The following is a 57,671-nucleotide window of genomic DNA, read 5'->3' on the forward strand; positions in this document are numbered from 1 at the left end:
AGGGGTATCGAGAGGTGGATGACCCGAGCGTATACGTGCGCTTCCCATTGGTGCCAAACGTCGAAACGTCGAAAGGTCGAAACGTCGAGATTGAGAAGGCGCTGGCCTCGGGTAAGCCGGTGAGTCTGCTGGTTTGGACGACGACGCCGTGGACGCTGCCGTCGAATACGTTTGCGGCGGTGCATCGGGATTTTGACTACGCGATTGTGCACGATGAGGAAACGGGCGAGCGGCTGATCTTCGCGGCGGGGCTGGTGGAGGCGATCGGCAAGAAGGCGAAGAAGAAGTCGTGGACGGTTGAGGCGACGATCAAGGGGGCAGACCTTGTCGGGCTGAGCTATCGGCCGCCGTTTGACTACTATCGCAAGCGGCCGGCGAAGGACTTCGTTGCGCACGCTGAGGCGGGGATTCCGCTGGGAGATTATAAGTCGGAGCTTGTCGCGGGCGGCACTGACTTTGCCTGCTGGCGGATTCTGCACGCGGACTTTGTGACGCTCGACAGCGGCACGGGGCTGGTGCACGAGGCGCCGGCCTTCGGCGAGGTGGACTACGAGCTTTTGCAGGAGGAGCGCAAGCGCTTCAAGAACCCTGAGTCGATCCCGCTGCTATGCGCTGTCGCGCCGAACGGGAACTTCACCGCGGATGCGCCGACGTACAAGGGGCGATGGGTGAAGGATTGCGACAAAGACATCGTGCGCGAACTGAAGGAGCGGACGGTGCCGGGCTCGAAGATTCCGCTCCTGATGCATCAGGAGCAGTATCGCCACGATTACCCCTTCTGCTGGCGGGCGGAGCAGGACCCGTTGATTCAGTATCCGCGGAGGAGCTGGTTCATCCGCACGACGCAGTTCAAGGATGCGATGCTGGAGAACAACCAGCACATCAACTGGCTGCCGGATCACATCAAGAACGGGCGCTTCGGGAAGTTTCTGGAGAGCAATGTCGATTGGTCGCTTTCGCGCGAGCGGTATTGGGGCACACCGCTGCCGATCTGGGTGTGCGAGAGGTGTGGGCAGATGGAGGCGGTTGATTCCTATGATTCGCTTCTCTCCAAGCCGGGTATCGATGGGCTGGGCACATGGGAGGCGGCGAAGAAGGAGGACCCGGGGCTGAGCGAGCATCTGAAGGTGCATAAGCCTTACATTGATGCGATTACGTTTGCGTGCGCGAAGTGCGCCGCTAGTGGGTCGGAGTCCGCCCGGACTGAAGTCCGGGGCTCCTCAGAAGGCACGCCGGGGCGGATGCGGCGGGTGACGGAGGTGATTGACTGCTGGTACGACAGCGGTGCGATGCCGTTTGCGCAGTGGGGTTGGCCGCACCAGGGCGGGGAGATGATGTCGGCGCAGTTTCCGGCGGATTTCATCAGCGAGGCGCTGGATCAGACGCGCGGGTGGTTTTATTCGCTGACGGCGATCAGCACGATGTTGTTCGGCGAGAAGGGCATTGCGCGGATGCAATTGGGGAAGGAATATCCGGTGCCGTTTCGGAACTGCATCGTGCTTGGCCTGCTGATGGGCGAAGACGGGCTGAAGATGTCGAAGTCGAAGAAGAACTACAAGGAGCCGACGCACATATTCGAGCACGAGGGTGCGGACGCGATGCGGTGGCTGTTCTTCTCTGGGCAGACGCCGTGGACGAGCATTCGCTTTCAAGAGGCGGCGATCGCCGAGGGGCAGCGGGAGTTTCTGATTCGGCTCTATAACTGCTACAGCTTCTTTGTGATCTACGCGAACATCGACAAGTGGACGCCGGACGGCAAGGTCGCGCGCGGATCGGCGAGCGAGCTGGATCGATGGATGCTGTCGGCGCTGGATGCGTGCAGCGTTCGCGTGTACGACTGCATGGAGGCTTACGACAATTACAACGCGGCCAGGGCGCTGGTTGAGTTTGTCGATGCGCTGTCGAACTGGTACGTCCGCCGGAGCCGGGAGCGATTCTGGCGAAGCGGGATGGATGAGGACAAGCGGTCGGCCTATGCGACGCTGTATCACTGCCTGGTGGAGACGGCGAAATTGATTGCGCCGTTCACGCCGTTTATCGCGGAGGCGATGTATCAGAATCTTGTCGTGGAGGGCGGCAGGGAGAGCCATGGAAAGCAGCCTCAGAGCATTCATCTTTGCGACTATCCGGTGACGGCGGAGACGCGCTCGCGGGTCGAGGCGCGGATTGAAAAGACGCTCAACGAGGAAATCGAGATGGTCCGGCAGGTGGTGTCGTGCGGACGGGCGGCGCGGGCGGCGACGAAGCTGCGCGTGCGGCAGCCGCTGCCGAAGATGGAGCTTTTCCATCGGCGGGCCGACTTGATTCGCAAGCACGAAGCGCTGATCCGTGACGAATTGAACGTGAAGCAGATCGACTTCGTCAGTGCGGCGGCGATCGATCAATATGTCCATTACGACATCAAGCCGGACTTCAAGAAGATCGGCCCGAAGTTCGGCCCGCTGGCGCCGAAGATCAAGGCGGCGCTGGGGGCTCATCCGAATGTGGATTCGATCGTGAAGCAGCTCGAACAGACGGGCACGTACACGCTGACGGTTGATGGGCAGGAGGCGGAGCTTTCGACGGACGAACTGCTGGTCGAGCTTCATGCCCGAGAGGGATGGGCGGCGGAGCGTATACCGGGTCAGGGGATTCTCGTGCTCGACACGCATCTGACGGACGCGCTGCGGGATGAAGGGGTGGCGCGGGACTTTGTGAACGTCATTCAGCAGACGCGGAAGAATCTGAACCTACAATACGAGCAGCGGATCGACCTGGCGATCGTCGGCGGACCGGAGGTTCAGCGGATCGTCAATGGATTCGCGGAGTACATTCGCGGCGAGACGCTGGCGCAGAACCTGCTTTCGACGCCGATGCCGGACGTTGCGCCAGCGAAGGCGGAGTCGGAGGGGCTGACGGCGGAGATCAGCGTGAGGCCGGTTTAGCGCGGGTCGCCGAAACGATTGCGAGGTCAACATGACGAGACTTGAACTGCTGATCGATCGACTTCAGGTGGCGCGGGGATGGACGCAAAGCCTGATCGCCGACATTGAGGAGTCGCGCTGGTTTGAGATGCCTGGCCCCGGCGTGGGGCATCCGGCGTGGCAGATCGGCCACCTTGCGGCGTCACAGGTCGCGCTGGTTCACATGCGGTGCTTCGGGAAGAAGTCTTCGGATGTGGTGGGCGAGTCGATCATTCCGACGTTTGGCCGGGGCTCCACGCCGGTGGCGGACAAGTCGAAGTACCCCCCGCTGGCCGAGATTCGATCGATGTTTGACGGCATCCACGCGGATGCGATCGGACTCATTTCAAACATGAAGGACGCGGAGCTGGACGAGTCCGTGAGCGGCGATCCGCATCCCCTGTTCAAGACGAAGGGCGGCGCGATCGGGATGACGGCGATGCACGAGACGTTTCACGCGGGACAGATCGCGATGACCCGGCGCATCTTCGGCAAGGCGCCGCTCAGATAATGTTATGAATTGCCGGGCGAGGCGGCGTTGACCTGGGCGCCGCGCTGCTCTTTCTTGACGACTTCGCGCACGCGCTTCAGCGCTTCGACGTACGGCTCACCGATGGTCCGCTCTTCGGCAGTGGTGTGCTCGATGATCCATTTCTGCATTTCGTCCTGCGACTTGGGCCCGCTGCCGCGGAAGCTGCCGGCGACCTTCTTGGTGAATGCGGCGTCCTCGGCATACTGCGTCAATCGGTCGCGGATGAAGTCGTTACGCTGCTGGGGCGTTGACTGCTCGGCATACTTTTTGGCGTCGTCCATGAAGGCCCGCTTGGCCTGACGGAAAACGGCGTCGGCGAAGGCCTGGCGCTGCTCTTCGTTGATCTCGTCGAGACATTCCTTGAGCTCGGCATCGCGGCCGGGCTTCATCATCTGGGTCTTCCACTGCTCGAGAAACTGCTCCTGCTCGACCTGTGCGAGCCGGGCGAGTCCGCGGGAATCGGCGATGTAGTTCACCAACTCGGCGGCCTTGGCCGTGGCGATGTCGGGGCGCGACGGTGTCATGGCGATGTCATATCCGAACCAGCCCGCAATCAGCAGGACGCCGGCCATGCCGCCGATGAGGGCGGCCGGGCGATGTCGTTTCACTACTTGTTTCACTTCACCTGTCGTCATCAAGAGCCATCTCCATTCGGCCGTTCGCGTAGGGCGTCCGGGCGAGTCCATCATTCATACGAGGAAGCAGTCTATCGGGCAACCTCATCACGGGCGGTGCGAGGTTTGAGATCGGCGTTGAGGGTATTGAACGAGCCCTGGCCGTCGCCTTTGTGAAAGGGCTCGAACTCCGAGATCAGCGGCATGTCGGCCCGACCCATGCCGAATCCCTTGGCGGAAGCCAGCGATTCCTGCCCCACTTTTTTCCCGGCATAAACATCGCCCATGAGCCATTCGTAGCTGGCGCCCTCGGTTTCGCGCCAGGTGGTGCGGGACCCGAACTGAGCGGACAACTTGTGATCGGACGGCAACAGGCGCCGATCGGCGGGGCAGAGGAGCACATCCGTTTCGCCGGAAAGATAGGGCTTCAACACGTCGCCCAATGTCGGCCAGGCAGGATCATGGATTTGAACTGACCGGAGCTTTGAAACGGCCGGCCAGATGTCGCCCGAATCCTGAAGATAGGCCGTCAGGCCTTCGCCGATTGCGCCCAGATTGGACAGGCAACGGGCCCTATCTTCGGCTACGCCCTTCGCCCGATAGCCGGGAATCAGGAACATCCCCGCGAAGCAGATGACCACAACGCCGATGAGGATTTCGATCTTGGTAATGCCTTGTCTCACAGACTCGAACCAATCCGATCCGCCGCCGGGACCTACGGGTCCCGGGGCCTGGAAATCAAACGGGCTCCAGCATCCTAGTTAACGGATGTGGAGCCCTCACATGATTGAACTTAGGTGGGCGGCGGGCCCTCGTCAAGGATGGCCTGCTCATAGACCCGACCGATCTCGTAAGATCATTCTTCAACGCGGTTTATTGCTGAGCCCGGAGCAAGGCCGGGGTCTAGCTTCGCGACGTCAGGGCCTCGATCGGCTTTTTCGGAGCGCCACCGGGCAGCCAGGTGCGGATTTCGCTGATTTCCGGCTCGATGGATTTAACTTCCTTGCCGCAGAAGGTGCGGATGACCATTCGGCGGGTTTCCCGGGGGAGGAGCGGCCCGCGCCATTCATCATCGAGCTGTAGGGGCGTTGCGGCCCAGACGGCTGATTCGGTGGCTGCATTGCCATCTCCATCCAGTCCCACGAGTCGAAGCGAGAGCATGGAGACGGTCTTGTCGCCCGTGTTCTCGACGCTGACTGTAGCCCTGCGATAGCCCCAGCGGTCGGTGGTTTCGCCGATGCCGGTGCAGATTTTCAATTCGTCGCGGTATTCGGGGGCCCGAACATCATCGATCGCGTCGGCCAGGACCGGGGGCAAGGCGGCCCTGATTTCCGGCAGGGTCTGCGCTGCCTGCTGGACGAGATCCACGAGATTTGTCGACTTCTTGTCGAGGAGTCGAATGCCGTACACCGCGACCCCGGAAACGCAGACGATCGCGGTCACAAGGACCGAACTGAGCCCCAGTGCGGTTACGGCCAGGAAGCCCATGGGCTTGCGGACGACTGCGGTGGATGGATCATTAAACATGGCGAAACTCCCTTTATTGCGCACACTGCCGAACGACGGCGCTGTCGTTCCGACTGAGTGAACCACGCTACCAGTTGTATTGGCCGCGACCGGGATATTATTTCCGCGATCGCGGCAGGGAACCGGCCAAACCGGGCAGCCGGGCCTGTTTGCGCCCATTGAGGGCTTCAGGCATCCTTAGAGCTTGTCCGATAAGAAGGCGTGACCGGGTGGGAAACTCGGCAATAACGGCCGACCACTGGCGTCGCCTTCCGGAAGATTATGGCGGACATCCTCGATCAAAGCGAAGTAGACGCCCTGCTGGCCGCCGTGTCCAGTGGAGACACGTCAACATTTGAGAGTCGCGGCGGCGAGCCGAGCCCGCGCGAGTTCAGCGTCTACGATTTCAAGCGTCCGGAGCGGGTGAGCAAGGACCAGATGCGCTCGCTTCAGGCGATCCACGAGGGATTCGCCAGAAACTTCGGGGCGTCGCTTTCGGCATTTTTGCGGACGATCGTTGAGACGCGCGTGGCCACGGCGGAGCAACTAACCTACAGCGAGTTCATTCACTCGTTGCCCAGCCCGACGTCGTTCAACATGCTTTCAGCGCCGCAGCTTGCCGGGCAGGTTTGCCTGGAGTTGAGCCCACTGATCGTGTTCCCGATTGTCGATCGGCTTCTGGGTGGCACGAATTCGGACATCTTCATCCCGCAGCGACCGCTGACTTCGATCGAGCAGCGACTGGTGAATCGGATCATCGATCGAGCCCTGGGCAGTCTGACCGAGGCGTGGTCGGAGCTTGTGGAAGTCAAGTTCGAGCTGGCCGGTTCGGAGAGCAACCCGCATCTGGTGCAGATCGTCGCGCCGAATGAAGTCGTGGTGGTCATCGGCTTCGAGATCAAGGTGGGCTCGCGCGCGGGGACGATGAGCATCTGCATTCCATTCAATGTGATCGAGCCGGTCATCGGCAAGCTCGCGGTGCAAAGCTGGCTGGTCTATTCGACAGGCGGAAGCACGTCGGATCAATCGCGCCATGTGACGCGGAACCTGCGGAAGGCGGAGTTGCCGCTGACCGCGATGCTGGGCGAGACGACGATCACGGTGAACGAACTGATGGACCTGGCGCCGGGCGACATCATACAACTGGAGAAGCTGATCGATCGCGACTTTATCCTGGAGGTGCGCGGTCAGAAGAAATTCGCCGGAAAGCTCGGCAAGCTGCGAGGCAAGCGCGCCCTGCAGATCACGCGCAATGCCGACTCCGAAGAGCCGCTCTGACACGATCTGTATCTGCGCGACAGCCGCAAGCCGAATTGCGATTCAGAGAGCGCCGGCCGATTCCAAGAAGAACGACTCACGGACAGGCCGTACCCGCCCCGCCGTTGGCCAGGACTCTTGCCGTGAAGAGCTGGATGTCCTTGCCGTTGATGGCGCCGTCCATGTTGACGTCGGCGCAGGGGTCGCCATTCTTGGTCAGCAGGGCCGAGACCATGGGCGCGATGTCGTTGAAATCGACGCGGCCTGAGCGGTCGATGTCGCCGCGGCAGAAGCACACGTCCTCGCAGGCATCGTCGATTCCGTTGAAGTCGAAGTCGCCGAAGCAGAAGGAACCGCCGCCCTGAGCAATGCCTCCGAGGTCGTCGCAGCAAAGCGGGTCGATATCCAGACAGAATCCGCCCGGCAGGCAGCAGGCCTCATTAATGGTGCAAACCTCGAAAAGCCCCTGAGGCACACCCCCCATTCCCAGACAAGTGCCGACTTCCATCTGGTTACAGGTTGAGTTCGGGAGGCAGCACGGCTCTTCGCAGGCATCATCGACGCCGCTTAAGTTGTTGTCTCCGAAGCAGAACGAGCCCACGCCGCGCGGCGTGCCGCCCATGGTGAAGCAATTGAAGGGATCGAGGTCCATGCAGGTACCGTTGGTGAAACAGCACGCTTCATCATCGAGCGGGCAGGTGGTGTTGGGGCCGAGTGGAACGCCGCCGAAGTGCACGCAACACTGGGGATCGATATCTTCGCAAGTGCCATCCAGATACATGCATGCTTCCGGGGCCTGGCAGACCGTGCCCGCACCCATGGAGCTGCCGCCGGCGACGCCGCAGGCCGCGACCGTCAGGTTGGCGCACGAGCCATCGGGCAGACAACATGCCTGAGTCGCCATGCACACCGTGGTGAGACAGGTTGAACCCGGCGCCTGCGGCGTGCCGAACAACGAGCGGCAACTGGCGGGCGGGAGATTCATGCAGACGCCTGAGGGGAGACAGCATGCCCGATTGGCCGTGGGCGCGTCGCCAGTTGCGGTGAAGAAGAAGGGATCGGTGCTTTGGGCATTGAGCCCGCCGAGTCCGCGTGCGACGAAGGCGCCGTAGTAGCGGTTAGCGATGGACTTCAATTGCTGATAGTCGCCGAGAATGCGCTGTCGTGTGCCGAGCGGACCGGGATCTGGGTTCGGCGAGAGCGGTGACGGAGCGACGAAGTTGGCGAAGTCGGCAAGCTGCGAATTGGTGGCGATGGTGGCGAAGACATCCTGCGACTGTACGAACCGAACCTGCCATCGCTTAGTCGTGGGGTTGTAGGTGGTGAACATGACGCCGATTTCGCCGGATGCGAGGACGGCGATACAGGGCAGCGCGGCATCGACGCCGGCGGGAGAAATCGTGCGCTCTGGACCGGGCGTGTAGGCACCGCCGGCGGCTGGGACGAGGGCGCGGAATCGCAGGCGATTTGCGCCGGTTGCGTCCTTGGTACCGTAGGCGACATAGACGACGTGGGTGTTGGGATCGACGCCGATCGAGGTGATGCTGCCAAGCAGCGCGTTGTTGCCGCCCATCTTCACGCCGGGTGCCTGATTACTGAGTCCAGCGCCGATGTTGAGTCCGTTGTTTGGCACTGCGGCCGGCCCGATGCCCCAGTTCTGGCCGCCATCGGTCGTGCGATTCAGGACGTAGTTCATCGCCTTGAGGCCCGTTGCAGCGAATGAGTTCGTCCCCTGGGCGTGGATGTTGTAGACATTTCCATTGGTGCCCATGGTGATGCGATTGCCGGGGTTTGTCGCCATGGTGCCCGCGGTATGGACGGATCGGTCGCGCGTGAAGTTTGGAGGGTTCGCGCCCAAAGAAACGGCGTTGCGGATCAGCGGCATGGCTCCGAAATTGTCGTAGGCGACGTGGACGTTCTGCTGGGCGGCGTTTACGGGATCGCGTCCGACCCAGAGCCAGGGCTGATCGGAATTGCCGAGAGATGAAGCGACGTTGTTGTTCGTCGCCTGGGTCACGCCGAGATTGACGCGCCAGCTCCACGCGGCGGCACTTGCGGGATTTGTCGTCCGGCCGCTGTAGATGTTGCCGTCGGCCTTGAGAAAAGTGATGTAGAGCACACCGTTGGCGTCGTAGTGCGGGGTTTGATCGCATGGGCAGCCGTCGGCGGCGATGCCGGGCGGCGCGGGAATGGTCAGATGCTGGGCCCAGGTGGCGCCGCCGTCGTTTGAGTACCAGAGCGGGGCATTTCCATTCTGATGCCACAGGGTTCCCGCGAAAGATAGGATGACAATCTGATTCGTGTTGGTGGGATTGATCGCGATGCTGGGCTCGGCGCCGAAGGTGGCGTTGGGGACGCTGAACCCTGACGCGGCAAGAACGTCGACGACCGTCACACCGGCGCGCGGCGCGGCGCCGAAGATGTCCTCGGCGGCCAATGGCTGCGCTGCCTTCTGCGGAGGCGGTCCCTGTTCGGGCCAGTCGCCCTTGAGGCGCTGGCAATCGGGATCGCCGGCGAAGGCCACGGTGCAGATCGGCAAACTCAGGACGGACAACGATCGTGACAATGCGCAGGATGACATGGCCATTCCTCCACAAATGACCGGCGTTATGAAACGGAGACGGCCGTCTCAATTCGCCGAAGAGAAAGCGCATCGATCGTGTCGGGACCTTTGGGAATAGGCCATTCTTCGTCGGCTATGAAAGATGGGAAGATCCGCCTGCCGACCGACGCCTGAATTGAGAGACGATCCTGCCCGACAACCAGGCGCAAGTTTAGCCGACTTGAATCCGCAAGATCAACGGCCGGCTCGAAGAGTTACTAACCGCCTACGGGGCCACCGGTTGCGCCCGGTTCGGTCATGGCTCGCGGATCGAGTAATGACCTTAGCTTTTCCTCGGAAACAACCTTCTGCTCCAGCGCGACTTGCCGGACGGTCTTGCCTGACTTGAATGCCTCCTTGGCGATGGCGGCGGCCTGGTCGTAGCCGATGACCGGCGCGAGCGAGGTGCACATGGCGAGACTCTGCTCGACGAGTTCCTCGGCGCGCTGTGCGTTGGCCTCGATGCCGACGACACAGCGGTCGTTGAAGACGCGCACCGCGTTGGAAAGGATGCGCACGGATTCCAGGAAGTGATGGGCCATGACCGGCATGCCGACGTGCAGGTCGAAGTTTCCGAGGATCGTCGCGGCGCTGGCCACCACGGCATCGGCGCCGATGGCGTGGGCCGCCGACTGCATCAGCATCTCGCACATGACCGGATTCACCTTGCCGGGCATGATCGAACTGCCGGGCTGGGTGGAAGGGAGATTGATTTCTCCGATGCCGCAGCGCGGACCGGACGAGAGAAATCGGATGTCGTTGGCGATCTTGATCATGCTGACGGCGATGGTGCGGAGCAGGCCGGACGCCTCAACGAAGCCGTCCTTGGCGTGCTGGGCCTCAAAGTGATCGGCGGCCTCGACGAAATCGATTTTCGTCTTCTGGGCGAGGCGCTTGGAGACGCGTTCGCCGAATCCCTTGGGGGTATTGATGCCGGTGCCGACTGCGGTGCCGCCGATGGGTAATTCGCGCAGGGCGTTGATCGCCTTGTTGGCGCGCATGACGGAGAGCTTCGCCTGGGCGGCGTAGCCGGAGAACTCCTGGCCGAGGCGGATCGGCGTGGCGTCCTGCAGGTGGGTGCGCCCGATCTTCACGATGCCGTCGAAGTCCTTCGCCTTGGCGGCCAGTCCGGCGGCGAGTTTTTCCAGAGCGGGCACGAGATCTTCCTTGAGGGCCGCGGCGGCGGAGACGTGCATGGCCGTCGGAATGACATCGTTGGAACTCTGCGACTGATTGACGTGGTCGTTGGGATGAATCTGCCCCTTGTCACCGCCGGCGAGTTGCACGGCGCGATGGGCGATGACTTCGTTGGCGTTCATGTTGGTCGACGTGCCGGAGCCGGTCTGGAAGACGTCGACGACGAAATGCTCGTCGAGCTTGCCGTCGATGACTTCCTGGGCGGCCTTGCCGATCCAGTCGGTCTTGTCCTTCGGGACGACGCCCAACTCGGCGTTCACCTCGGCGGCGCACTGCTTGATGAGGCCCATGGCCCAGATGAACCGGCGGCCCAATCGGTAGCCGGAGATCGGGAAATTCTCCACGGCCCTTTGGGTGGACGCACCCCACAGCGCGCTGGCGGGGACGGTCATGGGGCCCATTGAATCCTTCTCTATTCGCGTTTCCTGCGGCATGTTGCACCTCTAAATGAAATCGCCGACTCGCTGCGGCCGTCGGGCATCACGATACGCCAGCAGGCCGACCATCGCCAGCATGGCCGAACGAGCGGCAATCCGCGTGCCGCCGCGAGGACGGAGGCGAACGCAAGCCCGGCAGGATACGATGTTTGACGCCCCGCGCGGCGAGGAATTAACATGTCTTGTCTGTCCAACGCCATCCGACGATTTTCCGTGTTGGTTGGACCTCAATTACGGAGAGAGAAGTATGGGACGCCTCTACCAAAACATCATTGAAACCATCGGCCGCACGCCCCTGGTTCGGGTGAACCGGATCATCCAATCGAAAGCCGAGGTGTACGCCAAGCTCGAATTTTTCAACCCCATGTCCAGCGTGAAGGACCGCATCGGCAAGTCGATGATCGAGGCGGCCGAGCGCTCCGGCAAGGTGGACAAGGACACGCACTTCATCGAGCCGACGAGCGGCAACACGGGCATCGGCCTGGCCTTCGTCTGCGCGGCGAAGGGATACAAGCTGACGCTGACCATGCCGGAGTCGATGAGCATGGAGCGGCGGATGCTGCTTCGCGGACTCGGGGCGAATCTGGTGCTGACGCCGGCGGCCGACGGAATGCGCGGGGCCATCGCCAAGGCACAGGAGTTGGTCAAGTCCACGCCCAACTCCATCATGCCGCAGCAGTTTGACAACCCGGCGAATCCGCAGGTCCACCGCGAGACGACGGCCGTCGAAATCTGGGAGGACACCGACGGCAAGGTGGACATCCTCGTCTCCGGCATCGGCACGGGCGGGACGATCACGGGTGTCGGCGAAGTCATCAAGCAGAAGAAGCCGGGCTTCAAGTGCGTGGCGGTCGAGCCGGAAGAGTCGCCGGTGCTGACGCAGGTGCGCGAGTCGAAGCCGATACAGCCCGGTCCGCACAAGATACAGGGCATCGGAGCGGGGTTTGTACCGTCGGTGCTGAATGTTGAGATATACGATGAGATCATCCGCGTGAACTCGGCGGATGCGATGAGCTGGGCGCGGAAGTGCTGCCGGGAAGAGGGCATCTTCTGCGGGATTTCGTCGGGCGCGGCGCTTTGCGCGGCGAATCAGGTGGCCATGCGGCCGGAGAGCGCGGGCAAGCTGATCGTCGTCGTCTTGCCGTCGAGCGGGGAGCGATACCTGAGCACGGCGTTGTTTCAGGAGGCCTGATTCCGCTAGACTGGGGTCGCTTTGAATCGGGTTTGTAAGGCGAAAACCAAGCCCACGGATTCGAATCCGTGGGCTTCGCATTGAGTGAATTCGTAGTGAAAAGCCAGGAATCAGGGAAAGAAAGCACGAGAGGACATTCATGACGCAGATCAAGGCGACGAACGTTGTTTGGCACGAGGGTCACGTTGAGCGGGCGGGCCGCGAGAAGCTGCTGGGGCAGCAGGGCTGCACCATCTGGCTGACGGGGCTGCCGTCGTCCGGCAAGAGCACCATCGGCTTCTCGCTGGAGCACATGCTCTTGCAGCAGGGTCGCATGGCCTACGTTCTCGACGGCGACAACGTCCGCCACGGGCTGAACAAGAACCTCGGCTTTTCCGCGGAGGACCGTGCCGAGAACATCCGCCGCATCGGCGAGGTGGCGAAGCTGTTCGCCGACGCCGGTGTCATCACGATTACATCGTTCGTGAGCCCCTACCGGGCGGACCGGGACATCGTGCGGAAGCTGCACGCGGACGCCAAGCCGGCACTGCCGTTCTTCGAGGTGTTTGTCGATACGCCGGTCGAGCTGTGCGAGGAGCGGGACCCGAAGGGGCTTTATAAGAAGGCCCGTGCGGGGGAGATCAAGAATTTTACGGGCGTGTCCGACCCGTACGAAGCTCCGACGAACGCGGAGCTGGTATTGAAGACGGCGGGGATGAAGCTGGAGGAGTGCGTGGCGACGCTTGCGGCGCATCTTCAGAAGAGCGGGATTCTGCCGGCGTGATTATTCGCCGTCGAACGAGGAGCCCCGGACTTCCAGTCCGGGCGGTTCTCCATCAACCAGTTGCCCCCGTCCCTGGCAGACCGATCCCCCGGCAAGTGTCGCCGGAAGACGATGCGGTGGGGCAAAGGTCACCAACACCTATATCAACTTGCGCTTGATTTCCAATAGTCGCCGAGGTAGATTGTTGTTCGGCCATACGCGACCATTCAGGCGTTTATTCGCATGATCGCGCATCCTGAGAGAGTCACGGCAGAGGAGGCCTGTTATGCCCGGCTCGATCCTGACATGCGTTGCATCATTATTGCTTGGTCAGTCTGATCCAGGTGCCGTTGTTGTTGTAAGCGGCGACATGGGCAGAGTCACCGTTCCGCTTCCCGCAGGCACGCCCTATACCCTCGATTACGACTACGGTGAATTCAACGGCTGGTTCGATCCGTGGCGCTGGGTTCTCGCCGGTAACGGTGGAACGCTCTATTTCGCGCGCAATCGCGGCGAATTCAGCGCAAGGAGTCTGCTTGAGTCACAGGGTGAGATCATCGTCCTAACGCAGTTCAAGCGCGGCGCGGCAAATCGCGGATTTGATTTCTTGTCCGCAGCGCGGAGTCCAAACGGACTGGAGGTATTCCTCAACGAGGTTAAAAACAGCACAGGGCTACAGTTCCCGAGCGGCTTGACTGCGCTTGGGTTGAATCGGGCGGGCACGTTTGATGCAAACCTTGCCAGGGCCCAAGCCGCAGTTGCTGAGCAAGTGACCGACAATGCGCTTCGAACAGGCATCCTCGGTGCGCTGCGGCAGCAAAACTATTCAATCCGAATCATCGGGCGGCCTGGTATTCGAATCACGCCGAGAACAGAGTCACTAATTCAAAAAACGGCGGGAACGACCCGTGAGGTAATCATCCTTGAGGCGTTGCCTTAATTATGACGACTCGCAACGCGGCGAAGCGTCATGCACTCTGGCTTTCGAATGACGCTGGCCTAAACGAATTGATTCAAAAAGATACATGGATGATCGGTTGGGAGCGCCCAACTGATCTCCCGGCAATTCCTGTCTCAGAAGAATTAGCTTGCGCGCTCGGATGTCTGTACGCCGGTGATCAAACCCGTGCCAACGTTTTTCTTGAGCGTACGGTCCGAAACGCGGATAAGTTGATCGCCGAGAATCGCTATCTGGATACGAAAGTCGCGGAGGCTGGTCATCCGCGTAACCTAGGTTCCATAATTCGTGGACGAGCATATGCATTGTGGCTCCTTGGCGGACCAATGGGGCGAAAAGAGTTAAGGGGTGCTTCCGGGCATTTTGCTACTTGGTGTATGGCAATGGCAGAGGATCATGAACGATTCGACGATCCTTTAACGATGGATTTCTTCATTGCAGCAGTCCGTACCGCCATTGTCGCTTCCGACTTGGATTACGCGAGCGAACTACTGAGAACGAATCGCGAGCTGCGCTGGAATTTTGCTGAGCAACGTAGCCTTTTCGGTCGTATGATCCAGATGTACCCCGATTTGACCGACGCGTTCGATATCGAATTTGAGGCTTTTTTCGACAAAGTGCGGGACCCTGATTATCACGACGGTCCACCGCAACGAATCGAGAAATGGATTCCACACGACCGAGAAATGCTGGCCTTGGAAACTGGCATCATCCGCGAGATGTATGTCGTTCGGTCTTCGCCCCACGACGCCGTCGATCCCAAAGCCGTCATCGAGGCAATCGCACTTTGAACATCATTCCATACTGCCCTCAAACTGCCCTCAAAACGCATCACGGGACGGTAAAAAACCGTGTAGGAACAGGATATCGCCGAGACGTGCGAAGTGGTTGTCGCTCTTGAGGTTGGGCGATAAAATGAGACTCCGGCAGAGGTTGAGGAATTGGGTCAGAGAGAATCCCCCCCTCTCCGATTTGTGACAAGCGGACGCCGCAAGTGCGTTCGCCTCAATAATTTGCGCGGGGGTCCCTCGTTCGCCGGAGACCGTCGCTTGGCACAGTGCACTGTGCCGGAACTGTGCCGAACCAGACCCTTATCGCAGGGCGCAGGCCTCTCCATTTTCCCAGGTCGTCTGTCCGGGACTTCCCAGTCCGGTGTGCGCCCCCCAAGAAAAAAGTGCCCGAACGCTGGCACTGTCCTCGACACTGACTACGACGCCGAGTGGGTGCATACCTATTGTCGCGAAAAATGGGGCGTGCGTAGTCACATCCCGCCGGCGGCGCATTGTCGAGTCGGAAGCGTAAACGGTCGCTATCGATCGCAGATGACGCGGATGCCGAAGCGCTGCTCCTCCCCGGCAAAGCCTCCCCCGAGGAGGGATGGAAGATCAAGGAACAGGAGTCCGAGGGGGAACCTTCGAAGCTGGTTCTCCCTCGGGGTGACCTGCCCCCAATTTATGTACCAGTTGCTATGAGAGTCGAGTCCACTTTTCGATCCTGCGCAGGCGCTGATAGCGAACCGGCAGGAGGGGAAGAAGCCGGGGTCCAGGGGCAGAGCCCTTGGCGGGGGTTTGGGGGCAGGGCCCCCAAGGCTTCCGATCTACACTGGGCCGCATACGCCGCCGGCGTCTGATAGCCCAGCGACGAATGCGGAGCTGGTTTTGAAGACTGCGGGGATGAAGCTGGAGGAGTGCGTGGCGACGCTTGCGGCGCATCTTCAGAAGAGCGGGATTCTGCCGGCGTAGGGCGCCGGGGACCGCGAACAACCTTCCTTTCGCAAGGTGACATAAGGTGACACAGCGGGTTTCCGTTTTGTGCCAAGTCGCGCGGCAGTCGCGAGTTGGGGCGGGAGGGTTTCTGCGCGAAAAATCCGTGAAAACGGGCTGAGGCGTGGGGGCTGGGGCTTGAGACGAGGAGGGGTCGCGGAGCGCGGCGGCCGAGGGGCGGAGGGGTTTGGAGTTTCGATTCGCGCGGGGCATCGTTTATTCCTCTGGGGCGAGGGTGGGCAGTCTTCTATTTGCTTATTCTTGCTCGCTGTTCGCGCGGATTTGTGAGTCGTGGAGAGCATGACGGCGGTCGGCGCTTACCTGAGAAGGACGGGTTGAAACGCGGCGGGGTTCAATTCCATAACAGGAGCCACCTCAATCGTGATTTGATCGCCATAAAGAATGCCGGGCGTCCAGGCATCGGTGGGGATCGCACCGCGAGCAAAACGGAACGGCCCCCATCGGGTTTCCCCTGAGACGAGTCCGAAGCGATAGTCTTCGGAAATCGGCCCGGTGCATCGCCAGACGAGCCGGACCGTCGCGCGGCTCGATGGGCCGGTCGGCTTGACTGACATCCCAACCAGCTCGACCCCTTCGCCGAGATCGATCCGGCGAGACGCCATCTCACTCGGCAACTCCGTCAACACGATTTCGCGGGCCAGCGGACTTTGCTCTTTCTGCTTCGACAACACGACCAAACTGTAGTCCGCGAAAATGGGCTGATAGGTTCCCGTCCGAATGGCACGGCTGAGGGCCGCACGCGGGAGATGTTCGTCGATCACATCCGCCTCATGGACGATGACGAAGTCGCCCAGGCGTTCGTCGGCCGTGGTGTAAAGCCGATCGGCGTCGAGAAAATGTGCGGCAATGCGATAGCTCGCGGTGACGGACGCGCTGGGCGGAATGAGTTCGCGTACGCGAGCGACTTGGGCGCTATCGGCGACGAGGGCCGGCGCGGCGAACGGCTCGGTTGGATTGTTCGTCAGCGGGCCAATGCCGAAGAACGCGTGGCAGAGCGCGGCGGCGACAAGCAGGCTCCAACCGGGCCGCATCGCGTTTGCTGAGTTCTGCCGGACCGGATCGGCCGCGCCCCTATGGCGCATCTCGACCCAGGATTCGATGGCGGCGAAGAAAAGAACGGGAATGGCTGGAACGTAATACTGGAAGCCGATGTTGTGCAGTTCTGGATTGGTCGTCAGCAGGGTTTCGAGAATGGCAGGCAGGGCAATAAGCGAAAAACGCCACGCCCGCAGCGGCAGGAAGGCTGTCGGAAGGAGCAGCGTTACCAGAAAGGATAGATTCGTGAGCAGCGCAGCCGTACTGGTGATGCCGACGTTTGAGAAATGAAAGCCGATGTGGGGATATGGTGCGCCGCGGTAGTGAGGAACGATGATGTAGATCGCGACAAGAAAATATGCGACCGCGGAGAGAATGACCGTTGCTCCGAGGGCGCGTCTTTTCGACACCATCAACTGATAAGCACCCCAGGCGGCGACGGTGAGCGCGATGTCTTCACGGATGAGCATGGTCGAGAGCAGGATTACCGCACCGAGCATTGGGCGGCCGCACTTTGCGACGGCAAAACCTGCAAAAAGCAGCGGCACGGCGAGGTAGGACTCGTGAAAGCCGTAGCCGTGGGCGATGGCGAGGCGTCCGTGAAAGGGAAGGAGGAGCCATGCGAGGCCGGAGAGGATTCCCGCGAGGTCGGAGTTCAATCTTTTGCGCGCGTACCACGCGACGATCAGGGCCGTCCCGTTGAGGCAGATCGGCGAAAGGGTGACGAGCAGGTGGAACGGAAATATGCCCAGCAAGACCGGCGGCACGAGCGCCCAGCTTGCCAGGAATGCATGTTCTCCGAGGAGGGAGCGGCCGAGCGAGTCGACCCAGAGGCCGCGGCCGATCGCGGCGTTGTGCAATGCTCGTGCGAACAGGCCGATGTCGTGATAGCCGAAGCTGAGATTTCGCCAGAGGTCGAATTGCATCCAGACATGGACGGCGGATACGCCGGCAACTGCTGCGAGAAGCAGCGGCCGCGCGGCGCGATGGCGTGAGACTTCGGATCGACCGAGACAGAACATCCACGTCAGAGCGGTCAGGAACGATATCCATGCGTAGAGCAGCCAGGGTGATTGTGGGCGGAGGAGGAATTGAATCACCGCCAATACGAGGCTGCCGATGGTCAGTGTCAGCGCGATGAGGGATCGGCTTGGCGTTGTGCGAAATTGGATAGATTCCGACTTCCAATAAACGGCCGCGGTCATGAAGCACGGAAGCAAGACACCCGCCCAACGCCACGTGCCTCGCCAGTTGAGTGCGTGCTGTACTGGAAGGTATGCGAAGAGAGTGAAGGCAAGGATGCCAGCGAAAACAGGTGCGAAGAACCTGATTGTCATAGACGGCCGCACGGGTTCGTTTACTGGAATCGTGCGATGTTGGAGTTTTCTATAGTCCCGATTGCACAAATGCAATCGATCGCGGTGTCGACTTATGGAACAAGACAATTCACGAAGGGCTGAACGTCCAGACCATCCGTCATACCGTCGAGGTTTACATCTGCACGATTTCGGTGACAGGCATCGCTATTTGTTCCAAGGAGAACGCCAACAAACGGAGTGATGTCGGCGGTATCCGCGACTTCGTCCCCATCAATGTCACCGCATAATTCGAGGTCGTAGGTTAAGTTGTCGTACCCGTCGGTCGAACCATAACGACAAAAGCCGAGGCCAACTCCTCCAAGCTCCATTGCGACAATTCGCTCACAATCTGGTAGTTCTATCCCCTGAAAATCCGCTCCCTGCCCGAAATCACAAACTTCGACACGACCAGACTGCCCGCAGACTCGCAGTTGAGGCTGACGTTCTCCAGAAAAACCATCGCTATCAATGTTGGCTCCCGCACGTATCACGGGTACCTGAAACTCAACTCGAATCGGTGGCCTAGGCTGTGGCAGTGCTGTATCAGTGATGATCCGATTAGGAGCGCTAACAGCAAATTGGTTCGTGTCGACCTGGGTGTTAACAAAAAGCAGCCCGGGTATCTCATTCGACAGGTCCAAGCCATTCGGAAAACTATCGAAGTCGATGACCTCAGCCATGACACTAAAATCAGCTAGTTCGATACAAGAAGCTTGGGGCGGCGTGGGGCATTCAAAGCCGAAGCCAAAACCCCAGTGACTGTCACATACTGGAATAGTCCCACAGTTTGTAGAAAACGGAAAAGAATTTCCTGATGTTGAATCGAAGACGCAAAGGCAAACATCGAAAGGATAGAAAACATTTACAAGACCAGACCCGGCAACGACTGCGCTATAGCCATCACAATCAGCCGCGTTAATCGCGGCCGCAATCGAAGTAGCCATCGCATCGAAATTCGCTTGATTACATGAGACCGTTGCCGAACAGGATACTACTCCACATCCACCTCCTATGGGAACACCACAGGGTCCAATCGGATCTGAAACACATGAGACGAATGAGAACGTCACATTGCCCGATTCGGGCATCGGGCTGCTGAAGCCAATGGAAATCTGAATCCCTTGTTGAAACGAGTCATCAGCTAGACAAATTGACGATGAAATCCCGCTTCCATACTGCGACGAAACCAGAGACATGAGCACGGCCATCCGGCGTAATGAGAATGAAATTCGATTAGAAGCTTCTCGTGCTTGGATCGTTCTCATTTAATTCTCCTTTTTCTTGACTTGACGAACCCGGTCGGCTGCCCAATCACGGAGAATATCGACAACAATGAGGCGAGGTCAAGGCCTACTTCAACCATTATCGAACTTATGACCGACGCCGAAATCGGCCCGTTCGGCTCCCAGCTCCTTTCCGATTGACCCTCACTACCGGGTCCCCCTCCAGCCCAACGATCATATCAACGCGCCGCCCATTTCGTCAGTACCTCCACACAGCTGCCAGCGCGCACGGTGAGCAAGTCTACTATAGTGAGGGAACATTGCCGCCGCTGACTTGACCGGTGCCACATGCCAGACACATTGACTCGAAGCCAACGTTGCTCCCTCCGGCATTTTTCCCGCCGTTCTCGCTTGTGCTCCCCCCTACCGTTTCTCCATTCCTCAGCCCGTTTTTCACCCAAATTGCACGCCGCCCCAAGTCCTACCTGCCAAACAACTTGCAATCGCCCGCGAGAACTTTTTTCGCCTATTGTCACCTTGCCAATCCGGTCCTTTTTGCATCCCTATCCGTCTGAAGGGCCGTTCGTCTTGAGTGCTTTTTGGCAAGAGACGCGACGCGCGGCGCTCCCCGTCGGCGTCGCTGCCTCGGCGTTCACACTCGCTGCCTCGGCCCCTGAAACCCTTCGCCCATCACTCGCTTTTTCACCAGAAGGGCGAAACGCCCCAACACGTGCCCGCCACTACGCTTGGCACGATTTCCAAGAGCGTTGTGTCACCTTATGTCACCTTCGTTTTGCGCTCGTCCCAGCGCCAGAAAAGCCGTCTGCGAGCCCTTCGGCGCGGCGGTTTCGACCTTTGGCTCCGGAGCTTATAGAATCCCATCCGGCCCCGATGGATGCGGGGCGACGCGCAACACGAATTGCCTACAAGAGGTGTGAGCCATGGTCGTAGGGGAACTCAGTCAGGAAGTTGATCTACTCGTCATCGGCGGCGGGCCGGGTGGTTATGTGGCGGCGCTGGCGGCGGCGGACCACGGGATTGCGACGGCGCTGGTGGAAAAGGCCGAGGTGCCGGGCGGGGTTTGTCTCCGCGAGGGGTGCATCCCCAGCAAGGCGCTGCTGCACGTGGCCAAGATCATCAACGAGGCTTCGCACGCCGAGGCCTTCGGGATCAGCTTCAGCAAGCCGCAGACCGACGTGACGCGGCTTCGCGACTGGAAGAACGGCGTGATCCGCAAGCTGGCGGGCGGGGTGAAGCAACTGCTCGCCGGGCGGAAAGTGGACTACATCACCGGCGAGGCCTACTTCGAAGACTCCAAGACGGTTCGCATCGAGGGTGGCGAGGTCTCACGCATCAAGTTCAAGCATTGCATTATCGCCAGCGGCTCGCGGGCCAAGATGCTGCCGGAATCGGTGATGCCGCGCGAGCTTTGCTGGGACGCGGCCGACGCACTGAAGGTGCAGGAGATCCCCCGAAAGCTGCTGGTCATCGGCGGCGGGTACATCGGGCTGGAACTGGGGCAGGTCTATGCGGCGCTGGGCAGCGAGGTGACGGTGCTGGAGGCGCTGCCGAACATTCTCGCCGGGGCGGACCCGGACCTGGCCAAGCCGTTGATCGCCAAGCTGAATAAGCAGATGAAGGCGATCATCACCGGGGCGACTCTGAAGGGGGCCAAGAAGAGCGGCTCGGGCGTGGCGATCACCTACGAACTCGACGGCTCGCAGAAGACGGAGGAGTTTGACCGGGTGCTCGTCTCGGTCGGACGCCGGCCGAACAGCGACACCCTCGGCCTGGAGAATACGCAGGTCAAGGTGAACGATCGCGGGTTCATCGAGGTGGACCCCTCGCGGCGAACGACGGACAAGCGCATCTACGCCATCGGCGACGTGGCGGGCGACCCCATGCTGGCGCACAAGGCGATGCGCGAGGGGAAGGTGGCGGCGGAGGCGATCGCGGGCAAGCCGAGCGTCTTCGACCCGGCGTGCATTCCGGCGGTGGTGTATACCGATCCGGAAGTGGCGTGGTGCGGCGTAACCGAGGCGGAGGCGGCCAAGCAGGGGCTGAACGTGAAGGTGACGAAGTCGCCGTGGGCGGCGTCGGGCCGGGCCGTGTCGATGGGTCGCACCGAGGGATTGACCAAGATGATCTTCGACGCCGATACGCAGCGGCTGCTGGGCGTGGGCATCGTGGGCGTGCATGCGGGCGACCTCATCTCTGAAGGTGTGCTGGCGATGGAGATGGCGGCGGTGGCGGAAGACATCGCCGTGGCGATTCACCCGCACCCGGCGACGAGCGAGACGCTGGGCGAGGCAGCGGAGGCGATGTTCGGGAATGCGATCCACGGGGCGCATTAAGAGCGCTATTGTGCGAACGAAGCGTTCTCGTTTGTCATTATTCAAGCCATACGCACGGGCCGGAGGCCCATGCTACCCTTTTGCGCGGGCGCCAGGTGTATCTGTCGCGCAGGAGATACGCACGGGCCGGAGGCCCATGCTACCCTATTGCGTGGGCGCACAGGTGTACCTGTCGCGCAGGAGATACGGACGGGCCGGAGGCCTATGCTACCCATTATGGGGTGAGGCGCTGGAGGATCAGGAACTGGTCGAGGGTGATTCCGTCGCGGTCGAGGGGGGCGACGATGTCGAGGAGGCCGTCGGCGTTGATGTCGGCAAAGGCGCATCGGCCGATGTTGGCGACGGGATTGGTCCCGGTGATGGTGAAGGGCTGCCAGTAATCCTGCACATCGGCGCGCGGCTGAAAGCCGACCATGTTGCCGTTGGCGGTGACGAAACAGTCGAGCCGGCCATCGAGATTCAAGTCGACGACCTGCACCTGATTCATCGAAGCGCCCTGATTCAACTCGCCGAGGTTGTAGACGCGCCAAGGGAAGCCCTGAAGGCGGACGAGGCCCGGTCCGGGATTCTCGAACCACTGAATAACGCGAAGCTGCTGGAAACCGCTGACGACGTCGATATCGCCGTCGCCGTCGATGTCACCGACGGAGACGAAGTCTGCGCCGGGGGTCTGGGCGTCGTCGGGCGGGGATAACTGGCGCTGTTCGCCGACGATGTTTCCGACCCAGTTTCCGGCGGCGACGGCGGCGGCGCCGGACTCGGCGAGCGGATTGATGAGCCAGCGGATGTTGCTGGAGAGCGCGGTCGGGAATGTCGCGACGACGTCGAGATCGCCGTCCTGATCGATATCGGCGAGCTCCAACTGCTTGAAGGGCGGGGCCTCGGTGATGATCGGGAAGGTGGTGACGTTGTCGGGGCCGAGCCAGGCGGCGGAATTGCGGGCGGCGCCGGGGCCGGGATTGGGGAAGAGGTAAATGCGCTTGGTGGGATTATTTCCTGCGGCGACTTCATTGGAGCCGAGGACGACGTCCGGGCCGTTCTGGCCGTCCATGTCGCCGACGGCGAAGTCGGTCAAGCCGGTGGCGTCGTTGGGAAGGGTGAAGGTGGCGTTGATAAGGACCTGCTGCCAGGCGATGGCATCGGCGGGATCGGGCGGGGCGAAGAGCAGGACGACGGCGCCGCGCTTGGTGGCGCCGGCGACGGGAATGATGCCGGTATCGTTGACGAGGACGGCGATGTCGAGGCGGCCGTCCTGATCGAAGTCGGCGACCTGAACGTCGTACATGATGGAGATGGGCACTTCGCCGGCGATGGAGAGGGTGTTGAAATTATCCGTGCCGGGGGTGCGCTGGTGAATCTGCACGGGCTGGCTCTCGGCGGAACCGGAGACGAAGTCGATCAGGCCGTCGTTGTTGAGATCGGCGGAGACGATGACGCGAGCGCCGGCGGTCGCTTCGAGGACGGGATCGAGCTGACGCGCGAAGAACAGCGGACCGGGGACGGCGGCGGGCTGGGTAGTTGAGACGCCGCCGGTACCCGTGGTGCCTGAGCCGGCCGATGAGCCGCCGGGGCCGAACAAGCCACCGGGGCCGAAGATCAGTTGCAGCTCGACGCAGCCGGTGGATAACAACGCGGAAAGTGAAAGCGCGAACAACAGGACGAACTTCGCGGGCGGGCGCATGTCTTCCTCCCTCTCAGAAGGTCCCCCATTTTCAACTTCGCGGTTCGCTGACCGCGAGAAAGCAAGGCCGCTGATCATCGCCGCCGCGCCCCGCACGGCGATGACTCGTCAGGAACCGACGACGGGCAGCGAGACGCCGCCGGAACCGTTGGGCTTGTCGCCCGATTCGGCAGGTGCGGCGATCGACGCGGCGGCCGTGGCGTCGTCGTCGAGATAAACATCTTCGACGTCGGTCATGTCCACCTCTCGACGAAGGAGGAGGTAGATATTTGTATTGGCGCAGAAGAAGTAGCTCATGGCGTATGCGCCGACGATTCCCCAGACGCCGTAGATCCAGCACTTGAAGAAGAACTGGGCGAAGGCGCTCATTCCGGCAAGCTCGACCTCGCCAAAGGAACCGTAGAACGTCGTTTCGCCGGTGAGGGCGGGTGTCTGCCAGATGGCGTTGAGCTTGGAGACGTTTTGCGAGGACTCGGAAGCCAGGGAGGGGCTGCCCCAATTCATGGAGAAGCCGAGGAAGAGATGGGCTACCCACAAGGCGAGGCGGGCGACGAGCTTTATGAACGCAAGGCAGACGGCGCCGTGGGCCATGACGCAGAGGTAATAAACGGCTGTGCGCCACGGGCGATAGAAGACATAAGAGTGCAGCCGTCCGAGCGGATCGAAGCAGTCCGACCCCTCCACCGCGATGTTCGGATATATCAGGCCGAAGGCGCCGACGAGGCCGATGGCGAAGAGTGCGACGGCGATGCCGAGGAGGATCGCAATCGGAAGCAGGAAGATGCCGACGATGACCTCGCCGATGTAGGGGATCCAGCCGATCAGGCCCATCAGGAAGATGGAAGCGCCGGCGAAAAGGGCGATGCTGATGGGCAACAAGGGAGCCATGACAAAGCTGAGCCACCTGCTCCACGCGAAGGACATTGCCTCGGCGATAGTGATCCGCTCCTGGCGAGCGGCGTCGAGGGCCGCGGCGCGCGAGATGGCGCCGCCAAAGAGGGCCCAAATCTTGAGCGAGCCGATCACGAAGAACAGGGCGTAGACCGGATGGAGAGAGACCAGCCAGATCAGGGTGAGGACGAAGTTGCGAAGGCCCGCGAGAAATGCGTCGGGGCTGACGGAGAGGACGGCGGAGATCAGTTGATTGACGGAGGTGAGGAGGTGACTGAGGAGAACGGCGAAGACGCCGGATCGCTCCGCGTCGCTTCCGAGAGACTTGATCCATTCGAGAGTTTCGGGGCGGTTGCCGCCACTGGCGACGAAAATGGCGGCCTCAGTCATGCCGACGCCGACGGCGACCTTGTGAGAAGTGACCCAGACGAGGTCGAGCAGACGGCCCCAACTATAGGTCAGGACGACGCCGCAGAACGAGAGGATGAGTTTGTTGATATTGTTGGCGTGACGAAAACTCGAAAAGAGTCGCTTGAACCCGAACTGCTCGGCCCAAGTCGGCTGCCTGTCAACCGGGCTTGCCTCGGACATGGAGGAATCCTTTCTCTGCGGTGTCTCGTCAGGGCGAACGGATTGCCTCGGCTCGCGAGCAATGACCGCGGCGACACGAGCCGTCAGATCGCACCCAATCGTCGGCGGGCATTATAGATGGCAACGCCGACTCATCAAGCATCCCGCGCGGCGCATGTGGGCGCTTGGGGGTTTGCGGCTGAAACGGCGATCTCGGCACTGGGTGGATGCCACGGCGGCACTTGGAATGTGAATTGCCAGTTTTGTCGCTTATGGAAGACTGAGCGGACAGGCGTGGGTCAGTCGGCGGGGGTGACGGGCGTGCTGACTTCTGCCACGTCTGGGACCGACTTCTTACCGAGGCTGCCGCCTGACTGGATGGTTAGGACTCCTCCTTCGACCCCGCCATCGTCGCATTCGTCGGGGAGGCCGTCGGTGTTGTAGTCCTCACTGAAGTCGGTCTGAATGTCGCACTCGTCGAGAATGTTGTTCTCGTTGCAATCGCCGCAGCCGGGGTTGCCTTCGCAATGGGCCATTTCGCAATCGTCGGGTATTCCGTTGGCGTTGCAATCCGGCTCGCACTCGTCGGGGATGCCGTTGTCGTTGCAGTCGTAGCTGGTGCAGGCCACCTCAATCCAGAAGTGCGACACTGAGGTCGCGGGCGGATTGAAGTCGTCGATGGCGGAGAAGCTGAGCCCGTAGAGACCCGCGTCGCCGCAGCCCGGCGACCAGGTTAGGTGGACGACGGCGACACTTCCCGGCGTGGAGGCGGTCTGGAGACCCCGCAGGCCGGCACCGGCGAGATCGGTGACGATGACGGCGGTGGTTTGATCGTCTTCGGGGCTGGCGAATTCGAGACTCAGATCGAGTGACTGTCCGATGGACGGGTTGATGCGCAGGAAGCAATTGGGAGGGAGGTTGAGGGGAATCGGGGCCTGATTCACCTCGGGCTCATCGGCGCCGAAGGCGAAGCATTTCCAGTCGAGGAAGTCGACGCCATCGGTCTGGCCGTTGGGGCCGTCGTACGCGTCGCCGGCCTTGTTGAACAAGCCGATCAGGAAGGAGTTCTCGCCGTCGCCGGCGTTGGCTCCGACCGAGGCGGGGATTCCGCCGAAACCGGTGTTGCTGCCGGAGGCGAAACCTGTGGTCCACTGCATGTCGCCATAGCAAAAGACGATGTTTGCGCCGATTCCCATGGCCTCATTGGTGCCGTCGGAGATGGCGACCTGGAAGGTGTTTCGCTTGTCGCCGCGCTGGTCGAAGTAACCCACCTCTTCCCAGGTGACGATGAGCGTGTTTTGCTCGATCTTGTACCAGACGTTTCCGTGGCCCATGCGCGTGTCAACGTCGGCCCAGAAAGGGGCGATGATTTTTCGGCCGACGTATGGAAACGGGCTCGGCACAAACCCGCCGAAGGGCTCGAAGAATGTCAGGTTGCCGTTGTTATTGATGAAGATCGAATCATAGACGACGCCGAAGTATTCGAAATCGAAGCCCAGTTCGATCACTTCGGAGGAGCCGTCGTCGTTGGGGGCCATTGCTAACTGAAAAGTCTCATCCCGCGGAAAGAGGAGGCCGGACATCGAACGAATGATCTCGGGGAACCCGTCGTCAGTGATGACGTCGCACGAGTCGGGCACCATGTTGTGGTTGCAGTCTTCCTCGTCCTCGGCTGCGATGTCGCATTCGTCGGGGACGCCGTTTGAATTGCAGTCGGCGCTCGCGCCGCCGGCGATGTCGCATTCATCGGGGATGCCGTTGGAATTGCAGTCGGCGCTTCGGTCTTCGGCGATGTCGCATTCATCGGGAAAGCCGTTTGTGTTGCAGTCCTGGCTGGTCCCTGCGCCCAGATCGAGGATGTCCGAGATGCCGTTTGAGTTGCAGTCGATGATGTCGCCGGGCGGCGGGCTCTGCGGAGGCGGAATGATGAAGTTGATGGTGTCGCCGTTCTGGAAGTCGATCTGCCAGAGATAAGTCCGTTCGATCAGCAGGTCGCCGGGCTTGGCCATGGCCGCTTGCTGGGTGGTCATCTCGGGTGCCACGTGGGCGGCGACCCGAAGGACGGAGGTCTGCGTCGGGAGGATGGTTACCTCGGAATTGGGCCCGCTCTGTTCCAGAAAACGAATGGTCTTGCGGACTTCCTTTTCGGAGAGGATGTATTCCGCGTTCACCGTGGCGGGCAGGCCCGATTGATTCTCGATGCGGAGAGTCACGAGACCGTTGGGATCGATGAGGAATGGCGAAGTGTCCATGGGACAATCCATGCCGCACGCCGCGACGGCCGTCACGGCGAGAAGGATGAACAGGACCTTGAGCTTTGCGGCTCTTGGCATGCGAGAGTTCCCTGATCAGGCGGCGGGTGAATGGTCGCAGGCAATCCAAACGATCAACGACGGAATCCGTGCCGCTTTCCGCCCCCCTATCTTATCCCCAATGATGCCCGAGAATAAAGGGCCGAGTTTTGAGGAATCATTGATTTCGTCGGGTCTGGGAATCGTCGTGGTGGCGGCGAATGGACGAGTGACGTCCAGAAAAAAGCGGGGTGCCGCATAGTAAGGGTCATTGATGCGAGCGGCGTAACAATCCAGCGAAATGACAGCATGGTGTCCGGAAAGCAGAAGCAGGCTCGTTTGAACAACCGAGACTCGGGCATCCGGCGCGGCCCGAAGGGCCTGACTTAAGTAGGCAGGGGCATCGCCCCTGCGCGGGAGCAATTCGAAGATCCGACCCCATCGGGGTCGTCTTGACGCTGCGATCGTCAAGGTTGACGATCAGAGCAAATGGCCCAAACGCTGACGCGATTGCTGGTGCACGCCAGCTTTTCCACGCGGAATCGTACAAATCTCATCAAACCGGACATCGAAGCGGAGCTATTCGCATACATGGGCGGCATCTGCCGAAATGCGGGATCTTCGCTGCTTGCTGCCGGGGGAACGGCCAATCACGTTCACCTTCTCATCAGTCTGGCAAAGACTCTTTCTATTGCCGACCTCATCATGAACGTGAAGAAGGACTTATCGAAGTGGATCAAGACCAAGGGTTCTTACTTCGCCGACTTTCAATGGCAGGAGGGGTATGGGGCATTCACCATCGGCGAATCGCAAGTGGGCGATCTCAAGTCGTATATCGCCCGGCAGAAGGAACATCATCACAGTGTTTCGTTTGAGGCGGAGTATCTTGCGTTCGTGAAGAAGTACAACGTTTCATACGACGAACGGTATTTGTGGAGTTGAGTCGCTTTGTGGGATTGCAGTAATGCGACCCCTTCGGGGTCGGGGCGCTGGCGGGGCACGCAAACAGGGGCGATGCCCCTGCCTACTAAATCGCAGCCCTTCGGACTGAGGACGGCGGGATGCAATCCCGTCGGGGTCGGGGCGCTGGTGGGGCACACAAACAGGGGCGATGCCCCTGCCTACTAAATCGCAGCCCTTCGGGCTGAGAACGGCGGGATGCAATCCCGTCGGAGTCGAGGCGCTGGTGGGGCACGCAAACAGGGGCGATGCCCCTGCCTACTAAATCGCAGCCCTTCGGGCTGAGAACGGCGGGGTGATTATTCGGTAGTCGACAAGGGCTTGATGCCAGGGACGGCAGGATTACTAATCGGCAAACGACCGGACGTGATTCTGCAACTGCAGCTCATCCCATGAACACCGCAAAGTGAGTGACCAAATGCAGGGGCCATTGCGTAACGCTTTACAAGTGGCCGTCACCGCAGCACGACGCGCGAACATGTAATTGACGATGGGCGTGGCGGTTGGGGCGGCAGTCAGGGCAAATGGGAGGCCGAGGAGTGCCGGCTTAGGACGCCATGGGCCAGGCGACTACTTCTTCGATCGGGCCGATGGATTCGAGCTGCCGGAGGTATTCGGCGAGTTCGTTTTCGGTAAAGGTCTGAAGGAATTCCCTTCGGGCGGATCGGTTGATCAGCATGATGCGCTCGATGAGTTCTCGTTTGGACATAATCGCGGGCTCCCGGTCGGCGTCTGGCGCGGAGGACGGAGACGCATCGCAGCGACGCCCGTCGAATGGATGCGGCCGGCGATTCTGGCTCGCCGTTTCATCATCCGCGCAAGTGGCTATCGGCGCGCATCTTGGCGCGACTTAAGGCGGAGAAAATGTGAGAGACATTATGGGAGGCGCGGGACGACGGACGCGGTGAGGGGAAGTCGGCAGATTCCGCCAAGTCAAACGAAGACTTCTGCGCCCCCTGCTTCAGAACGCCGAGCGGCAACGAGAAACGGCGTAGATACGATCGGCAACAACTGACGCCTAGTTCGCGGGGACGGCGGATTTTCTTGCGTACAGGACGGACGTGGCGTCGCCATGGATGAGATGCCAATCGGCATGATCGGCAAGGTGGGCGGCAAGTTTGGAGCGGGCGGAAACGAGGACGTGCGGGAAGGGCCAGGTTGCCGCGACGGCGTCGAACTTTTCGGGGGCGTTCATCAGCGACTCGTACTGCATGAGGAATTCGTCGCCGTAGAGTTCGCAGCGGTCGTCAATGAAGACTTTAGACTCCGGGACGGCGTAGATCAGGTAGCCACCAAAGGTCATCTGATTGAAGACGCGCGGATCGCCGGACTTCGCGATGGCCTCGCGCAGCGCGGGCGCCGCTTCGACGGGCCAATAGCGGGGGTTTAACCGCGCCCAGCCTGTGCCGAGCAATGGGATGTGCAGTCCGGCGGCCTGAATCGCCAATGCGAGACTGAAGGCGGCGATGGCGACCGGGGCAATGCGCGTCCGGGCGCGGCGATTTGCTGGCCCCATCTCCGGCATGGGTTCACCAAGCGATGTCGCCAGCGACGAATGGGGCAGCATCTCGGCAATGGCGAGACCGGCGAGGACGGCGAAGAGCGGGCCGTGCCTGACGCGGGAGACGGTGAGCGCGAGCCAAAGGAGCGGAAGCAGCCAGGTGACGCGGAGCATTCGACGCCATGTGGATGCGAGCACGGCGAGGTAGCAGGCCGCAAGCGAGCCGATCATCAGTGCTTCGACGCTGGTCCACTTCAGCGGGGCATGTTCGCTCATGATTTTTGCGACGACGCCTGACTTCATCAGGTCGAGCCAGACGCGCGGCAGTTCCGCGCCGCGGGGATTCACGAAGACGCTGCCGGCGCAGGCGATGAGGAGGACGAAGAGTCCTAGCGCGCGGCTGCGCAGGCGCGGGGCGGTGAGGTCGCCGTGGGCAGCGACGAGCATCATGCCGATCCAGCAGAGGATGACGATCGCCACGGTGACAATTCCGCCGAGGGCTCCGCCGTGGAGATTGGTCCATGCGACGAACAACGGGATGAGGAGCAGGAGTCGTCGGGGAGATTGGCGACCCGCTTCAACGTCACAGACCAGCGCATAGCACATGGCCATGAAGGCGATCGAGGCGAGGTGCGGGCGCGGGTGAAAGTGGTAACTCGAGGCGGCGATGACCAGGGCGATGAGGAGGGCCGCGACGGGAGGACGGGCTCCGGCGGTGCGCAGGCGACCGAAGATAAAAGCGTAGGTCGCGGCGAGGACGGTGGCGGCGAGGAGCAATAGTGCATCGAGACCGCCGGCGCGGTGGGCCAGGGCCATGGCACACTCGCCGAGCCACTGCTGGGCGATCCAGGGCTTTGACTCGAAGGTGAAGCTTAAGGGATCGTGGTCGATGTAGGCGTGCTCACTGAGCATGCGCTCGCCGACGACGGTGTGCCAGAGGGTGCCGGGATCGCGGAAAAGTTGCTCGCGGCCGAAGTAGAGCAGCGCGAGCCAGATGACGAGGAAGGCGGCGCTGCCGGGCCCCCACCATGCCGATCTGCGGAGCGAATGATCCATGCGCTAGTATCGGCCGGATGGGTGACGGGCGTTATTGAACTGATTGAGATGTGGGCGTTTGCTGCTTCTCGCCGGAGAAACGCTCGCCGAGGAGGGTTACGGCCCCGATGAGGACGACGAGGATCAGCGCGGCGATGACGGCGAATTCGGTGAAGCGATTAGACGTGTCACCGGGGGGAGGGTTTTCGGTGGATTTGTTTGCGCTCATGGTTGACGCCTCATTCACAAATCTGAGATGGTGAAAGTCATCGCTGACCGACCGCGGACCGCGGGCACAACTGGATGGCGACCTCGTCGAAGATCAGACCGGCGTTTGCGTTTCTTGCAACGTGATACTCAGCACGACCGGCGGACTTGATCGCGGCGCGGATGCCCTGCGAATCTCGAACCGCCGCCATCGACCGCACCCGTGCATCGACCGCGAATGATACGGGGGAGGCACCAACGTGAACACGGAGGACGTCACGAAGGACGGTGGCGATCATGGCGCAAACGATGAGCTGGGCATCGCGGGCGTTATTGGTGTCGCCGTCGTCATCGACCGTGTGCTTCTTGAGGATCGCGGCGAGTTCCTTGGCGAGGTCCTGCATGGCCTTGGAAGCGGCGATCGGGGAGACGGCGGCGCGTTCGACCATGCCGACGATGGCGTTCATTCGTTCGTTCAGGCCCATGCCGGTGTAGCGGAGGGCCAGGCCAAGGCTGCCTTGAGAGAGCGCCGCGAGAAACTTCGCCTCGGACTTGGTTATGGATGACCGGCTCATCACCTGAGCGGCGACGAACTCGTCGGGCAGCGCGCCGAAGTGGATGGGCTGGCATCGCGATCGCGTTGTGGCGAGGAGACTGTCGGCGGAATCGGCGAGGAGAATCAGGTAGCTGTGGCCAGGCGGCTCTTCGAGTGTCTTGAGCATGGCGTTCTGGGCTTCGTCGCTGAGCCGCTCGGCCTCGGCGACGATGAACAACTTCGCACGGCCGCGGCTGGGGCGCACGCCGATGGGCTTGATGAGGAATTCTCGAATGACGTCGACGCCGAGGACGGTCGCCTTTCGGTTGCGCACATTGCTGTCGGGGTGGTGTTTGGCCAACATGCGATGGACGCGGTGGAAGTCGGGATGTGTCCCGGCGGCGAACAGTTCGCAATCGACGCACTGGCCGCACGGCTCCAACTCGTCACGCGGGGTCTCGACCTCGGGGGGCGCGCCGAACAGGCCCTGTGCGGGCGGCTCCTGTGTCGACGCGGATGCGCCGCAGAGCAGGACCTGGGCGAGGCAATTGGCGAGCATCTCCTTGCCGACGCCGGGCGGACCGCTGAAGACGTAGGCGTGGGGAAGGCGGCCGGAGGCGAGGGCTCTGCGGAGGAGCGACTTGGCCTCTTCCTGGTATTGAACGTCAGAGGGCTGCATCGGCGATGGCCTTCATGACGCGTTTCTGCACTTCTTCCACGCTGCCCATTCCGTCGACGATGACGACCGGGGCGGGATAGAAGGTCGGAAGCATGAGAAACAACTCGTGGACTTTTTCATGGAAGTTGAAGGGCCGGGCCTCCATGGCGTCGGTGTGGACGTCGTGAAAGAGGGTCGGATGACGGGCAGCGGAGGCGTCGGCTTTTTTGCCGGCGGCGGGCTTGCGGCCGGTGCGCTCGTGGGCCTGCTTGGGCGGGACGTCGAGGATGATGGTCAAGTGGGGCCAGACGTCGCCGATGGCGAAACGTGCCAGATCAATGACACCGGCGGGATCATAGCCGGCGGCGCCCTGGTAGGCGCAGGTGGCGGAGACGTAACGGTCGCCGAGGCAGGCCTTGCCGGCTTTCATGGCGGGCTTGACGACTTCGGTGACGAGTTGGGCGCGCGAGGCCATGAAGAGGAAGGCCTCGCAGCGGACGTCCATCTCCGACAGGTCGTAGTCGAGAAGGACGTGACGGATGCGGTCGCCGATGGGGGTGCCGCCGGGGTCGCGGGCGCGGGCGGTTTCGATTTTGCAGTCGTGCAGGGCCTTCTCAAGAAGATTGAGCTGGGCTCCCTTTCCCGCTCCATCAATTCCGTCGAAGACGATGAACTTCCCCCGAAGACGATCCAAGATGGTGCCGGACAACTCACGCCCTCCGTTGGCGCTTGATCGATTCATAAACGTCTGCCGCGTTGTAGCTGGAGCGGACGAATGGACCGCAGGCCACGCTGGCGAAGCCGAGCGAGCGGGCCTCGGCGGTTAACTCATCAAACTCCGACGGCTCGTAGTAGCGGGCCACCGGGGCATGATCCTTCGAGGGGCGAAGATACTGGCCGACGGTCAGGATATCCACCCCGACGCGGCGGAGGTCGGTCATCGTCGTTGTGAGTTCTTCGCGGGTCTCGCCGAGGCCGACCATGAGGCCGCTCTTGGTCCACATCCGGGGGCGGCGGACCTTGACCTTGCAAAGGACTTCGAGGGTGCGGGCGTAGCGGGCCTGGGGACGGATGGCCGGGGAGAGGCGTTCGACGGTCTCCTGATTGTGGTTGTAGATGTCGGGCTCGGCGTCGACGAGGAGGTCGAGCAATTCGTCGCGGGCGTGGAAGTCGGCGGGGAGCACTTCGATGGCGCAGTCCGGCGAGCGGCGGCGAATCTCGGTGACGCACTGGGCGAAATGGCCGGCGCCCTCGTCGGGGAGGTCGTCGCGGGCCACGGCGGTGATGACGACGTGCCTGAGGCCCAGGCGCTCGACGGCCTGAGCGAGGCGCTGCGGCTCGTCGGGGGAGACGGGATCTGGCCGGGCCGTGTGGACGGCACAAAAGTGGCACCGGCGCGTGCAGCGATCGCCGAGGATCATGAAGGTGGCGTGGCGATGCGACCAGCACTCGCTGAGATTGGGGCAGCGGGCCTCTTCGCAGACGGTGGCGACGCCGCTGGCCTCGACAATGTGTCTCGTTTGGAGAAGCACATCGCCGGTGGGAAGCTGGCGCTTGAGCCACGGCGGCAGGCGCCGCTCCTCGCTGTATCGGGTTGACTCGATGACGTTTAGTCGCATGATTGCGCGCTTCCTGGTGTCGGCCCATCCGGCCCGTCGAAGGCCAGTATAACGGGAAATGTGGCGGTCGGCGACGATTGGGTGCTAACCCGCATATTTCATCAGTGATCTTCGAATGGTGATGGACGGAGTTTTTCGGCTTTGTGCGTGAGCGGAGGGATGAAGGTGGAGGTTGGAGCGCGCAGGGCCCCCTTACCCCCAAGCGGTGATCAGGTTGTTTTTCGGGTCATGATGGGGCGGGCGGGATCAGGCGGAGTCGTGGAACCAGGGATCGCCACAGGTCCTGCAGGGGGCAGCTGCTCGACAGTCGCAGTACGACGCGGCGCACGGAGACGACCACCCGCGCGGCGACCTTGAAGAGTTTCAGGCGAATGGTGTTCACCTGGGCCTCGGCCAGTTCGGTGCCGGCCAGGGCCGTGCGGCGCAGCGTTTCCACCAGGACGTAGGCCGCCGAGGACAACAGCAGCCGGAACTGATTGGCCAGGAAGGCGTGGCAACTGGTGCGATCGGCGAAGAGCCCGAGCTGCTGCTCCTTGATGCGGTTCTCCATGTCGCCGCGGGCCGTGTACAGACCGTCGTAGATATCGTTCGGCGTGCGGTCGGTCAGGTTGGTCACCACGAATCGAACGTTGGGCCCCTGAACCAGCCGCTCGGCCTTGACGATCACGCGGCGCGGGCGATCCCAGGTCTGCGCCGCGTACTCGATCTCGTGGAAGTTCCGCACCTTCTGCTGCGTGGTGGCGAACTGGGCCTCGGCCGCCTGCATGAAGGACTCGGCCGCTTTCTCCAGGACGGTGTTGCGGGCCAGGCCCAGCACGTACTTGACGCCGTGCCGGTCGCACCATTTCATCATTCGCCGGCGGCAGAAGCCGGAATCCCCGCGGACGATGATCCGCACCCCGGGCCACGCCTGTCGCAAGCGCTGCACCAGCAGCTTCAGGATGGGCCAGGCGTGATGGGCCCCGTCGATGTTGCTGGGCCGCAGGTAGGAGACCAGCAGCCGCGAGCCGCAGAACACATACAGCGGTAGGAAGCAGTGGTGGTCGTAATAGCCGTGGAAGAAGCGGCCTTCCTGGTTGCCGTGGATCGGATCGTCGGTCGCGTCGAAGTCGAGGATCAATTCCTCCGGCGGCGATTCATAGGACGCGATGAACTGCTCCACCAGCACACGCGACATTCGTGCCAGGTCGCCGCGCGTGACGCGGTTCTCCAGCCGGCACAAGGTCGGACTGCTGGCCAGCGGCTCATCCGCGCTCGGCGGCCGCCCGGTCAGGACCGCCAGCACGGGATCGCTCCGCAGGGCTTGATGGTCGTTGAGATCTTCGTAGCCCATCGCAATGGCAAAGATGCGCTGGGCCAGCATGACCCGCTGGTCATGTTGAATTCGGGCCGGATCACGCGGGTCGTTGATGACCCCGGCCAGTTGATCGACCAGGCCCAGACGCCGCTCGACCTCCCGAAGCAGCAGACCCCCGGCGTCTGAGGTGAGCGTTCCGCCTGTGAAATCGGCCACGATTTTCTTGCGGCCGAGACTGGAAAAGAACATCGGTTTGCTGTTACAGTCTGTCACGAAAAAGCCTCCCTGCCTATGGACCGGAATGTTCTTACGAAACCCCAGTCTACAGGGCTTCGAGGCTTTTTCTATTCCTATTCAACGCCGACCTGATGAAATATTCGGGCTAAGATATGATAGTCGGGAATGTTGTGTCGTCGCCGACTCGGCGAGGAAGGAGTCTTGGAGATGGTGAGCCTCAAGAAAATCCTGTTTCCGACGGATTTCTCCGACATGTCGCGTCAAAGTCTGAAGTTCGTGAAGGCGTTCGCGGAGAAGTTCGACGCCGAGGTGCACGTCCTTCACGTCGTCGATGAAGCCTATCAATACTGGATGGCCGTGGGCCCCAACAGCCTGCCGGTGGGCCCCCCGCCGGAGGAGATGCTGGCCGGGGCGAAGGCGGAGCTTCAGAAGCTTGCCGACGAGGAATTGAAGACCCTCACCGGCGGCGTGGTCACCGAGGTTTCGCTGGGCCGGCCCTTTCTTGAGATCGTCCGGTACGCCAAGGAGAAGTCGATCGATTTGATCGTCCTCGGCACGCACGGACGGAGCGGTCTGGTGCAGGCGCTTTTGGGCTCGGTGGCGGAGAAGGTGGTTCGCAAGGCGCCTTGCCCTGTGCTGACGGTGCGCGACGGGGCGCACGAGTTTGTCAGTCCGTAGGTTTCTCATCTTTTTCACGTTTTTGTCTTTTCCGACATTTTGGGCGGCGCTCGGTCGCCCCATTTGGGAGTTGGGCGTCCTATTACCACGGGCTTGCGCCGCGGAGCTACGTTTCTGCGTCGCTATCGGGGGCAAATGAGACGACGATGCTGCGCCTTTGTTGGGGATGAGGAGTCGCGGGATCCAGGGTGAATGCAAGGGCGGTGACACAGGGCGATCCATACACGTCAAGACGCCAAGAAATCAAAACTTCAAATTCCATCCATTTCGCGGCGATCATTCATTACTCCGACGGGAGAATTCGGGCGATGAACGGATGCGCGCAAGAGCTGCAAAATCGAAGGTGACATATAGTGACACACGGGATTTTTTTCGGTTGCAACTCTTGTGGCGAGCATGTGTTGGGGCAAGTCGCGTTTTGGGTGGTTTTTGGCGGAAACGAGGTGAGGCGCGAGGCTGTAGGCGATAGGCTTTAGGCTGCAGGATTGGGGTCTGAGCCTTGCGGTTGAAGTTGTCGGGACCGGTGACATCGCGCGCTACCTCGCGGTGCGTGGGTGGATTGATCTCCATTCATTCAAGCTTGCTCCTCGTGCGCGCTTTTTGCGGATGCGGAGGGGCGGTGGGGATGAGCGATTGGATGGCGAAGTGGAAAACTGACGGGGCGGGCAAGCCTGCTAATTAGGTGGGAAGTTCGTCGCGGCTGGGATGGTTGGCGAGGGGCTTGGTATTGGGAGCGTTTTGGGGAAGGTAGAACGTCCCCGTTATCCTCCATGCGGCTTCAAGTCGGTCGGCAAATCTTCTGAGGGGATGTTCCCATCCGCGGCGACGACCACCAAAAGGCAAGAAAGGCACCGTTGGCCCCATGCATAATGCATTACGTTGCTAACCGCATCGCCGATAATCGGAATGGTCAGACCCCCGTCGCCAAATCCTGGCAGTCCCTGCTTCTCTGCTTCGTCGATTCGCCGGAATGCATCCAATAGTTTCTCGCTGTTTGCGAGAAGTCCCTTGGTTTGAACTACGCATCTTTCCATGGGCTTTCCGCATCTTGGGCAATTCATTTCATTCCTCATCGCAGGCGAGAACCTCGGAACAAGCAGTTGGGCTTGAGCATGATGAGATTACCGTAATCCTCCAAATGACGTTCGCGCTAGAGAACCGGCCAGACCAAGACGAACCCGCCCCCAGGATTGGTGTATCGGTAACAACAAATCTGACCAGCAACGCCCGAAGGACACAAGGTTGTTAGAAGCATCTGGCTCCCCGTACTGATCCTTACCCATAGGCACTTGACGACTCGTGCAGAGCCACCTGATGAGGTCACGGCGCTCCAGATAGCGTAGAACAGAAGTAGAATAATCGCGACGATCAGCAGGTAATATAGAATTGTCCCTAGGGCAATAGTGCCGATTGTACCTGCGGCCGGTATTGCCAGCGCGCACAGTCCGCTGATGTCCGTTGCGTTTACAGGGTCGTTATCGCAATATGTCCAGCGATTGTTTTGAGCGTTGGTCAGTTGGGTGGGGTCGAAGGAGAGGCTGTCTGCCTGGGTGAAGCGGCCGGTTTCGGGTTCGTAGAAGCGGTTGACCATGTAGACGAAGCCGGTGGCGGGCTGGGAGCGGGCGACGGCGGCGGTTTCTTCGCCCTCGTCGCAGCAGGTGGCGTTGGGGTTTTCCGGATATCTGGGGTCCTGAACTCGCTCAGGCGGCTTGCGGTCGTCGCCATTGAGGTCGGTCTGGCTGCCCTCGCCGCCGCGCCAACTGTAGGAGCCGGCCTGCATGCGCTCGGCGTGGGCGCAGGGGGGACTAAGCGGGGGCGGGTGGGATGCGATCAATAAGAAAAGGCTGCGCCGCGGGGGTCGCGGCGCAGCCTTTGGTTGAGAACTTAGTTGTCGATCCGACTTAGTTGCAAGTGCCGGCCAAGACGGCATCGACGAATGCGTCCACGTCGGCCGCGTCGAGGGCGCCGTCCTGCGGGGCGGCGATGTCGGCACAGGCCGTGGTCGGGATCGCGGCGGTGAACATGTCAGTGAACATCTGAACGTCGAGGCCATCGACGGCAGAACTCAAATCGACGTCACCATCGCAGGCGCACGGGACGGCCGGCGTCGGGACGACGGTGCTGGCCGTGATGCTGTCGGGCTGGCCGGACACGGCCTTGAACATGCCGAGGGTCACGTCGCCGGTGGTCGGCGGCGAGTTCGCGGTAAAGCGGAAGTTGTAAAGGGTGCCCCAGCGGAGGGCGTTGGAGTTTTCAACGGGCGAAGCCGGGACAACGGCCCATGCGACGTTGCCGCCGCCGTAGGCACCGGGCCAATCAGTACCGTCGTAGTTGACGGGGTTCGAGGTGTTGCTGTTGTAGCCGTCGCCGCTGTGATAGGGGACGTCGTGGAAGCCGATGTCGGTGACATTAAAGCCATTGGGGAGGTCGACCTTGAAGAGGGAGACCGATCGATCGGAGTTCATGTTATAGAGGGCATACTCATAGTTCCAGAGGCCGCCGCCGAGATCGGTGGCCTTGGCGGAGAGGATGAGGCGGCCGCTGGAATTTGCGCCGCCGCTCTCCGGGGTGTCAATGAGTGTTTCGGTGACGGATGCATCGGCAGCCTTCCAGGCCTGGATGGCGGCTTTCTCGCGGACGGTGGAGGCGGCAGATGAGGCGGTGTAGTTCGGCCCGCCGGAGATGTTGATGCGCTCGTAAGAGGCGTTGTTGTTCTGATTAAGAGCTGCAGCATCGTCCGGGGTGACATACTGAGCCTCAGCGTAGTAGAGGGCGCCGGGATTGAGCCCCGAGTTCAGGTCGTCCGCGTGAACCTGGCAGCGGCGCGTGGTGCTGTTATGAGAGATGTACGAGCAGTTGTTGCGGAACATGTAGGGGAAGGTGAATCCGCCGGTGTGAGCGTTCACCTGAAACTTCGGGCCCAGGCCGCCGACGGTTGTGCACTGGGTGCCGTTGCGACCCGAGGTGTATGGGTCGGAGCAACCGACGCCGAGGACGCTGCCGCCGGAACCGTTGCAGGTGCAGCAGAGGTTTTGCGTCAAGGCGGTGAAGGCGTGCTTCATCCAGCCCTGGCCGATCTGCTCGAAGCGGGCGGCGCCATCGACCGTCTTGAGGCGGTACATGTTCTGAGGGATGACGGGGTGGTTGGAGTTGCCCGACTGCCACAGGAGGTTGACGCTGCCGATGTTGCAAGACGTTGTGCCCCAGGCAAAGGCGTCAATGGAGCCGACGTTTGTATAGTTGCCGCTGCTGTTGACGACGAGGTCACCGACGATGACGTCGGGGCCAGTGGAGGGCGTGCAGCCGCCGCGCGGCGTGGCGTCGAGGGCGTTGAAGGACTCCATAAGGTCGCCGCTGATGAGCTCGATCGAGGCGCTGGTCGCGAACTGCCCCAGGATGGTGCCGGCCAGGGTGGGATCGCCCAGGGCCTCGGCGAGATCAGGGGAGATGACGAGATCGCCGGACTCGAGGAAGAGGGAATGACCGGGGACGTCGAGGGCGACCTTGTTGTCTTCGGACTTGAGCGGGGAGAAGCCGTGCGGCTCGGTCCTGGACATGATCGAGAAGCCGACATCGTTTGAATCGCCATTGGCGACGATCATCAGTTCGTCCAGGGTATAGGAGCCGGACTTGGAGGAGATGACCAATCCGTCGACATGGCGGATGTCGCCGGTGGAGATCGCGTTAAACCGGCCGCCGTTGGCGGAGATGGTCAGCGAAGACGCCGGGTCGATGGGGATTTCAAAGTTATGAATGCGGGCATCGCCGTATGCGCCGGATGAAGCGGTCACGCGGAGACCCAGTTCATCCAGAACTGCCGGCTCAACGACCACATTGGTCGTTCCGCCCGAGACTCGCCAAATTTGTTCCGCCGCGCCGGCGGAAAGAGCGACGCAGCCCATGAGGGCCGCGGCCAACGCGATCGACCGAGAAAACTTCAACATCATCATGATTCCTCCGTGTACCTGAGATTCACTTCAACGAAAGGTCCCCAGCGAAAACGAATATGCCATGCCGGTGTCACTGATTACCGGAACAGCGTGTTCGATTCCCCCCGGGAGTTAGTTAGTAAACGCCTGTGATTCAACTTCAAACTGAGCGTCGAAAGGGCAGCCGAGCTTGATGGGCGGCTTGGGACAGCCGGCGGCCGGGACGCATTCCTCCGCATTTTCCGCATGCCACGAGCCAGGCACTTCGGGCCGGTGCAAACGGAACCTTGATCCTAAGATGATACAGGATCGTCGGTTCCGGTCCAACCCGCGGCGGAAATAAATTTGAAGATTGGCCAACGAATTGGGTCTTTACGCACGGTCAGGCGGCGCGTCCGAGGTCCGGGTAATTCCTCTCCTGTGCTTTCCCGGGCCTGAGGCGCGGCGGAATCGCTAAATCCTTGACAATCCGGGGTCTAACGATTGGAATGCGAAGTTTTCCCGTCGATCGGCACGCGGCGAATCGGCACGGTGGCGCATGGCGACTCTCGAGGAACTTCGCAGGCGAATCGACACGCTCGACGAGCAGATCGTTCGGGCGCTGAATGACCGAGCGGCGGCGGCGGTGGAGATCGGGAAGATCAAGGCCCAGTCCGGGGCCGGGGTCTTTGCACCGGACCGCGAGCGCGCAGTGCTGGACAAGGTGACGGCCTTGTCGGGCGGGCCGTTGTCGCGGGAGTCGCTGCTGGCGATCTATCGCGAATTGATGTCGGCATCGTTTGCATTGGAGCGACCGCCGCGGGTGGGGTATCTGGGCCCGCAGGGGTCGTATACGCATGAGGCGGCGATGGGAAAGTTCGGGGCGTCGGTGGAGTACGAGCCGCTGTCGAACATCCGGGCGATCTTCGAGGAGATGAGCCGGGGGCATGTGGACTATGGCGTGGTGCCGGTGGAGAACTCCACGAGCGGCGCGGTGCTGGATACGCTCGACGCCTTTGTTGAATACGGGACGCGGATCTGCTGCGAGATGTACCGGGCGATTCACCATAACCTGATGGCGCGCTGCAAGCAGGATGAGATCGAAGTGGTCTATTCGAAGCACGAGGCGTTTGTTCAGTGCCAGCGATGGCTGGGGCAGACGGGGCTGAGTGCCAAGATCTCGCCGGCGCCGAGCACCAGCCGGGCGGCGGAGATGGCGGCCGGGCAGAAGAATGCGGCGGCGATTGGAAGTCGCGTTGCCGCGAAGCTTTACGACCTGACGCTGCTGGCGGAGAACATCGAGGACCACGCGAATAACGCCACGCGGTTTTTCGTGCTGGGCAAGGACGAGACGCGACCGACGGGGCGCGACCGGACGAGCTTGATGTTTGTAACGGCGCATCGCGCGGGGGCCTTGGTTGAGGTGCTGCTTGTTTTTCAGCGGGCCGGCATCAACATGACGATGTTAACCTCCCGCCCCAGTCATAAGGCGGAGATGGAATATAACTTTTTCGTCGATGTGGACGGGCATGAGTCGGACGCGGCCTTGAGCAAGGCGCTGGCGGAGGTGAAGACGCACTGCCGGACGCTGCACGTGCTCGGGTCGTACCCGATCTCGTCGGAGGTTCTGGCGGCCTAATGCGGAAGATTTTTTCGGACGATTGGATCGGTTGTTAATTCATCGGGATGCGTGATATGCGACGAGGATTTGTAGCGGGCAACTGGAAGATGAATCTCGATCTGGCGACCGCGCGGGCGCTGGTTTCGGATTTGCGCACGCGGCTGCCGGCGGCGCCGACGATCGACGTGGCGATCTGCCCGCCGTCGGTTTACTTGTTTCCGATGGCCAAGGCGATTGCCGATTCGCCGATTCGCATGGGGGCGCAGGACTGCTACTACGAGTCGACCGGCGCCTTTACCGGCGAGGTGTCCGCGGCGATGGTGAAGGAGACGGGCTGCTCGTACGTGATCGTCGGGCACAGCGAGCGGCGGCACACGATCGGGCCGAAGAATCCGGCAGGCGGTGTATTCGGGGAGAGCGACGAAACGATCGCGGCGAAGTGCCGGGCGGTGCTGGCGGTTGCGATGACGCCGATCCTTTGCGTGGGCGAGACGCTGGCGGAGCGTGACGCCAATCAGACCGAGGCGGTGCTGACCCGGCAGATAGAAGGCGGACTGTCGGGGGTGACGATTCCGTCGCCGGAACGGCTGGTCATTGCTTATGAGCCGGTGTGGGCGATCGGGACGGGTCGCAACGCGACGCCGGAGCAGGCCCAGGAGGCGCATCGTCACATTCGCGGGCGATTGGCGGAGCAGTTGGGACGGAGCGTAGCGGGAGAGATTCGCATACAATACGGCGGCAGCGTCAAGCCTGACAACGCCGCGGCATTAATGAGTTGTCCCGACGTTGACGGCGCCCTTGTGGGCGGCGCGAGCCTGAAGGGACCGGACTTCGCAGCGATCATCGAGGCCTGCATCAAGGCCCACGGACAACAGGGTTGAGGATTATGAGTACGCTCGTATTGGCTAGCTTTGGAACGACCATCGTGACCATTCTGCTCACGACAGTATCCGTGATGCTGATCGGCCTTGTGCTGCTTCAGAAGAACCGGGGCTCGGGCCTCAGCGGCGCCTTCGGCGGCGTCGGCGGCAACACGGCCTTCGGAACGAAGACCGGCGACGTCCTGACCGTCATTACGGTCGCGTTTACGGCGCTGTTTCTGGTTCTGTCGGTGATCGGTGTTTATGTCTTCGTGCCGGCGAAGCTGGTGACGACGCCTCCGGCCACGCTGATGCCGGATGCCGGGACGACCGGCACAGACGCGGCGCCCGTGACTGAAGGTGCGACGCCGGTTGACGCCGGCAGCGCGGCCCCGGCGCAGAGTGGCGAGGCGCCGGCCGGCAGTGCGACACCGCCGCCCCCTGCTGAGTCCACGACGCCGCCCGCGGCGCCATCGGAATCAACCACGCCGGGCGGACAGTAGCCGCGGCGGAGGCCTACATGATTCTGAGCATGACGGGATTTGGCGAGGCGCAGGCCTGCGAGGACGCAGTTTCCTACCGAGCTGAGATTCGGAGCGTCAACAATCGCTACTTCAAGGCGTCGATCAAGCTGCCGGATCATCTGCAGCGTTACGAAGTGGAAATCGAGAAGCTGCTGCGGGCCAAGCTGGGACGCGGGAGCATCTCCTACAGCCTGCGACTCAAGGGCGACAACGCCCCGACGGCATTTGAGATTAATGAGGCGGGGCTTCAGCGATACGTCTCGCGATTGGAGCAGATCGCGGCGGGGAGCAAGGCGGCACAGATAGATCTGGCCAGCCTGTTGGAGCTGCCGGGAATCTGCGAGCCGATTGAGATGGACCCGGACCTGCTCGCCCGGCAGTTTGCGGTGGCTTCGCGGCTGACCGAAGAGGCCATCTCGCGGCTGGTGGAGATGCGTCGGGTTGAGGGGCAGGCGCTGGAGAAGGACCTGGCGCTGCATTGCCGGGAGATTCGCACGCGGGTGGCGAGCATCGCCGAGCGGGCGCCGCTGGTGGTTGAAGAGTATCACAAGAAGCTGCGCCAGCGTGTTTCGCAGTTAATGGAGTCGGCGAACCTGTCGCTGGATCAGGATGCGCTGGTTCGCGAGGTGGCGGTTTTCGCGGAGCGCTGCGACGTCAACGAGGAGATATCCCGCCTGCTGAGTCATCTGGACCAGTTCGCGGAGTTGTGTGCGTCGAAGGAAGAGGCCGGCCGAAAGCTGGACTTTCTGGCGCAGGAGATGCTTCGAGAGGCGAACACGATCGGGAGCAAGGCGTCTGACTCGCTGATTGCCCGACACGTTGTGGAGGTAAAGGCGGCGATCGATCGGATCAAGGAGCAAGTGCAAAACGTCGAGTAGTCGGCGAACAGAAGCGGCATGGAAGCAGGAATCGGACAAAGGCAAGGGAACGTCATCGTCATCAGCGGCCCCAGCGGCGTCGGGAAGTCCACGGTCTGCCGCCGGTTGTGCGAGGAGTTGCCCGCGGAGTTCAGCATCTCGGTGACGACGCGCAAGCGCCGGCCGAATGAGGAGAATGACCGGGACTACCAGTTTGTGACGCCGGAGGCCTTTGAGCGGCTCAAAGACAGCGACGGGCTGCTGGAGTGGGCCCAGGTGTACGGCCATATGTACGGTACGCCGCTTCGTGCGGTGACTTCGGCGATCGAAGAAGGCCGGAATATCATCCTGGAGATCGACATCCAGGGATGTCTGCAGGTGAAGTCGAAGCTGCCGAATACGATGGCGTTTTTCCTGCTGCCGCCGACCCCGGACGAGCAGCGGCGGCGGATCGAGGGCCGGCGGACCGATGCGGCCGATGCGATTCGCCAGCGGCTATCGAAGGCCGACGGTGAAATTCAGTACGCCAACGAAAGCGGATGCTATGATTGTTTCGTTATCAACGACGATCTCGAAGAGACGGTGAGGCAGATTCGCGAGCGAATCGTCAATTTGGAAAAAGCCCGGAGCGGGTCCGGCCATGCGAGGTAAGTGAACCGATGATTTATGACCTGAAGAATGAAGACCTGGTGAATCGTGTCGGCGGCCGCTTCAAGCTGGCGGCGCTGATTCAGCGGCGGATGCGGGAGCTGATGATGGGGGCTCGGCCGCTCGTCGAGCCGGGTAAGATGACGCCGATGGAGATCGTCGTGAAAGAGATCATCGACGGCAAGATCGAAGCCAACATGGACGGCAATCGGCACGATGTCGGCTCCAATGCCTGACGCTTCTGAATTGGCCGGCTATGAGGTCGTCGTCGGCCTCTGTGGGGGAATCGCTGCTTACAAGGTCGCGACCCTGGTCTCCGCGCTGGTGCAACGCGGCGCGGGCGTGACGGTCGCCATGACGTCGGCCGCGCAGAAATTCATCACGCCGCTTACTTTTGAATCGCTCACGGCCCGGCAGGTCTTCACCGACCTGTGGCACTCAGAGAATTATCACGATCCCCAGCATTTGAACCTGACCGGCCGGGCCGACGCATTTGTCGTCGCGCCGGCCACGGCGAACATGATCGGCAAGATCGCCTGCGGGCTGGCGGACGATCTTGTGAGCACGATGGTCATGTCGGCAGCGTGTCCCGTTTTGCTGTGCCCGGCGATGAATACGCTGATGTGGGAGAACCCGATCGTTCAGAAGAACCTTGATTCGCTGCGGGGGCACGGCTACCACGTGATGCCGCCGGGCGAAGGGTGGCTGGCGTGCCGGACGATCGGGGCCGGTCGACTACCCGAGCCGCAGGAGATTCTGTCGGTGGTGGTTTCGACGCTGAAGCAGAGCCCGCCGAAGAGCGCTTCCAAATAGCGACAAGTCATTCGTGTCAACCAACCGCAAACGGCCGAGCAAGCGACTCCAGAAAGAGATCAAGCTGAAGCTGGTCATTACGGCCGGGCCGACGCGCGAATACTTCGACACGATTCGTTTCATTTCCAATCCATCGACGGGCCGGATGGGCTATGCCATTGCAGAAGCGGCGGCGAAGGCGGGGCATCGGGTGACGCTGGTAAGCGGGCCGGTGGAGATGGCCGCGCCGGCCAGGGTGAAGCTCATTCGGGTCGAGACGGCGGAGGAGATGCTGCGGGCGAGCCGGCGGGCGTTTGCGGGTGCCGATGCGGCGATTTTCTGCGCGGCGGTGAGCGACTATCGGCCGAAGAAACGGGCGGACAAGAAACTTCCCAAGCAGATGATGAATCGACGGATCGAACTGGCGCCGACGCCGGACATCGCGGCGACACTGGGGCGGTCCAAGGGACGGCGCGTCACGATCGGCTTTGCGATGGAAGACCACGACGGCCGCGCCCACGCTGAGAAGAAGCTGCAGCGAAAGCACTGCGACGCGATCATCCTTAACGACCCTGGCAATGTGGGGACGGATCGGGCATCGGCGGAGTATCTGGTGAGGGGCGGCGAGTGGCAGGTTTGGCCAAGATCGACCAAGCCGCAAATGGCCAGGCGCATCGTTCAATCGCTTCAGCGACTCTGGGCGGCGCGAATGCGGGCGACGAAGGCTGAATAGTCTTCCGGCGTGTCGATGCCGACGGCGGCGCGATCCACTGATCCCACGGCGATGGGGAAGCCGTTTTCCAGAAAACGAAGTTGTTCCAGTTTCTCCACCTGCTCCAGGGGCGAGGGCTTCAGGCGGGCGAGCTGCAGGAGGGTCTCGCGATGGTAGCCGTAGATTCCGATGTGCAGCCGATAGGCGCGCGGGTCGCTGATGCGGCCGGCGGTGTCGCGGGGATAGGGAACTAGGGCGCGGGAGAAATACAGGGCGCGGCCCCGCTGATCGACCACGACCTTGACGGTGTTGGGATCGGCGGGATCGGCATCGGCGGGAAAGGGGCAGGCGAGCGTTGCAATCGGCGCGGCATCGCGTTCTTCCAACAGACCGACCAATTGATCGATGGCGGCGGGTTCGATCTCGGGCTCGTCACCCTGAATGTTGAGGATGATTTTTTCATTGAGGCCGGCGGCGACTTCGGCGACGCGATCGGTTCCGCTGGGGTGCTCCGGGCGCGTCATCCGCGCCTGACCGCCGAACGATTCGACGGCCTTCGCGATGCGCTCGTCATCGGTCGCGACAATGACGGAAGTGAGCCGCCTGGCCTTTGAAACCTGCTCGCAGACGTGCTGAATGAGGTATTTGCCGGTCTCGCGCAGGAGGGGTTTTCCCGGCAGGCGGGATGAAGCAAAGCGGGCGGGAATCACGGCGGCGGCGGTCATTTTGCGGAGCGTATGACCCGCTCGTTGGGGTGTCAAAGCGGGTCGAGGGCGAAGTGCGTCAACCGCCCTACCGCGACGGTGCCGGTTGACGCGGCTTGGCGGCCGAAGGATCATGAGGGCGCTACGATTCGCCGAGTTTCGCAGCGAGCCTGAGCCGGGAAAAAACGGACGGAGAAGTCAGATGACAAATCGCAATTTGATCGGGGATGCTGGAAGCTGCGCGAAGGCGCTGGTGGTTGCGTGTTTCGCCGGGGTGATTGGCCTGGGTGGACTCCAATCGGCGCTGGCCAAGGGGCCGGTGCCTGGGATGCAGAGCAAGAAGCAGGAGCCTCCCAAGGAGGCGGAGCCGCAGGAAGAGAGTGACGCGAAGATGCCGGCCCTGAAATTCAAGATGAAGGACATCGAGGGCAACGAGCAGGACCTGACGCAGTACTATGGCGACGTTGTGCTGGTGGTGAACGTCGCGTCGTATTGCGGATTTACGCCGCAGTACAAGGGCCTTGAGGCGATGTACCGCAAGTATAAGAAGAAGGGGCTGGTCATTCTCGGCATTCCGGCCAATGAGTTCGGCAAGCAGGAGCCGGGGACTGATTCGGAGATCAGGGAATTTTGCACCAAGAAATACGACGTGACGTTTCCGATGTTTTCCAAGGTGGTGGTCAAGGGCGAGGGCATCTGCCCGATGTACAAGTATCTGACCTCCAAGGAGGCGGGGCATAAGTTCGGCGGGGAGATCCCGTGGAATTTCAACAAGTTTCTGATCGACCGGACCGGGCACGTCGTCGGCCGGTTTGAGCATCGGGTGGCCCCGGACGCAACGGAGTTCGTGGAAGCGGTCGAGGCGCAACTGAAGGTCAAGCGGCCGGCGGACGCCCCCAGCGCGAAGGCCAAGAAGACCGGGAAAAAGTCCAAGAAGCAGTGACGTGGTCGCGGCATCCATGCGACGCGAGGCATCCTTCGAGAAGTGAATAGGCCGACATGAGAATCCGCGAGCTGCTTTCAACAGGCCGTCCCTGTTTTTCATTCGAATTCTTCCCGCCGAAGACGGACAACGGGCTGGAGCAACTGCGACAGTCGGTGCGTTCGCTGCGCGATCTGCAACCCACGTTTGTTTCGGTCACATATGGCGCGGGCGGCAGCACGCGGGACCGGACGATCGAGCTGGTGGCGGAGATCCAGCGGCACTACGGCGTCGAGGCGATGGCGCATCTGACGTGCGTCGGTTCGACGCGGGAGGAGATCGGGACGGTCTTGCAGCGATTACGGCAGGCGGGCGTGGACAATGTCCTGGCGCTGCGCGGCGATCCGCCCAAGGGCGAGGAGAAGTTTAAGGCGACGGCCGGGGGCTTTCGATACGCGAACGAGCTGGCGGAGTTCATCAAGGCGACGCATCCATTCTGCGTCGGCGGGGCCTGCTATCCGGAGGGCCACGTGGAATGCGTGCGGCCGGACGGCTCGCGCGATCTCGACGCCGATCTGGTGAACCTTCAGCGGAAGGTGGACGCCGGGACGCAGTTTCTTGTCAGCCAGCTTTTCTTCGACAACCAGGCGTACTTCGATTTTGTCAGCCGGGCGCGGGCGGCGGGCATTGGCGTGCCGATCATTCCCGGGATCATGCCGATTACCAATGTCGACCAGGTGCGGCGGTTCACGCAGATGTGCGGGGCGACGATTCCCGAGAGCCTGATGGCGGAGCTGGATCGGCTTAAGGACAACGAGGACGCCGTTCTTTCGCAGGGGGTGGCCTACGCGACGGCGCAGTGCTTCGACTTACTGCAGCGCGGCGCGCCGGGAATTCATTTCTACACGCTCAATAAGTCGGCCGCGACGCGTACGATTCTCACCGCCCTGCGGACGATCTGGCCGCCGGCCCGCCGACCGGCGTGATGTCGTGACGCTTGAGTCCGCCCATCCCGACGCCGAGGCCGCCCCGAACGCGACGCGGCGAGGCCTGTCACCCTTATTATCCATTCTGCTGATCGCCGCCGCCGTGTGCGCCGTGTGCTACAACGGTGACACCGACGGGCCGATCGATCTGTATCACGAGGGCGATCGGCTGGCCGCTTACGACGCATTGGCCGCGGGGGCCCTGCCCTACCGCGATGTCTATGTGTCGCACGGGCTGGGCGAGGATGTGATCAAGCCGTACCTGGCCTGCAAGTGGCTGGGGGCATCGGTGGAGTCGCTTCGGCGGGTTGGGCGAAACAGCTACATTTACAGCGGATATCTGACGGTGCTGGGGCCGCTGGCGGTGCTCTTTGCCGGGATGGCGTGGCTGCGGGATGTGCGGGCCGTCGCCCTGCTGGGGCTGATTCTGGTCTGCGGGCTTTATGAGATCAGCGAGCGGCCGGCGATGGCAATGGCGGCTGTCGCGGCGACGGGGATGTGGCGCCATCATCGGCGATGGGGATGGATGCTGGTCGCGGGCATTTGCACCGGGCTTGCGACGCTTTACAGCATGGAGACGGGCGTGTTTGTCGGGCTGGCCATCATGAGTTGGCTTGCGGCCCGACGAATGCTTTGGACGAGGGACGTGGGCGATAGATCACATGGGACGGCGAGGGCGCTGGTGACGTACGCGCTCGGCTTCTTCGTTGTGTTCGGGCCGTTTTTGATTTGGTGCGGCGCCCGCGGCATCCTGGGGGATTTCATCGAAAACACGCGGATTCAGTTCGGCCTGCGCGGCGAGGTCTGGCCGAACGAGTATCCGGCATTGACGTGGACTACCGGTCAGCCGTGGAGCGCGAACCTGCTGGTGATGGGCGCGGTGGCGGGGATGTTTTACGTCTTGCCGCTGGCTTATCTCGCGGGCGTTGTCATCGCCTTCGGCCGATGCGAATCCGGCGACGCACCTGCTCATCAGACTTTGCTGTTCGCCTCCCTGCTGGGCATTTGCTTTTGGTTGAGCCCGATGGCGCAGTCCGATATCTGGCACGTCGCCTATGTGACGGGGGTGTTTGCGTTTTTCGCGGCTGCGCTGTTCTGGTACACGCGCAAGGTCGAGCGGCCGGATGTTTCGCGCAGGGTCGCCGGTGGGATGGTGGTCTTCGTGTGCTTGACGCTGGTCCTTGTGGCGGATGGCGGCGTACTGGTACGGCGGATGACGGGGCGTGAGAGTCGTTTTGTGCCGGCGCATCTTCAATCCGCAGAAGGCACACTTGTTCAGGCAAGCCTGCCTCGAATCGGAAGCGTCAAGATTCCCTACGAACAGAACGCCGAGTTGGGGGCGATTGTGGGGCTGATTCAGCGCCACAGCGCGGCGGATGATTACCTGCTGGACCTGAGCGATCAGCCGCTGCTCTACTTTCTCGCCGAGCGCCGTTGTCCGACGCGGTTTCATCTGATGTCGCAGTGCAACAGCCCGCCCTTGCGCGAGATGATGCTGGCGGAGTTGCGGAAGAAGCCGAAGCTACCGAGATTGATCGTGTACCCCGGCACGAACGCACCGGTGCAGGATGCGATCGGGGAGTTTATTGGTAAGAACTACCGCCCGCTGGCGATGGTCGGCGGCTTGCAAGTTTTCACGCTGAACGAAGAATAGGCGCGAGTAATGGGAGTAGGCAGGTGTCTGAGACTTCTCGCGTTTTGATCACCGGGGCAGGCGGTTTGTTGGGGCGTCCGCTTGCCAGGCGATTTGCGCTGGACAAGACATGGCAGACGATCGCGCTGGACCGGGCCGGGCTCGATATCACCGATGCGGAGGCCGTGGGTCATGTGGTGGAGCGGGAGAAGCCGGGGGTGATTATCAACTGCGCCGCATTTACGAAAGTTGATGCGTGCGAGCAGGAGAAAGAGCAGTCCCAGCGGGTTAACGGCGAGGGGGCGGGCATCGTTGCGGCGGCGGCGGCGAAGGTCCGGGCGAGATTGATTCATATCTCGACGGACTATGTTTTCGACGGCACTTCCGCCCTGCCCTACCGCGAGGATCAGCCGCCGGCGCCGCCGGAAATGCTCTGCTGGTACGGTCGATCGAAGCTGCTGGGCGAACAGGCGGTCACGGGCCGGCATCCATCGCCTTTGATCGTGCGGACTGCGTGGGTCTTTGGTGAGGATGGGCCGTGTTTTCCGAAGACGATTCTGCGCCTGGCAAGCGAGCGGCCGGAGCTTCGCGTGGTCAACGATCAAGCCGGCTCTCCGACGTATGCCAAGGACCTGGCCGATGCGATCTATCGCCTGGCGCAACATCCGGAAGCGACCGGCATCATGCACGTGACCAACTCCGACATTTGCACGTGGTATGAGTTTGCACGGGAGATACTGCGTGTCGCCGGGATCGGCACGCCCGTTCGGCCTGTCAGCACGGCGGAATTCCCGACTCCGGCGAAGCGGCCCGCGTTCTCCGTTCTGGATAACCGACGATTTGTGCAGACGGTCGGCGCGCCCTTGCGAAGTTGGCGCGAGGCCATCGCCGAGTTTCTCGCGGCGTCAGCGGGCTGAGTCGGGCGGCGTCATTTCTTCATGCGGGCCAGATCGGCCTCAGCGGCGATGTAACCGAATGCCGGCCAATAGCCCCCTGCGACGACTTTCTCGAAGATTTCCTTCGCCCCGTTGCGATCACCGTTGCAGAGGCGCCAGTTGCCGACGCCGTAGCCCATGGTGGCGAGGTCGAGGTCTGAGGCCTTCTGAACATCGAGCAGGCTCTCGGGGGAAATCAGGCCCTTGTACATGAGGAGTCGCTGGAAGTAGGCCTTGTTTTCAATGATGTCCATACCCTCGTTGATGGGCTCGAGGAGTTTGGCCGCTTCTTCGTCGCGGTCCATGCGGCGCAGGGCCATGTACATCCAGTCGGTGACCGCGACGACGTTGTCGTCGTACTTGCCGCCGGCCTTCATGGCCTCGCCGAAGGCATCGAGAGCAGCGGAGAAATCGCCCTTGAGATAACGAGCGACGCCGAGGTGATAGTGAACGTTGAAGTGCAGGGTCGTCAGCGGGATGTTCCGCGCGTTGGGCATGCCGTCCTGCTCGATGACGTCCTCGGTGCCGGAGATGAGGCGGGCGGCGCTTTGGAGGTCGGCGATGGCGTTGTCGAACTGCCGGACGGTGATATAGCGATGGCCGCGATGGCGATAGAGCGGGGCGTACTTTCGATGCCGCTCGATCCCGCTGGTGAAGACGTTAATGGCGTCGGTCATTCGCCATAGGTAGCCGAGACGTCGGCCGACCCAGATGAGCAGGTCGGGATTGCCGGGATTCGCGCGGGCATTGGCTTCGGCCCTGCGCAGGTCTGATTCCAGCTTGGCTTTTTCAGAGGCGGGCGGGTTTGCGTAGAGCGGCCTGCCGAGGAGGGAGATGGTCTCCGGCGCGTTGGGGTCGTTGCGATAGCGGGCGATGTCGGCCTCCTGGTGGGCCGGTTGACCGCAGGCGAAGCCGCACGTCACGAGTAGCGTTACCGTCATTATGCCGATTTGTTTCATTGGATCGCTCCCACCCGAGACGGCGGCGCGAAATTCACGGCGCACATCTCCCACCTGTATCTATCGGGCAGTCGAGCCTCCCGAAATCACCAGTGGAGCTTTACGGACCTGCTCCCAGGGGTTCTGCGTCCGCCTCATCGCCCCGGGGCCGCGAACCTATCCACTGGCCGGACAAGTCGTTAGACTGATGGGGCAGAGGGCCGGACCGTGAAGTAGTCCGTTCCGACGATTTATTGGTTGTGAATCTTTATGCCGGCGAGCGACGCCGCTGTTGTCGTCCCGGCGTGTGCGGAAGGATCCGACGATGGTTGCAGATCTGACAGTTCTCAATGACCGTCCGGAGTATAAGGGGCCGGCCAGCTTCAGCCCCAGCGGGTGCGATCCGAACGGGCGCTGCGGCAATGGGCTGGAGAAAATCTACCCGACCTGCGCCGTGCGCTACGGCTATATGAATTACATCGGGGAGTTTCGCTATGCCCCGGGGATGCTCTTTGGGTGCGGCGGGAAAGTCGTCATTCAGACGCAGCGCGGCATCGAAATCGGCGAGCAGGTGAGCCTGACCTGCACGGGCTGTGACAAGTCCATCAAGCGTCAGACGATGCTCGACTACATGAAGAAGAGCGGCCCCGACTTTTATCAGCTCAAGAGCGGGCGGATCCTGCGGGCGGTCACACCGCAGGACCTGATCGAGGAAAAGCACCTGGTCGATGGCTCACGGGAAAAAATCCTGCGCGCCCGGGAACTGGCCCGCGAGCTTGGCCTGGACATGAAGTTCGTCGCCTGTGAGCACATCTTCGGCGGCGAGCGAATCATTTATCACTTCATGGCGGAAGGCCGGATCGACTTCCGGGAGTTCGTCCGCCAGCTAGCTCACGAATATCACACGCGCATCGAGATGCACCAGGTCGGGGCGCGGGACGAGGCCCGGCTGGTCGCGGATTTTGAAATCTGCGGCAGGGAGTGCTGCTGCAAAAACTTTTTGAAGACGCTTCGGCCCGTGTCGATGCGGATGGCCAAGATTCAGAAGGCGACGCTCGATCCGTCAAAGGTTTCCGGCCGGTGCGGTCGCCTGCGATGCTGCCTGCGATACGAACACGAGGGCTACGAGGAACTGGACAAGAAGCTGCCGCGCGTGGGCAATCGCGTGCGTACGGAGTCCGGGATCGGCACGGTGCGAGACCGCCAGATTCTCACGCAACTGGTGTCGATCATTTACGACGACGGCGACCGGATTGAGACCGTCGGCGTGGAGGATCTGCTCGAACGAAATCTGCCCAAGCGGGCGCCGATGGATCCGGCTGCGGCGAACGATGCCAACGCGCGCGGACGTCGACCGTCCGGGCGCGGGCCGGATGCCCCCGGTGATCGGCCTCGACGGGACGGGCCTCCTCCACAACAGACCCCTTCCGGTGAGAACCAGGTTCCGCCGCCGGGAAGCTCGACGGATCAGTCCGTGGGTGAATCGGCGCAGCCGCGCACGGGCGAATCGGGCCCTGCGGGCGGGGGCGAAGGCGGCGGAAATGCCGGTCGCGATCGACCGCGCGGCGGCCGTCGTCGCGGTCGCAGGGGTCGCCGCGGGGGCGCGGGACGCCAAGATCAATCCGACAATCGTGCGACACCGCCGGCAGAAGGCGGTAAAATGGGTGAACCTCCACCGCCGGCAGATCGTTCAGAAGAACGTCCCCCGAATGCCGATTCATGAGGCTCGGCGTCAGGGGCACGAGTGACCGATGTCCAAGAAGAAGCCCATTACATCACCATCACCGACCACAACGGCGGTCGAATCGCCCTATCACCCACAGGCCTTTGAGTTCCTGCGGCAGGGGCTTGACTACACGGTGCGAAAGACCCACGGCGACCGCGCCGATGTGGTGCGCGGCATCCTGCAATGGCTTCAGGAACATCAGGCCGAGCTGAGCCAGCTCCCCGTGCTCTTGTCTCGCGGCGAGATTCCCCCGGTCATCGTGAACATGATCCGGCAGATCGGCGACCTGGAGGCTGCCGCCGACCATTTGAACCTGCACGTTTCCGGCGAAGACCTTTGCTGGGGGCTGCGCGATCTGGCGGTGGAAAACTGGGGACTGATGGCTGCCGTGGTGCTGCGTCACTGGGGCATTCGCACGACCCGGGACTTCGGCAGGATGGTGTTCTCGCTGGTGGATCAGGGCCTTCTGGCCAAGCAGCCGGACGACGACATCGAGGACTTTTCCGACGTTTATGAGTTCGGCAAGGCGTTTGACCTGTCCTACAAGATCGATCTTGCCGCCAACGCGAGGCCCGGGCGACGGGTCTCCGAATCGAAGGACGAGGAATAGCATGGCGACGACGAAAGCGACGGCGACCGATACATACGCCTGGGAGAAGGAGCTTGCGCCCAAGGTGACGCGCGGCACCCTCATGTTGCCCATTGCTCTTTACGTGCTGTGGACGGGCCTGCTGGCGTACATTGCCTTCGATCGCTGGTTCGGCGCGTTGCAATGAGACGCGGCGACGATAGATTGCACGCATGACCACGAGCGCGGCGACAGGCCCCGACCCAGCGGTGCTCGAGGGCAACCTTTCCGAACTATCAAAATCTCGACACGCGCTGGCCGAACTACTGGCGACGGCGCGGCATCCCGAATTAATCCAATATGTCAGTGGTCGCGACGGCGAGCCGACCTACCAATGGCGGGAGGCGGACGGCGTCCTGCGCTGGCTCGGGCGCACGTCGATGCCCAGCGTGAGCAGCGCGGCCCTGATCGAGGCATTTCAGCCGGGCTCGGCGAATGTTCTGCTCTACTCGCTGGGCAGCGGGCGCGAGGCGCGGAGCCTGCTCGATCGGCTGGCAGCCCATCAGGCGGTCTTCGTGGTTGAGCCGAATGCATCGGCCGCGGCGCTGGCGCTAAGGCTCGTCGATTTTTCGCGGGAGATTCGCCAGGGGCGGTTTGTTTTATTTGTGGGCCCGACGGCGTGGGATGACTTTCGGGCATTCATGCAGACTCACCGGGGCTACCTTGAGGCGCAGCGGATTCTGTCGTGGCCGTGGTTTGATTCGCAGATGATCGCGGAGGTTTCGTCGCGACTGGGCGAGGTGAATGCCGCGCGATTCGCGGGGCGCGGTGAGGCGGCAGTAGGCGACGAGCGTGAGGCTGGGCAGTCGACGGGCTCATCCGCGACGGCGGTGGCGATCGTCTCGAATGTCGTGGACGCCGGGGTGTTCCGCACGGCGAAGCTGATTGAGATTGCCGCCGCCGAGATGAATTGGCGATCCTGCCGGATCGCGCTTGATCAGCCGATCCTCGTTCGGCCGGAGGCGATGGGAGAGGCCGTGCAGCGATTCGCCCCGTCGCTCGTCATTCTGCTGGGGTGCACGCAAGCGGAACTCGGTTTTGCGCTGCCGGACTGCACGGTCGCGACGCTGCTGATGCCTGGGCAGCGTGCAGACCCCTCGCTGGCCGGCAGGCTCGGCGCGGGCCAGTGGCTGGGTGTGCCGGACAGCGCGACGCGTGAGATGTGCGCTGCGAATGGCATCGAGATGGATCGGACGATGGTCGTCCCCCCTGCCGCTCAGCCGGGTCTTTTGCGCCGGTCGAATCAACCGACGACGCGAATCGCCGTGGTCGCCGACGGCGGCGATGTCTCGGCGCGCGGTGCGGGCCTTCACCTCGGATCGCATATTCGTCTCTATGAGGCGGCGGCGAAGCTGATTGAAGCCCAGGCGGATCGATACACCGATGAGTCGGCGGCGGACATCGTGAACCGCGCGATGAAGCAGCTTGGCATGCGGATTGAGAGCGAGGAAGTGATCCTGGGCGTGCTGGATCGCGTTCGGACGATTCTTGGTCCGCTGATTGTGCGTCGCGCCGCGCTGCATGCGATGGCGGAGGCGGGCATTGAGTTCGATCTGTTCGGCGGCGGCTGGCGGGACGATTCGGTTCTCGGGCCATATGTGTGCGGAAAGCGGCCGGAGCCGGATGAGATGGGTGATTTCGCCGAGCGCTATGGCTGCGTCGTGATTGTCGACACCGGCGAGCGATTGAATCAGGCGGCGCTCGACGCGCTATCCGCAGGACAGGTGCTATTTGTTCGGCAGGCGGTGCATCGGGACGGGAACGGACCCTACGCGGAATATGTCGAGACGGGCCGGCACATTCAGACGTTTGGTACGTGCGGGGAACTGGTCGATGGGCTACGCCGATATGCCCGCGAGCCCTCGATCTTCGTGAGCGAGGCGCTGGATGCGGCGCGCATTATGCAGGCGGCGCATACGTGGACGCAGCGGCTTGGGGAACTGACCGTGACCGTGGGCGCCTCACGCTGACAATATGGCCGCCGTTTCGTGCGGGCGAGACGCCCACGCACCCCCCAATGCTACGACGAAACGAGATCAGTTCTGCGATGAATCGTGCGCGGCCCCCTTCGGTGACGAGCCCGCGGCATTGCGGACGTTGTATCCCTTGTCGATCAGGACGCCGGCCAGGTACATGATCCCGAGATTCGGAGGGTCGTTGCCGTCGGGAATTCGCGGCTGCAGCAGGGCGACGCGGCGGAACAGGGGCACTGATTTAGGGAATGGCGGGTGTGTTGATCTGGAAGTCACTCATCAATGATCCGCTCCGTCAGCGATCGTCCAAACGGCGAGCTTCGCAACTCGACCACAGGTTCGTCTTCGCCCGATCAGCCAGTAAATGAAGACTCCGATCCAAAGCGGGGGGATCACATACTGAAATACCCAAGCCCCCCACTTGGTATCAAAGTGCCAGATTAAGATAGGCGCTAATGGAATCGCGCATGCCAGAAGGCCAAAATCGGCGAGCCAATGATCCTCGATAAAAATGCGCCTTGCCCGGCGGAAGAGTAGAACACCTAAGAGCATAAGCACCATAACGAGATAACTCGATATCTGATAAGTCCACAATGAATAGAAACGAGAAAAGACACTGGGAACGGTGAACATCTGGCCTCCCCAGCCATAGCCACCTGAACCGACCAGCGTCATGACGACCCAGCACCTCCACAGCATTGGGGATGCAACGCGTTTACGCCGCTGAGCCGGCCACAGAATGAGAATCGCACCGATGCCGTAAGCCAGCGGGCCGAAGTACACCAATCGCGTGTATGTATTTTGGCAGAAGCGCAAAAAGAATCCCCCTTTCCAGGACGGCACGAACAGGTGTTCATTCGCGATCGTCCATATACACACGATTCGTGGGATTTGCTCCAGATAGATTCCAAGAACCACGAAAAAGGAACCCCAGAAGAACCAACGAATGTCCGACTGACTTCGGATGAGCCAGTCCCGCGACGCGTGCGATGCTGAAATTGCTGCCCCGCATTCGGGACAACGACCCGTCACAGCCAAATCGCGAAGATCATACGAGCATTGATAGCAGCTCAGCGGAGCCACGTTTCCGGAAGTGTCCAATGGGTAATTGGATGGAGGCGTCAAAAGTTGCTCCAACGCACGGCCTTCGCCGCGATGTGGTATCGATAGAGCCAGAGACAGCACAGGGAGCCGTTGAGCACCAGGATCGCGAGGATCTCCGCGGAGATGCCGGATATCCAGTTCATGCCGAAATCGCGTGCCAGGCGGCTGATCCATTTGCCCCATGCCCAGTAACTCGTCAGCAAAATGCCGTCGAACGCACAGAACGCCCAGAGAAACGCGGATTCGTAGCGGATGACCGTCTCACCCCAGCGGCTGTCGGGGAGGATGCCGTGTACGATCCACCACG

At 61.8% G+C, this 57,671-nt stretch carries 50 protein-coding genes (2 of these 50 only partly in view); 26 read left to right on the forward strand and 24 right to left on the reverse strand.

Translation table 11 applies throughout. The features are described 5' to 3' along the window. Positions 1-2,924, forward strand: partial view of an isoleucine--tRNA ligase gene (locus HS101_14970; protein ID MBE7507569.1) — the 3' portion only. It extends 586 nt beyond the left edge of the window; 2,924 of the gene's 3,510 nt are visible here — the last part of the coding sequence; its start codon lies off the left edge, out of view; its stop codon occupies positions 2,922-2,924. A gap of 31 nt (positions 2,925-2,955) precedes the next feature. Further along, entirely contained in the window at positions 2,956-3,453 is a 498-nt protein-coding gene (locus tag HS101_14975) for a DinB family protein (protein ID MBE7507570.1), read from the forward strand. Between the two features lie 2 nt (positions 3,454-3,455). On the opposite strand, the gene HS101_14980 is transcribed toward HS101_14975, so the two are convergent. The 3 genes from HS101_14980 to HS101_14990 form a co-directional block, all read right to left on the reverse strand. After that, positions 3,456-4,082, reverse strand: a complete 627-nt coding sequence (locus HS101_14980; GenBank protein ID MBE7507571.1) for a hypothetical protein — start codon at positions 4,080-4,082, stop codon at positions 3,456-3,458. Positions 4,083-4,180: 98 nt separating this feature from the next. Beyond that, on the reverse strand, positions 4,181-4,771 hold the full coding sequence (locus tag HS101_14985; GenBank protein MBE7507572.1) for a hypothetical protein: 591 nt from the start codon (positions 4,769-4,771) through the stop codon (positions 4,181-4,183). Positions 4,772-4,991: 220 nt separating this feature from the next. Further along, on the reverse strand, positions 4,992-5,615 hold the full coding sequence (locus tag HS101_14990) for a hypothetical protein (protein ID MBE7507573.1): 624 nt from the start codon (positions 5,613-5,615) through the stop codon (positions 4,992-4,994). A 261-nt stretch (positions 5,616-5,876) separates the two neighbouring features. On the opposite strand from HS101_14990, the gene fliM reads away from it, so the two are divergent. Continuing rightward, positions 5,877-6,872, forward strand: a complete 996-nt coding sequence (gene fliM, locus HS101_14995) for a flagellar motor switch protein FliM (GenBank protein ID MBE7507574.1) — start codon at positions 5,877-5,879, stop codon at positions 6,870-6,872. A 76-nt stretch (positions 6,873-6,948) separates the two neighbouring features. Here the strand turns inward: fliM and HS101_15000 are convergent, their stop codons facing one another. Then, positions 6,949-9,432: a hypothetical protein gene (locus HS101_15000; protein MBE7507575.1), complete on the reverse strand. Its 2,484-nt coding sequence runs from the start codon at positions 9,430-9,432 to the stop codon at positions 6,949-6,951. 239 nt (positions 9,433-9,671) lie between these two features. Further along, the gene (locus tag HS101_15005) at positions 9,672-11,084 is read right to left on the reverse strand and encodes a class II fumarate hydratase (GenBank protein MBE7507576.1); all 1,413 of its coding nucleotides are present in this window, start codon (positions 11,082-11,084) and stop codon (positions 9,672-9,674) included. A 250-nt stretch (positions 11,085-11,334) separates the two neighbouring features. On the opposite strand from HS101_15005, the gene cysK reads away from it, so the two are divergent. The 4 genes from cysK (at position 11,335) to HS101_15025 (ending at position 14,770) form a co-directional block, all read left to right on the forward strand. Then, the gene (gene cysK, locus HS101_15010; protein MBE7507577.1) at positions 11,335-12,279 is read left to right on the forward strand and encodes a cysteine synthase A; all 945 of its coding nucleotides are present in this window, start codon (positions 11,335-11,337) and stop codon (positions 12,277-12,279) included. A 139-nt stretch (positions 12,280-12,418) separates the two neighbouring features. Further along, on the forward strand, positions 12,419-13,042 hold the full coding sequence (cysC, locus tag HS101_15015; GenBank protein ID MBE7507578.1) for an adenylyl-sulfate kinase: 624 nt from the start codon (positions 12,419-12,421) through the stop codon (positions 13,040-13,042). A 265-nt stretch (positions 13,043-13,307) separates the two neighbouring features. Further along, a complete protein-coding gene (locus HS101_15020; GenBank protein MBE7507579.1) occupies positions 13,308-13,961 on the forward strand; it encodes a hypothetical protein in 654 nt (217 codons plus the stop codon). A gap of 2 nt (positions 13,962-13,963) precedes the next feature. Next, positions 13,964-14,770, forward strand: coding sequence for a hypothetical protein (locus HS101_15025; protein MBE7507580.1), 807 nt, complete (start codon positions 13,964-13,966; stop codon positions 14,768-14,770). Positions 14,771-16,059: 1,289 nt separating this feature from the next. Here the strand turns inward: HS101_15025 and HS101_15030 are convergent. Both HS101_15030 and HS101_15035 read right to left on the reverse strand, forming a co-directional pair. Next, positions 16,060-18,003: a DUF2079 domain-containing protein gene (locus HS101_15030; GenBank protein ID MBE7507581.1), complete on the reverse strand. Its 1,944-nt coding sequence runs from the start codon at positions 18,001-18,003 to the stop codon at positions 16,060-16,062. Positions 18,004-18,227: 224 nt separating this feature from the next. Then, a complete protein-coding gene (locus HS101_15035; protein ID MBE7507582.1) occupies positions 18,228-19,421 on the reverse strand; it encodes a hypothetical protein in 1,194 nt (397 codons plus the stop codon). An 899-nt stretch (positions 19,422-20,320) separates the two neighbouring features. Here HS101_15035 and lpdA point away from each other — a divergent pair. Then, the gene (gene lpdA / locus HS101_15040) at positions 20,321-21,733 is read left to right on the forward strand and encodes a dihydrolipoyl dehydrogenase (GenBank protein ID MBE7507583.1); all 1,413 of its coding nucleotides are present in this window, start codon (positions 20,321-20,323) and stop codon (positions 21,731-21,733) included. A gap of 214 nt (positions 21,734-21,947) precedes the next feature. Here the strand turns inward: lpdA and HS101_15045 are convergent, their stop codons facing one another. From HS101_15045 to HS101_15055, 3 genes are all read right to left on the reverse strand, one after another. Continuing rightward, positions 21,948-23,414: a VCBS repeat-containing protein gene (locus tag HS101_15045; GenBank protein ID MBE7507584.1), complete on the reverse strand. Its 1,467-nt coding sequence runs from the start codon at positions 23,412-23,414 to the stop codon at positions 21,948-21,950. A 108-nt stretch (positions 23,415-23,522) separates the two neighbouring features. Further along, the gene (locus HS101_15050) at positions 23,523-24,896 is read right to left on the reverse strand and encodes a hypothetical protein (protein MBE7507585.1); all 1,374 of its coding nucleotides are present in this window, start codon (positions 24,894-24,896) and stop codon (positions 23,523-23,525) included. A 278-nt stretch (positions 24,897-25,174) separates the two neighbouring features. Next, on the reverse strand, positions 25,175-27,208 hold the full coding sequence (locus tag HS101_15055) for a hypothetical protein (GenBank protein MBE7507586.1): 2,034 nt from the start codon (positions 27,206-27,208) through the stop codon (positions 25,175-25,177). A gap of 447 nt (positions 27,209-27,655) precedes the next feature. Here HS101_15055 and HS101_15060 point away from each other — a divergent pair, with 447 nt between their 5' ends. After that, complete coding sequence (locus tag HS101_15060) at positions 27,656-28,108, forward strand: transposase (protein MBE7507587.1); 453 nt, start codon at positions 27,656-27,658, stop codon at positions 28,106-28,108. 565 nt (positions 28,109-28,673) lie between these two features. On the opposite strand, the gene HS101_15065 is transcribed toward HS101_15060, so the two are convergent. The 7 genes from HS101_15065 to HS101_15095 form a co-directional block, all read right to left on the reverse strand. Further along, a complete protein-coding gene (locus tag HS101_15065; GenBank protein MBE7507588.1) occupies positions 28,674-28,835 on the reverse strand; it encodes a hypothetical protein in 162 nt (53 codons plus the stop codon). Between the two features lie 309 nt (positions 28,836-29,144). Next, positions 29,145-30,683 carry a hypothetical protein gene (locus HS101_15070; GenBank protein MBE7507589.1) on the reverse strand — a complete coding sequence of 513 codons (1,539 nt, stop codon included), beginning with the start codon at positions 30,681-30,683 and terminating at the stop codon, positions 29,145-29,147. Between the two features lie 31 nt (positions 30,684-30,714). Then, positions 30,715-30,891, reverse strand: a complete 177-nt coding sequence (locus tag HS101_15075; GenBank protein ID MBE7507590.1) for a hypothetical protein — start codon at positions 30,889-30,891, stop codon at positions 30,715-30,717. A 37-nt stretch (positions 30,892-30,928) separates the two neighbouring features. Further along, entirely contained in the window at positions 30,929-32,083 is a 1,155-nt protein-coding gene (locus HS101_15080) for a DNA polymerase III subunit (protein ID MBE7507591.1), read from the reverse strand. Then, a complete protein-coding gene (tmk, locus tag HS101_15085; protein MBE7507592.1) occupies positions 32,070-32,771 on the reverse strand; it encodes a dTMP kinase in 702 nt (233 codons plus the stop codon). The genes HS101_15080 and tmk overlap by 14 nt, the downstream gene beginning before the upstream one ends. A 1-nt stretch (position 32,772) precedes the next feature. Beyond that, positions 32,773-33,681, reverse strand: a complete 909-nt coding sequence (gene lipA / locus HS101_15090) for a lipoyl synthase (GenBank protein ID MBE7507593.1) — start codon at positions 33,679-33,681, stop codon at positions 32,773-32,775. A 226-nt stretch (positions 33,682-33,907) separates the two neighbouring features. Next, a complete protein-coding gene (locus HS101_15095) occupies positions 33,908-35,227 on the reverse strand; it encodes an IS1380 family transposase (protein ID MBE7507594.1) in 1,320 nt (439 codons plus the stop codon). Between the two features lie 153 nt (positions 35,228-35,380). Here HS101_15095 and HS101_15100 point away from each other — a divergent pair, with 153 nt between their 5' ends. Continuing rightward, a complete protein-coding gene (locus tag HS101_15100; protein ID MBE7507595.1) occupies positions 35,381-35,893 on the forward strand; it encodes a universal stress protein in 513 nt (170 codons plus the stop codon). Between the two features lie 1,150 nt (positions 35,894-37,043). On the opposite strand, the gene HS101_15105 is transcribed toward HS101_15100, so the two are convergent. Together HS101_15105 and HS101_15110 are read right to left on the reverse strand one after the other, a co-directional pair. Then, positions 37,044-37,673: a hypothetical protein gene (locus HS101_15105; GenBank protein MBE7507596.1), complete on the reverse strand. Its 630-nt coding sequence runs from the start codon at positions 37,671-37,673 to the stop codon at positions 37,044-37,046. A 121-nt stretch (positions 37,674-37,794) separates the two neighbouring features. Further along, on the reverse strand, positions 37,795-39,837 hold the full coding sequence (locus tag HS101_15110) for a hypothetical protein (GenBank protein ID MBE7507597.1): 2,043 nt from the start codon (positions 39,835-39,837) through the stop codon (positions 37,795-37,797). 523 nt (positions 39,838-40,360) lie between these two features. On the opposite strand from HS101_15110, the gene pheA reads away from it, so the two are divergent. From pheA to HS101_15150, 8 genes are read left to right on the forward strand one after another with little or no spacing between them, the layout of a single operon-like run. Further along, the gene (pheA, locus tag HS101_15115; protein ID MBE7507598.1) at positions 40,361-41,440 is read left to right on the forward strand and encodes a prephenate dehydratase; all 1,080 of its coding nucleotides are present in this window, start codon (positions 40,361-40,363) and stop codon (positions 41,438-41,440) included. Between the two features lie 56 nt (positions 41,441-41,496). Beyond that, positions 41,497-42,303 (forward strand): triose-phosphate isomerase, encoded by an 807-nt coding sequence (locus HS101_15120; GenBank protein ID MBE7507599.1) that lies wholly within the window; start codon positions 41,497-41,499, stop codon positions 42,301-42,303. Positions 42,304-42,308: 5 nt separating this feature from the next. Beyond that, positions 42,309-42,785 carry a preprotein translocase subunit SecG gene (gene secG / locus HS101_15125; protein MBE7507600.1) on the forward strand — a complete coding sequence of 159 codons (477 nt, stop codon included), beginning with the start codon at positions 42,309-42,311 and terminating at the stop codon, positions 42,783-42,785. Between the two features lie 17 nt (positions 42,786-42,802). Next, entirely contained in the window at positions 42,803-43,684 is an 882-nt protein-coding gene (locus tag HS101_15130) for a YicC family protein (GenBank protein MBE7507601.1), read from the forward strand. An 18-nt stretch (positions 43,685-43,702) separates the two neighbouring features. After that, entirely contained in the window at positions 43,703-44,314 is a 612-nt protein-coding gene (gene gmk, locus HS101_15135) for a guanylate kinase (protein ID MBE7507602.1), read from the forward strand. Between the two features lie 8 nt (positions 44,315-44,322). Beyond that, positions 44,323-44,547, forward strand: coding sequence for a DNA-directed RNA polymerase subunit omega (gene rpoZ, locus HS101_15140; GenBank protein ID MBE7507603.1), 225 nt, complete (start codon positions 44,323-44,325; stop codon positions 44,545-44,547). Positions 44,548-44,557: 10 nt separating this feature from the next. Then, positions 44,558-45,124, forward strand: a complete 567-nt coding sequence (locus HS101_15145) for a phosphopantothenoylcysteine decarboxylase (protein MBE7507604.1) — start codon at positions 44,558-44,560, stop codon at positions 45,122-45,124. Between the two features lie 13 nt (positions 45,125-45,137). Next, a complete protein-coding gene (locus HS101_15150) occupies positions 45,138-45,836 on the forward strand; it encodes a phosphopantothenoylcysteine decarboxylase (GenBank protein MBE7507605.1) in 699 nt (232 codons plus the stop codon). Here HS101_15150 and kdsB read toward each other — a convergent pair. Then, a complete protein-coding gene (kdsB, locus tag HS101_15155; protein ID MBE7507606.1) occupies positions 45,791-46,540 on the reverse strand; it encodes a 3-deoxy-manno-octulosonate cytidylyltransferase in 750 nt (249 codons plus the stop codon). The two genes, HS101_15150 and kdsB, sit on opposite strands and share 46 nt — an antisense overlap. A gap of 370 nt (positions 46,541-46,910) precedes the next feature. Between kdsB and HS101_15160 the strand changes: the two genes are divergently transcribed. From HS101_15160 to rfbD, 4 genes are read left to right on the forward strand one after another with little or no spacing between them, the layout of a single operon-like run. Continuing rightward, complete coding sequence (locus HS101_15160) at positions 46,911-47,462, forward strand: glutathione peroxidase (GenBank protein ID MBE7507607.1); 552 nt, start codon at positions 46,911-46,913, stop codon at positions 47,460-47,462. 56 nt (positions 47,463-47,518) lie between these two features. Further along, the gene (metF, locus tag HS101_15165) at positions 47,519-48,427 is read left to right on the forward strand and encodes a methylenetetrahydrofolate reductase [NAD(P)H] (protein ID MBE7507608.1); all 909 of its coding nucleotides are present in this window, start codon (positions 47,519-47,521) and stop codon (positions 48,425-48,427) included. Positions 48,428-48,431: 4 nt separating this feature from the next. Next, a complete protein-coding gene (locus HS101_15170; GenBank protein ID MBE7507609.1) occupies positions 48,432-50,081 on the forward strand; it encodes a hypothetical protein in 1,650 nt (549 codons plus the stop codon). 23 nt (positions 50,082-50,104) lie between these two features. Then, on the forward strand, positions 50,105-50,977 hold the full coding sequence (rfbD, locus tag HS101_15175) for a dTDP-4-dehydrorhamnose reductase (protein MBE7507610.1): 873 nt from the start codon (positions 50,105-50,107) through the stop codon (positions 50,975-50,977). Between the two features lie 11 nt (positions 50,978-50,988). On the opposite strand, the gene HS101_15180 is transcribed toward rfbD, so the two are convergent. After that, the gene (locus HS101_15180) at positions 50,989-51,936 is read right to left on the reverse strand and encodes a hypothetical protein (protein MBE7507611.1); all 948 of its coding nucleotides are present in this window, start codon (positions 51,934-51,936) and stop codon (positions 50,989-50,991) included. A gap of 322 nt (positions 51,937-52,258) precedes the next feature. Here HS101_15180 and HS101_15185 point away from each other — a divergent pair, with 322 nt between their 5' ends. The 4 genes from HS101_15185 to HS101_15200 are packed head-to-tail and all read left to right on the forward strand — an operon-like array spanning position 52,259 to position 56,257. After that, positions 52,259-53,656 (forward strand): hypothetical protein, encoded by a 1,398-nt coding sequence (locus HS101_15185; protein MBE7507612.1) that lies wholly within the window; start codon positions 52,259-52,261, stop codon positions 53,654-53,656. A gap of 28 nt (positions 53,657-53,684) precedes the next feature. After that, positions 53,685-54,269 (forward strand): hypothetical protein, encoded by a 585-nt coding sequence (locus tag HS101_15190; GenBank protein ID MBE7507613.1) that lies wholly within the window; start codon positions 53,685-53,687, stop codon positions 54,267-54,269. Between the two features lies 1 nt (position 54,270). Further along, positions 54,271-54,435: a hypothetical protein gene (locus HS101_15195; GenBank protein MBE7507614.1), complete on the forward strand. Its 165-nt coding sequence runs from the start codon at positions 54,271-54,273 to the stop codon at positions 54,433-54,435. Positions 54,436-54,460: 25 nt separating this feature from the next. Next, positions 54,461-56,257: a hypothetical protein gene (locus tag HS101_15200; protein MBE7507615.1), complete on the forward strand. Its 1,797-nt coding sequence runs from the start codon at positions 54,461-54,463 to the stop codon at positions 56,255-56,257. Between the two features lie 66 nt (positions 56,258-56,323). Here HS101_15200 and HS101_15205 read toward each other — a convergent pair whose 3' ends face one another. From HS101_15205 to HS101_15215, 3 genes are all read right to left on the reverse strand, one after another. Then, positions 56,324-56,536 carry a hypothetical protein gene (locus HS101_15205; protein MBE7507616.1) on the reverse strand — a complete coding sequence of 71 codons (213 nt, stop codon included), beginning with the start codon at positions 56,534-56,536 and terminating at the stop codon, positions 56,324-56,326. A gap of 3 nt (positions 56,537-56,539) precedes the next feature. Continuing rightward, positions 56,540-57,298 carry a hypothetical protein gene (locus tag HS101_15210; protein ID MBE7507617.1) on the reverse strand — a complete coding sequence of 253 codons (759 nt, stop codon included), beginning with the start codon at positions 57,296-57,298 and terminating at the stop codon, positions 56,540-56,542. An 83-nt stretch (positions 57,299-57,381) separates the two neighbouring features. Continuing rightward, a protein-coding gene (locus HS101_15215) for a hypothetical protein (protein ID MBE7507618.1) crosses the window boundary here: on the reverse strand, positions 57,382-57,671 show its final stretch. It continues 1,117 nt past the right edge of the window; 290 of the gene's 1,407 nt are visible here — the last part of the coding sequence; its start codon lies beyond the right edge, outside the window; it ends in the stop codon at positions 57,382-57,384.

The sequence above is a fragment of the Planctomycetia bacterium genome (assembly GCA_015075745.1).
In the GTDB taxonomy this organism is placed as follows: domain Bacteria; phylum Planctomycetota; class Phycisphaerae; order UBA1845; family UTPLA1; genus UTPLA1.

Excerpts from the sequence above, each read along its gene's own strand:
- HS101_14975 (MBE7507570.1), top strand. The coding sequence starts at position 2,956 with ATGACGAGACTTGAACTGCTGATCGATCGACTTCAGGTGGCGCGGGGA.
- HS101_14990 (MBE7507573.1), bottom strand. The coding sequence starts at position 5,615 with ATGTTTAATGATCCATCCACCGCAGTCGTCCGCAAGCCCATGGGCTTC.
- fliM (MBE7507574.1), top strand. The coding sequence starts at position 5,877 with ATGGCGGACATCCTCGATCAAAGCGAAGTAGACGCCCTGCTGGCCGCC.
- HS101_15000 (MBE7507575.1), bottom strand. The coding sequence starts at position 9,432 with ATGTCATCCTGCGCATTGTCACGATCGTTGTCCGTCCTGAGTTTGCCG.
- HS101_15005 (MBE7507576.1), bottom strand. The coding sequence starts at position 11,084 with ATGCCGCAGGAAACGCGAATAGAGAAGGATTCAATGGGCCCCATGACC.
- cysK (MBE7507577.1), top strand. The coding sequence starts at position 11,335 with ATGGGACGCCTCTACCAAAACATCATTGAAACCATCGGCCGCACGCCC.
- cysC (MBE7507578.1), top strand. The coding sequence starts at position 12,419 with ATGACGCAGATCAAGGCGACGAACGTTGTTTGGCACGAGGGTCACGTT.
- HS101_15020 (MBE7507579.1), top strand. The coding sequence starts at position 13,308 with ATGCCCGGCTCGATCCTGACATGCGTTGCATCATTATTGCTTGGTCAG.
- HS101_15025 (MBE7507580.1), top strand. The coding sequence starts at position 13,964 with ATGACGACTCGCAACGCGGCGAAGCGTCATGCACTCTGGCTTTCGAAT.
- HS101_15030 (MBE7507581.1), bottom strand. The coding sequence starts at position 18,003 with ATGACCGCGGCCGTTTATTGGAAGTCGGAATCTATCCAATTTCGCACA.
- HS101_15035 (MBE7507582.1), bottom strand. The coding sequence starts at position 19,421 with ATGAGAACGATCCAAGCACGAGAAGCTTCTAATCGAATTTCATTCTCA.
- lpdA (MBE7507583.1), top strand. The coding sequence starts at position 20,321 with ATGGTCGTAGGGGAACTCAGTCAGGAAGTTGATCTACTCGTCATCGGC.
- HS101_15045 (MBE7507584.1), bottom strand. The coding sequence starts at position 23,414 with ATGCGCCCGCCCGCGAAGTTCGTCCTGTTGTTCGCGCTTTCACTTTCC.
- HS101_15050 (MBE7507585.1), bottom strand. The coding sequence starts at position 24,896 with ATGTCCGAGGCAAGCCCGGTTGACAGGCAGCCGACTTGGGCCGAGCAG.
- HS101_15055 (MBE7507586.1), bottom strand. The coding sequence starts at position 27,208 with ATGCCAAGAGCCGCAAAGCTCAAGGTCCTGTTCATCCTTCTCGCCGTG.
- HS101_15060 (MBE7507587.1), top strand. The coding sequence starts at position 27,656 with ATGGCCCAAACGCTGACGCGATTGCTGGTGCACGCCAGCTTTTCCACG.
- HS101_15065 (MBE7507588.1), bottom strand. The coding sequence starts at position 28,835 with ATGTCCAAACGAGAACTCATCGAGCGCATCATGCTGATCAACCGATCC.
- HS101_15070 (MBE7507589.1), bottom strand. The coding sequence starts at position 30,683 with ATGGATCATTCGCTCCGCAGATCGGCATGGTGGGGGCCCGGCAGCGCC.
- HS101_15075 (MBE7507590.1), bottom strand. The coding sequence starts at position 30,891 with ATGAGCGCAAACAAATCCACCGAAAACCCTCCCCCCGGTGACACGTCT.
- HS101_15080 (MBE7507591.1), bottom strand. The coding sequence starts at position 32,083 with ATGCAGCCCTCTGACGTTCAATACCAGGAAGAGGCCAAGTCGCTCCTC.
- lipA (MBE7507593.1), bottom strand. The coding sequence starts at position 33,681 with ATGCGACTAAACGTCATCGAGTCAACCCGATACAGCGAGGAGCGGCGC.
- HS101_15095 (MBE7507594.1), bottom strand. The coding sequence starts at position 35,227 with ATGTTCTTTTCCAGTCTCGGCCGCAAGAAAATCGTGGCCGATTTCACA.
- HS101_15100 (MBE7507595.1), top strand. The coding sequence starts at position 35,381 with ATGTTGTGTCGTCGCCGACTCGGCGAGGAAGGAGTCTTGGAGATGGTG.
- HS101_15105 (MBE7507596.1), bottom strand. The coding sequence starts at position 37,673 with ATGCAGGCCGGCTCCTACAGTTGGCGCGGCGGCGAGGGCAGCCAGACC.
- HS101_15110 (MBE7507597.1), bottom strand. The coding sequence starts at position 39,837 with ATGTTGAAGTTTTCTCGGTCGATCGCGTTGGCCGCGGCCCTCATGGGC.
- pheA (MBE7507598.1), top strand. The coding sequence starts at position 40,361 with ATGGCGACTCTCGAGGAACTTCGCAGGCGAATCGACACGCTCGACGAG.
- HS101_15120 (MBE7507599.1), top strand. The coding sequence starts at position 41,497 with ATGCGACGAGGATTTGTAGCGGGCAACTGGAAGATGAATCTCGATCTG.
- secG (MBE7507600.1), top strand. The coding sequence starts at position 42,309 with ATGAGTACGCTCGTATTGGCTAGCTTTGGAACGACCATCGTGACCATT.
- HS101_15130 (MBE7507601.1), top strand. The coding sequence starts at position 42,803 with ATGATTCTGAGCATGACGGGATTTGGCGAGGCGCAGGCCTGCGAGGAC.
- gmk (MBE7507602.1), top strand. The coding sequence starts at position 43,703 with ATGGAAGCAGGAATCGGACAAAGGCAAGGGAACGTCATCGTCATCAGC.
- rpoZ (MBE7507603.1), top strand. The coding sequence starts at position 44,323 with ATGATTTATGACCTGAAGAATGAAGACCTGGTGAATCGTGTCGGCGGC.
- kdsB (MBE7507606.1), bottom strand. The coding sequence starts at position 46,540 with ATGACCGCCGCCGCCGTGATTCCCGCCCGCTTTGCTTCATCCCGCCTG.
- HS101_15160 (MBE7507607.1), top strand. The coding sequence starts at position 46,911 with ATGCCGGCCCTGAAATTCAAGATGAAGGACATCGAGGGCAACGAGCAG.
- metF (MBE7507608.1), top strand. The coding sequence starts at position 47,519 with ATGAGAATCCGCGAGCTGCTTTCAACAGGCCGTCCCTGTTTTTCATTC.
- HS101_15180 (MBE7507611.1), bottom strand. The coding sequence starts at position 51,936 with ATGACGGTAACGCTACTCGTGACGTGCGGCTTCGCCTGCGGTCAACCG.
- HS101_15185 (MBE7507612.1), top strand. The coding sequence starts at position 52,259 with ATGGTTGCAGATCTGACAGTTCTCAATGACCGTCCGGAGTATAAGGGG.
- HS101_15190 (MBE7507613.1), top strand. The coding sequence starts at position 53,685 with ATGTCCAAGAAGAAGCCCATTACATCACCATCACCGACCACAACGGCG.
- HS101_15195 (MBE7507614.1), top strand. The coding sequence starts at position 54,271 with ATGGCGACGACGAAAGCGACGGCGACCGATACATACGCCTGGGAGAAG.
- HS101_15200 (MBE7507615.1), top strand. The coding sequence starts at position 54,461 with ATGACCACGAGCGCGGCGACAGGCCCCGACCCAGCGGTGCTCGAGGGC.